This is a genomic window from Streptomyces sp. TE5632, assembly GCF_054061295.1.
Window position 1 is genome coordinate 2,590,786 of sequence record NZ_JBSSEA010000003.1, and the last position, 57,058, is coordinate 2,647,843.

At 69.0% G+C, this 57,058-nt stretch carries 53 protein-coding genes, 3 tRNA genes and 1 pseudogene (2 of these 57 running past the window's edge); 29 read left to right on the plus strand and 28 right to left on the minus strand.

Annotation, left to right across the window (positions count from 1 at the left end):
- Window positions 1–286, plus strand: partial view of a thioredoxin gene (trxA, locus tag ACVW19_RS16990; protein ID WP_109376577.1) — the 3' portion only. The gene continues 47 nt to the left of window position 1, outside the view; 286 of the gene's 333 nt are visible here — the last part of the coding sequence; its start codon lies beyond the left edge, outside the window; the stop codon is at window positions 284–286.
- Window positions 287–388: 102 nt separating this feature from the next.
- Here the strand turns inward: trxA and ACVW19_RS16995 are convergent, their stop codons facing one another.
- The 9 genes from ACVW19_RS16995 to rpmH form a co-directional block, all read right to left on the minus strand.
- Window positions 389–1,006, minus strand: a complete 618-nt coding sequence (locus ACVW19_RS16995; protein WP_457460209.1) for a GNAT family N-acetyltransferase — start codon at window positions 1,004–1,006, stop codon at window positions 389–391.
- Between the two features lie 321 nt (window positions 1,007–1,327).
- A complete protein-coding gene (locus ACVW19_RS17000; protein WP_457460210.1) occupies window positions 1,328–2,425 on the minus strand; it encodes a ParB/RepB/Spo0J family partition protein in 1,098 nt (365 codons plus the stop codon).
- Window positions 2,422–3,501: a ParA family protein gene (locus ACVW19_RS17005; RefSeq protein WP_457464645.1), complete on the minus strand. Its 1,080-nt coding sequence runs from the start codon at window positions 3,499–3,501 to the stop codon at window positions 2,422–2,424. The genes ACVW19_RS17000 and ACVW19_RS17005 overlap by 4 nt, the downstream gene beginning before the upstream one ends.
- A 344-nt stretch (window positions 3,502–3,845) precedes the next feature.
- Entirely contained in the window at window positions 3,846–4,565 is a 720-nt protein-coding gene (rsmG, locus tag ACVW19_RS17010) for a 16S rRNA (guanine(527)-N(7))-methyltransferase RsmG (RefSeq protein WP_202275011.1), read from the minus strand.
- Between the two features lie 117 nt (window positions 4,566–4,682).
- Complete coding sequence (locus ACVW19_RS17015) at window positions 4,683–5,195, minus strand: Jag family protein (protein WP_109376581.1); 513 nt, start codon at window positions 5,193–5,195, stop codon at window positions 4,683–4,685.
- Window positions 5,196–5,210: 15 nt separating this feature from the next.
- Window positions 5,211–6,482, minus strand: coding sequence for a membrane protein insertase YidC (gene yidC / locus ACVW19_RS17020; protein ID WP_457460211.1), 1,272 nt, complete (start codon window positions 6,480–6,482; stop codon window positions 5,211–5,213).
- Window positions 6,483–6,485: 3 nt separating this feature from the next.
- Window positions 6,486–6,860, minus strand: a complete 375-nt coding sequence (gene yidD, locus ACVW19_RS17025; RefSeq protein ID WP_406726540.1) for a membrane protein insertion efficiency factor YidD — start codon at window positions 6,858–6,860, stop codon at window positions 6,486–6,488.
- On the minus strand, window positions 6,857–7,228 hold the full coding sequence (gene rnpA, locus ACVW19_RS17030) for a ribonuclease P protein component (RefSeq protein ID WP_457460212.1): 372 nt from the start codon (window positions 7,226–7,228) through the stop codon (window positions 6,857–6,859). The genes yidD and rnpA overlap by 4 nt, the downstream gene beginning before the upstream one ends.
- 21 nt (window positions 7,229–7,249) lie before the next feature.
- Window positions 7,250–7,387, minus strand: coding sequence for a 50S ribosomal protein L34 (rpmH, locus tag ACVW19_RS17035; protein WP_003949374.1), 138 nt, complete (start codon window positions 7,385–7,387; stop codon window positions 7,250–7,252).
- Between the two features lie 376 nt (window positions 7,388–7,763).
- Between rpmH and dnaA the strand changes: the two genes are divergently transcribed.
- The 9 genes from dnaA (at window position 7,764) to ACVW19_RS17080 (ending at window position 20,847) form a co-directional block, all read left to right on the plus strand.
- Window positions 7,764–9,710 (plus strand): chromosomal replication initiator protein DnaA, encoded by a 1,947-nt coding sequence (dnaA, locus tag ACVW19_RS17040; protein ID WP_457460213.1) that lies wholly within the window; start codon window positions 7,764–7,766, stop codon window positions 9,708–9,710.
- Window positions 9,711–10,652: 942 nt separating this feature from the next.
- A complete protein-coding gene (gene dnaN, locus ACVW19_RS17045) occupies window positions 10,653–11,783 on the plus strand; it encodes a DNA polymerase III subunit beta (protein WP_109376586.1) in 1,131 nt (376 codons plus the stop codon).
- 261 nt (window positions 11,784–12,044) lie between these two features.
- Window positions 12,045–12,920 (plus strand): phosphogluconate dehydrogenase (NAD(+)-dependent, decarboxylating), encoded by an 876-nt coding sequence (gene gnd, locus ACVW19_RS17050; RefSeq protein ID WP_457460214.1) that lies wholly within the window; start codon window positions 12,045–12,047, stop codon window positions 12,918–12,920.
- A 160-nt stretch (window positions 12,921–13,080) separates the two neighbouring features.
- The gene (gene recF / locus ACVW19_RS17055; RefSeq protein ID WP_457460215.1) at window positions 13,081–14,202 is read left to right on the plus strand and encodes a DNA replication/repair protein RecF; all 1,122 of its coding nucleotides are present in this window, start codon (window positions 13,081–13,083) and stop codon (window positions 14,200–14,202) included.
- The gene (locus tag ACVW19_RS17060) at window positions 14,199–14,753 is read left to right on the plus strand and encodes a DUF721 domain-containing protein (protein WP_457460216.1); all 555 of its coding nucleotides are present in this window, start codon (window positions 14,199–14,201) and stop codon (window positions 14,751–14,753) included. Before recF ends, ACVW19_RS17060 begins: the two co-directional genes overlap by 4 nt.
- A gap of 433 nt (window positions 14,754–15,186) precedes the next feature.
- Entirely contained in the window at window positions 15,187–17,247 is a 2,061-nt protein-coding gene (gene gyrB / locus ACVW19_RS17065; protein WP_457460217.1) for a DNA topoisomerase (ATP-hydrolyzing) subunit B, read from the plus strand.
- A gap of 42 nt (window positions 17,248–17,289) precedes the next feature.
- The gene (gyrA, locus tag ACVW19_RS17070; RefSeq protein ID WP_457460218.1) at window positions 17,290–19,887 is read left to right on the plus strand and encodes a DNA gyrase subunit A; all 2,598 of its coding nucleotides are present in this window, start codon (window positions 17,290–17,292) and stop codon (window positions 19,885–19,887) included.
- A gap of 18 nt (window positions 19,888–19,905) precedes the next feature.
- The gene (locus tag ACVW19_RS17075) at window positions 19,906–20,652 is read left to right on the plus strand and encodes a DUF3566 domain-containing protein (protein ID WP_457460219.1); all 747 of its coding nucleotides are present in this window, start codon (window positions 19,906–19,908) and stop codon (window positions 20,650–20,652) included.
- 121 nt (window positions 20,653–20,773) lie between these two features.
- Window positions 20,774–20,847 (plus strand) — tRNA-Ile (locus ACVW19_RS17080).
- 390 nt (window positions 20,848–21,237) lie between these two features.
- Here the strand turns inward: ACVW19_RS17080 and ACVW19_RS17085 are convergent.
- Entirely contained in the window at window positions 21,238–21,609 is a 372-nt protein-coding gene (locus tag ACVW19_RS17085) for a DUF6344 domain-containing protein (protein ID WP_457460220.1), read from the minus strand.
- A 337-nt stretch (window positions 21,610–21,946) separates the two neighbouring features.
- Here ACVW19_RS17085 and ACVW19_RS17090 point away from each other — a divergent pair, with 337 nt between their 5' ends.
- Window positions 21,947–22,075 carry a DLW-39 family protein gene (locus ACVW19_RS17090; RefSeq protein ID WP_003999697.1) on the plus strand — a complete coding sequence of 43 codons (129 nt, stop codon included), beginning with the start codon at window positions 21,947–21,949 and terminating at the stop codon, window positions 22,073–22,075.
- 221 nt (window positions 22,076–22,296) lie between these two features.
- Window positions 22,297–23,679, plus strand: coding sequence for a hypothetical protein (locus ACVW19_RS17095; RefSeq protein WP_457460221.1), 1,383 nt, complete (start codon window positions 22,297–22,299; stop codon window positions 23,677–23,679).
- Here the strand turns inward: ACVW19_RS17095 and ACVW19_RS17100 are convergent.
- Together ACVW19_RS17100 and ACVW19_RS17105 are read right to left on the minus strand one after the other, a co-directional pair.
- Window positions 23,666–25,303: a protein kinase domain-containing protein gene (locus ACVW19_RS17100; protein ID WP_457460222.1), complete on the minus strand. Its 1,638-nt coding sequence runs from the start codon at window positions 25,301–25,303 to the stop codon at window positions 23,666–23,668. The two genes, ACVW19_RS17095 and ACVW19_RS17100, sit on opposite strands and share 14 nt — an antisense overlap.
- Window positions 25,304–25,394: 91 nt before the next feature.
- On the minus strand, window positions 25,395–25,943 hold the full coding sequence (locus ACVW19_RS17105; RefSeq protein WP_457460223.1) for a helix-turn-helix domain-containing protein: 549 nt from the start codon (window positions 25,941–25,943) through the stop codon (window positions 25,395–25,397).
- 182 nt (window positions 25,944–26,125) lie between these two features.
- On the opposite strand from ACVW19_RS17105, the gene ACVW19_RS17110 reads away from it, so the two are divergent.
- Window positions 26,126–26,198, plus strand: a tRNA-Ala gene (locus ACVW19_RS17110).
- A 260-nt stretch (window positions 26,199–26,458) separates the two neighbouring features.
- Here ACVW19_RS17110 and ACVW19_RS17115 read toward each other — a convergent pair.
- A complete protein-coding gene (locus ACVW19_RS17115; protein ID WP_457460224.1) occupies window positions 26,459–27,160 on the minus strand; it encodes a DUF5324 family protein in 702 nt (233 codons plus the stop codon).
- 325 nt (window positions 27,161–27,485) lie between these two features.
- Here ACVW19_RS17115 and ACVW19_RS17120 point away from each other — a divergent pair, with 325 nt between their 5' ends.
- Both ACVW19_RS17120 and ACVW19_RS17125 read left to right on the plus strand, forming a co-directional pair.
- Window positions 27,486–28,013 carry a peptidylprolyl isomerase gene (locus tag ACVW19_RS17120; protein WP_109376611.1) on the plus strand — a complete coding sequence of 176 codons (528 nt, stop codon included), beginning with the start codon at window positions 27,486–27,488 and terminating at the stop codon, window positions 28,011–28,013.
- A 127-nt stretch (window positions 28,014–28,140) separates the two neighbouring features.
- Window positions 28,141–29,028 (plus strand): rhomboid family intramembrane serine protease, encoded by an 888-nt coding sequence (locus tag ACVW19_RS17125; protein ID WP_457460225.1) that lies wholly within the window; start codon window positions 28,141–28,143, stop codon window positions 29,026–29,028.
- A gap of 305 nt (window positions 29,029–29,333) precedes the next feature.
- On the opposite strand, the gene crgA is transcribed toward ACVW19_RS17125, so the two are convergent.
- Window positions 29,334–29,588, minus strand: coding sequence for a cell division protein CrgA (gene crgA / locus ACVW19_RS17130; RefSeq protein ID WP_457460226.1), 255 nt, complete (start codon window positions 29,586–29,588; stop codon window positions 29,334–29,336).
- A 140-nt stretch (window positions 29,589–29,728) separates the two neighbouring features.
- Between crgA and ACVW19_RS17135 the strand changes: the two genes are divergently transcribed.
- The 6 genes and pseudogenes from ACVW19_RS17135 (at window position 29,729) to ACVW19_RS17160 (ending at window position 33,651) form a co-directional block, all read left to right on the plus strand.
- The gene (locus ACVW19_RS17135; RefSeq protein WP_457460227.1) at window positions 29,729–30,511 is read left to right on the plus strand and encodes a DUF881 domain-containing protein; all 783 of its coding nucleotides are present in this window, start codon (window positions 29,729–29,731) and stop codon (window positions 30,509–30,511) included.
- Window positions 30,512–30,571: 60 nt separating this feature from the next.
- A pseudogene (locus ACVW19_RS17140) lies at window positions 30,572–30,777 on the plus strand (class E sortase); the annotation flags it as partial.
- A 52-nt stretch (window positions 30,778–30,829) separates the two neighbouring features.
- Entirely contained in the window at window positions 30,830–30,991 is a 162-nt protein-coding gene (locus ACVW19_RS17145; RefSeq protein WP_109376615.1) for a hypothetical protein, read from the plus strand.
- The gene (locus tag ACVW19_RS17150; RefSeq protein ID WP_457460228.1) at window positions 30,988–31,626 is read left to right on the plus strand and encodes an aminodeoxychorismate/anthranilate synthase component II; all 639 of its coding nucleotides are present in this window, start codon (window positions 30,988–30,990) and stop codon (window positions 31,624–31,626) included. The genes ACVW19_RS17145 and ACVW19_RS17150 overlap by 4 nt, the downstream gene beginning before the upstream one ends.
- A complete protein-coding gene (locus ACVW19_RS17155; protein ID WP_457460229.1) occupies window positions 31,623–32,876 on the plus strand; it encodes a class E sortase in 1,254 nt (417 codons plus the stop codon). Before ACVW19_RS17150 ends, ACVW19_RS17155 begins: the two co-directional genes overlap by 4 nt.
- A 13-nt stretch (window positions 32,877–32,889) precedes the next feature.
- Window positions 32,890–33,651: a class E sortase gene (locus tag ACVW19_RS17160; RefSeq protein WP_457460230.1), complete on the plus strand. Its 762-nt coding sequence runs from the start codon at window positions 32,890–32,892 to the stop codon at window positions 33,649–33,651.
- Window positions 33,652–33,742: 91 nt separating this feature from the next.
- On the opposite strand, the gene ACVW19_RS17165 is transcribed toward ACVW19_RS17160, so the two are convergent.
- The 7 genes from ACVW19_RS17165 to ACVW19_RS17195 form a co-directional block, all read right to left on the minus strand.
- Window positions 33,743–34,777, minus strand: coding sequence for a restriction endonuclease (locus tag ACVW19_RS17165; protein ID WP_457460231.1), 1,035 nt, complete (start codon window positions 34,775–34,777; stop codon window positions 33,743–33,745).
- 379 nt (window positions 34,778–35,156) lie between these two features.
- Window positions 35,157–37,163, minus strand: a complete 2,007-nt coding sequence (gene pknB, locus ACVW19_RS17170; protein ID WP_457460232.1) for a Stk1 family PASTA domain-containing Ser/Thr kinase — start codon at window positions 37,161–37,163, stop codon at window positions 35,157–35,159.
- 170 nt (window positions 37,164–37,333) lie between these two features.
- On the minus strand, window positions 37,334–38,806 hold the full coding sequence (locus ACVW19_RS17175) for a peptidoglycan D,D-transpeptidase FtsI family protein (RefSeq protein ID WP_457460233.1): 1,473 nt from the start codon (window positions 38,804–38,806) through the stop codon (window positions 37,334–37,336).
- Window positions 38,803–40,239, minus strand: coding sequence for an FtsW/RodA/SpoVE family cell cycle protein (locus ACVW19_RS17180; protein ID WP_457460234.1), 1,437 nt, complete (start codon window positions 40,237–40,239; stop codon window positions 38,803–38,805). The genes ACVW19_RS17175 and ACVW19_RS17180 overlap by 4 nt, the downstream gene beginning before the upstream one ends.
- Before the next feature lie 27 nt (window positions 40,240–40,266).
- On the minus strand, window positions 40,267–41,811 hold the full coding sequence (locus ACVW19_RS17185) for a Stp1/IreP family PP2C-type Ser/Thr phosphatase (RefSeq protein WP_457464647.1): 1,545 nt from the start codon (window positions 41,809–41,811) through the stop codon (window positions 40,267–40,269).
- Between the two features lie 141 nt (window positions 41,812–41,952).
- A complete protein-coding gene (locus tag ACVW19_RS17190; protein ID WP_109376622.1) occupies window positions 41,953–42,462 on the minus strand; it encodes an FHA domain-containing protein FhaB/FipA in 510 nt (169 codons plus the stop codon).
- A gap of 10 nt (window positions 42,463–42,472) precedes the next feature.
- Entirely contained in the window at window positions 42,473–43,327 is an 855-nt protein-coding gene (locus tag ACVW19_RS17195) for an FhaA domain-containing protein (RefSeq protein WP_457460235.1), read from the minus strand.
- 694 nt (window positions 43,328–44,021) lie between these two features.
- Here ACVW19_RS17195 and ACVW19_RS17200 point away from each other — a divergent pair.
- Window positions 44,022–44,105 (plus strand) — tRNA-Leu (locus tag ACVW19_RS17200).
- 381 nt (window positions 44,106–44,486) lie between these two features.
- Here ACVW19_RS17200 and ACVW19_RS17205 read toward each other — a convergent pair.
- Window positions 44,487–45,416, minus strand: a complete 930-nt coding sequence (locus ACVW19_RS17205) for an NAD-dependent epimerase/dehydratase family protein (RefSeq protein WP_457460236.1) — start codon at window positions 45,414–45,416, stop codon at window positions 44,487–44,489.
- 11 nt (window positions 45,417–45,427) lie between these two features.
- Window positions 45,428–46,423: a ScbA/BarX family gamma-butyrolactone biosynthesis protein gene (locus ACVW19_RS17210; RefSeq protein WP_457460237.1), complete on the minus strand. Its 996-nt coding sequence runs from the start codon at window positions 46,421–46,423 to the stop codon at window positions 45,428–45,430.
- A gap of 257 nt (window positions 46,424–46,680) precedes the next feature.
- Here ACVW19_RS17210 and ACVW19_RS17215 point away from each other — a divergent pair, with 257 nt between their 5' ends.
- The 4 genes from ACVW19_RS17215 to ACVW19_RS17230 all read left to right on the plus strand — a co-directional run bounded on the left by ACVW19_RS17215 (window position 46,681) and on the right by ACVW19_RS17230 (window position 50,552).
- Window positions 46,681–47,346, plus strand: coding sequence for a ScbR family autoregulator-binding transcription factor (locus ACVW19_RS17215; RefSeq protein ID WP_457460238.1), 666 nt, complete (start codon window positions 46,681–46,683; stop codon window positions 47,344–47,346).
- A gap of 320 nt (window positions 47,347–47,666) precedes the next feature.
- Entirely contained in the window at window positions 47,667–49,094 is a 1,428-nt protein-coding gene (locus tag ACVW19_RS17220) for a DUF2252 domain-containing protein (RefSeq protein WP_457464648.1), read from the plus strand.
- A gap of 183 nt (window positions 49,095–49,277) precedes the next feature.
- A complete protein-coding gene (locus ACVW19_RS17225; RefSeq protein WP_457460239.1) occupies window positions 49,278–50,129 on the plus strand; it encodes a hypothetical protein in 852 nt (283 codons plus the stop codon).
- 93 nt (window positions 50,130–50,222) lie between these two features.
- Window positions 50,223–50,552: a rhodanese-like domain-containing protein gene (locus tag ACVW19_RS17230; protein WP_457464650.1), complete on the plus strand. Its 330-nt coding sequence runs from the start codon at window positions 50,223–50,225 to the stop codon at window positions 50,550–50,552.
- 52 nt (window positions 50,553–50,604) lie between these two features.
- Here ACVW19_RS17230 and ACVW19_RS17235 read toward each other — a convergent pair whose 3' ends face one another.
- Genes ACVW19_RS17235 through paaA form a run of 5 tightly spaced genes read right to left on the minus strand, consistent with a single transcriptional unit; the run spans window position 50,605 to window position 54,302 of the window.
- Window positions 50,605–51,663, minus strand: coding sequence for a 2Fe-2S iron-sulfur cluster-binding protein (locus tag ACVW19_RS17235; RefSeq protein ID WP_457460240.1), 1,059 nt, complete (start codon window positions 51,661–51,663; stop codon window positions 50,605–50,607).
- A complete protein-coding gene (gene paaD, locus ACVW19_RS17240; protein ID WP_457460241.1) occupies window positions 51,663–52,235 on the minus strand; it encodes a 1,2-phenylacetyl-CoA epoxidase subunit PaaD in 573 nt (190 codons plus the stop codon). The genes ACVW19_RS17235 and paaD overlap by 1 nt, the downstream gene beginning before the upstream one ends.
- Window positions 52,229–52,984 carry a 1,2-phenylacetyl-CoA epoxidase subunit PaaC gene (gene paaC, locus ACVW19_RS17245; RefSeq protein WP_457460242.1) on the minus strand — a complete coding sequence of 252 codons (756 nt, stop codon included), beginning with the start codon at window positions 52,982–52,984 and terminating at the stop codon, window positions 52,229–52,231. Before paaC ends, paaD begins: the two co-directional genes overlap by 7 nt.
- Entirely contained in the window at window positions 52,981–53,268 is a 288-nt protein-coding gene (paaB, locus tag ACVW19_RS17250) for a 1,2-phenylacetyl-CoA epoxidase subunit PaaB (RefSeq protein WP_279334954.1), read from the minus strand. Before paaB ends, paaC begins: the two co-directional genes overlap by 4 nt.
- A complete protein-coding gene (gene paaA, locus ACVW19_RS17255) occupies window positions 53,265–54,302 on the minus strand; it encodes a 1,2-phenylacetyl-CoA epoxidase subunit PaaA (protein WP_457460243.1) in 1,038 nt (345 codons plus the stop codon). Before paaA ends, paaB begins: the two co-directional genes overlap by 4 nt.
- A gap of 275 nt (window positions 54,303–54,577) precedes the next feature.
- Here paaA and ACVW19_RS17260 point away from each other — a divergent pair, with 275 nt between their 5' ends.
- The 3 genes in view from ACVW19_RS17260 to ACVW19_RS17270 are tightly spaced (at most 10 nt apart) and all read left to right on the plus strand, a layout consistent with a single transcriptional unit that may run on beyond the window.
- Complete coding sequence (locus ACVW19_RS17260) at window positions 54,578–55,339, plus strand: DUF5819 family protein (RefSeq protein ID WP_457460244.1); 762 nt, start codon at window positions 54,578–54,580, stop codon at window positions 55,337–55,339.
- Window positions 55,336–56,601 (plus strand): HTTM domain-containing protein, encoded by a 1,266-nt coding sequence (locus ACVW19_RS17265; RefSeq protein WP_457460245.1) that lies wholly within the window; start codon window positions 55,336–55,338, stop codon window positions 56,599–56,601. Before ACVW19_RS17260 ends, ACVW19_RS17265 begins: the two co-directional genes overlap by 4 nt.
- A gap of 10 nt (window positions 56,602–56,611) precedes the next feature.
- Window positions 56,612–57,058 carry the 5' portion of a TrmH family RNA methyltransferase gene (locus ACVW19_RS17270; RefSeq protein ID WP_457460246.1) on the plus strand. Its footprint extends 363 nt past the window's final position, so the window shows 447 of its 810 coding nt (coding positions 1–447); its start codon is at window positions 56,612–56,614; its stop codon lies beyond the right edge, outside the window.

Genomic DNA, 57,058 nt, shown 5'->3' on the forward strand with positions numbered 1-57,058 from the left:
CGTCCTCAAGAGTGACAAGCCCGTCCTGGTGGACTTCTGGGCCGCCTGGTGCGGTCCGTGCCGCCAGATCGCCCCTTCCCTCGAAGCGATTGCCGCGGAGTACGGGGACAAGATCGAGGTCGTCAAGCTGAACATCGACGAGAACCCGGGTACGGCCGCCAAGTACGGCGTCATGTCCATCCCGACCCTGAACGTCTACCAGGGTGGCGAGGTCGCCAAGACCATCGTCGGTGCCAAGCCGAAGGCCGCGATCGTCCGCGACCTCGAGGACTTCATCAGCGAATGAGCATCGACCGCCTCGTCGGCGGCGCATGTTTCACGTGAAACACGAATGGGCCGACCCATCCGGGTCGGCCCATTCGCATGACGTACACCAGCACGCCACGCCTCAGAGGGGGCGCAACACCGGCTCCTTCTGGACGGCTCCGAGCAACCGGTCCAACGCCATCTCGACATCGTCCTTCCACGACAGTGTTGTCCTCAGCTCCAGTCTGAGCCTGGGATACGCGGGATGTTGGCGGACTGTCTTGAACCCCACGGCCAAGAGGTGGTCAGCGGGTAGAACACAGGCCGGTTCTTTCCAACGCGCGTCACCGAAGGCCTCGATCGCCTTGACCCCGCGACGCAGTAGGTCCTTCGCCACCGTCTGCACCATCACTCTCCCCAGACCCTGCCCCTGGTAGCCCGGCACGATAAACGCGGTCATCAGCTGCACGGCATCGGACGACACAGGGCTCGTGGGAAACGCCATGGCACGCGGCACATAGGCAGGCGGGGCGTAGAGAACGAAACCCACGGGGATGTCATCGACATAGACGATCCTTCCGCACGACCCCCAGTCCAGCAGCACAGCCGAGATCCACGACTCCTTCTCGACCGCTGACGTTCCCGCCGTTACTGCTGCCTCACCACTGACGGGGTCGAGCTCCCAGAAAACACACGAGCGACAGCGCTGGGGAAGGTCCTGAAGGTTGTCCAGCGTGAGCGGTACGAGCCGACGCCCCATGAAGCCTGTTCCTCGCTTCCTCCGCCTGCTGCCTCACGGGCGGCTGCCAGAGCGTGCCGCTCCTTGAGCAGACTGCCGATGAATCCTCCGACGGCGGCAATCGCCAGCCCCGCTCCCACCCGTCCGGTGCGACTCATCATTCGCATGGCCCTGCCTTGCGCTCAGAGATTCAGGTACTGGCGGTGGACACCCCTGTCTCACCGCATCGTATCCATGAAGCGATTCCGCCGATACCGCCAGAAAGCAAAGGGCGGATCGTTTCCGGGATATACCGGACACAATCCGCCCACGGTCGGCTGTTCGGCTGACCGAGCCGAAGCCTCAGGAATCTTCCATGGAGTCGTCGTCCACAAGACTCTTCTGCAGAACCGGCCCCTCATCAGGAGCGAGGGTGCCGAGAATGCGCTCAAGGTCCTCCATGGAGGCGAACTCGACGGTGATCTTCCCCTTCTTCTGGCCCAGATCGACCTTCACCCGCGTCTCGAAACGATCCGAAAGACGGGTGGCCAGATCGGACAGCGCCGGAGACACCAGGGCACCCGCCCTCGGCCCCTTGGAGCGCGTCGACTTCTGCGGCCCGGACCCCATCAGGGTCACGATCTCCTCGACAGCCCGCACCGAGAGACCCTCGGCCACAATCCGATGGGCCAGCCGGTCCTGTTCTTCGGAGTCCTCCACGGAGAGCAAGGCCCGCGCGTGCCCGGCGGAGAGCACTCCGGCAGCCACCCGGCTCTGAACCCTCGGCGAGAGCTTCAGCAGACGCAGGGTGTTGGAAACCTGCGGGCGGGAACGGCCGATGCGGTCCGCCAACTGATCATGCGTGCAGTTGAAGTCCTTCAGCAGTTGGTCGTAGGCGGCTGCCTCTTCCAGCGGATTCAGCTGGGCACGGTGCAGATTCTCCAGAAGGGCGTCCAGGAGGAGCTTCTCGTCCTCCGTGGCCCGCACGATCGCCGGGATGGCTTCGAGCCCCGCGATGCGGCACGCCCGCCAGCGGCGCTCACCCATGATGAGCTCGTAGTGCACCGGCCCGACCTGCCGTACGACGACGGGCTGGAGGAGACCGACCTCCTTGATGGACGTGACAAGTTCTGCCAGCGCATCCTCGTCGAAGACTCCGCGCGGCTGACGCGGGTTCGGCTTGATGGATTCAAGGGGAATCTCCGCGAAGTGTGCCCCTAGGGGAGGCATGGGCATCTCCGCCGCGCCATGCGTCGACGACTCCTCTGTTTCACGTGGAACAGAGGGAAGTGCGGCCAGTTTGGCCACAGCCACCCCGCGCTCGTTCGGCAGCGCCGGAGGCGCAGCGGGAGAGGCGGAAGCTGCGCCTCCCGTCACAGTCGGGGAGACCGTCTTCTCTGTCGGGGCAGCAGGGATAAGTGCGCCAAGACCACGGCCCAGCCCCCTCCGTCGCTCACTCACTGGACGCCCTCCACCATGCTCGGATCGTTCTGCTGTGCGCCGATGTGTGCGTTCGATGCGTCATAGCTGACGCCAACGCCCCTCAGCGCGATCTCGCGTGCCGCCTCAAGGTAGGAGAGGGCACCGCTCGATCCAGGATCGTAGGTCAGCACCGTCTGCCCATAACTCGGCGCCTCCGAAATACGCACAGAGCGAGGAATGCTTGTCCGCAGTACCTCGTCGCCGAAGTGACTACGCACCTCGTCCGCAACCTGGGACGCAAGACGCGTCCGGCCGTCGTACATGGTGAGCAGGATCGTCGATACGTGCAGGGAGGGGTTGAGGTGGCCCCGCACCAGATCGACATTGCGGAGCAGCTGCCCCAAACCTTCTAGGGCGTAGTACTCGCACTGGATCGGGATCAGGACCTCCTGTCCCGCCACCATCGCGTTGACCGTCAGCAAGCCCAGGGATGGAGGACAGTCGATGAGGACGTAGTCCAGCGGCTGCTCGTAGGCATGGATGGCACGCTGCAGCCGGCTCTCCCGTGCCACCAGTGACACCAGCTCGATCTCCGCACCGGCGAGATCGATCGTGGCGGGTGCGCAGAAGAGACCCTCTACGTCGGGGACCGGCTGGACAACCTCCGCCAGCGGCCTGCTCTCGACCAACACGTCATAGATGGAAGGAACTTCGGCGTGGTGGTCGATCCCCAGGGCCGTAGAAGCGTTGCCCTGGGGGTCGAGGTCGATCACCAAGACCCGAGCGCCATGGAGCGCAAGTGACGCGGCGAGGTTGACGGTCGTCGTCGTCTTACCCACGCCACCCTTCTGGTTGGCGACCACCACGAGGCGTGTCTGCTCGGGCCGTGGCAGGCCCTCACCTGCGCGGCCCAGTGCATCCACCGCCAGCTGGGCAGCACGACCGATGGGGGCGTCGTCCATAGGAGGCGGTGTTTCACGTGAAACATCCGCCCCCATCGATTCGGCACGAGGACCGGGGACCGGGTCGGTCATCGGTCCCGCGATGTTGGCGTCGGACCGCAAGGTGGATTCACTCTCCTCGACTTCAGGCTCGCAATGAACAGAGCCTCCCATGCCTTCGGGGTCGTGAACCAGTGAGGCCTGACGTTCTGTGGAGAAATCCACTTCTGTGGACAACTCCGTACCCCCTGAGGGGGGCGAAGTCTCATTGGGAACAGGACCCTCTCTGAGTGAACCGAGAGGCTTACGATCGCGGGGTTCGGCCGCAGCGCGACCGCGACTGATGATGCCGTGCAGCAGGGAGCGACGTTTCACGTGAAACACGATGCACAGCAGCCGGGGCCGCACTGCCGCGACACTCCGGCCTACGGCGGTTCGGCTGCTTGTGTGGAGTACGTCTGCCCCTTCCGGGCGTAGGCCTGCCCGTCGGATCTTCTGCTGCCCGGCAGACCATGCCCCTATCCGCGTCGGCGCCGCGCACGCCCGGTGCGAGCGGCCTTCGCGCGCTTCGCCGCGAAGCGCACACCACCGGGACTTTCCCCCACCTCGACCCGCACCACTGTGGACATCGGATCCACCACCCCCTCACCCACATGCACGACCGATGTGGCCACGGCGCCAAGCTTGCTCAGTGCCGAGGTCGCATTCTTCAGCTCCTCCTCGGCAGCGTCACCCTTGAGCGCGAGCATCTCTCCGTACGGCCGAAGGAGCGGGATGCCCCACGTGGCGAGGCGGTCGAGCGGTGCCACGGCTCGTGCGGTCACCACGTGCACCGGAGACATCGTGCCCATGACCTCCTCGGCCCGGCCACGCACGACCGTCACATGGTCCAACCCCAGTAGCTCCACGACTTCGGTCAGGAAGGTGGTACGCCGTAGCAGTGGCTCCAGCAGCGTGATCTTGAGGTCCTCGCGGACCAGCGCCAATGGGATGCCCGGCAGACCGGCACCCGAACCGACATCGCACACCGTGACGCCTTCGGGCACGACTTCCGAGAGCACCGCACAGTTCAGCAGGTGCCGCTCCCACAGTCGCGGCACCTCCCGCGGGCCGATCAGACCACGCTGAACGCCCGCCTCAGCAAGCAGTTCCGCGTAACGCACCGCGTCCGCGAAGCGATCGCCGAACACCTCGCGAGCCTGCTCGGGCGCGGGGGGAAGCTCCGCTGCCTCCGTCACGGGGGGACCGTCCTTCCGTAGCGTGCCGACATCGGGCGCCGACACCACAGAACTATCAGGCTGACAAAATTCGGCCCCGCCTGCGCAACAGACGGGGCCGGTGGAACGTGGAACCGTTCAGGCGGGAAGCACGACGACGAAGCGCTGCGGCTCCTCGCCCTCGGACTCACTGTTCAGGCCGGCGGCCTTGACCGCGTCGTGCACGACCTTGCGCTCGAACGGCGTCATCGGGTCGAGCTTCACGGGCTCACCGCTGCTCTTGGCCTCGGCGGCGGCCTTCGCACCCAGCTCGGACAACTCGGCCCGCTTTTTGGCGCGGTACCCCGCGATGTCGAGCATGAGCCGACTGCGGTCCCCGGTCTCCCGATGCACAGCCAGACGCGTGAGCTCCTGGAGCGCCTCCAGCACCTCACCGTCCCGACCGACCAGCTTCTGCAGGTCACGGCCGGCCGAGTCGCTGATGATCGAGACGGAGGCACGATCGGCCTCGACGTCCATGTCGATGTCACCGTCGAGGTCGGCGATGTCGAGCAGACCCTCCAGGTAGTCCGCTGCGATCTCACCTTCCTGCTCCAGGCGGGTCAGGGTGTCTGCGCCCTCGGCAGCGGTGGAGGTGGTGCCTTCCGTCACGGGATGGACTCCTTCTTACTTCTTGGACGGGGACTTGGGCCGCTGCGGGCCCTTGCGCTGTCCGGACTGGGCCCTGCTGCGGGTACTTCCGCCGGACTTCGCGTTGCCCTTCTTGGCAGCGGCGGCGGGCTCGACGTCGTCCTGGGGCGCTTCGGCCTTGGTCAGCGAGGTCGGCTCGTCAGCCGCCTTCGCTGCACCGCCCTGACGCTGGGACTTGGTCTGCCGCTTGGGCTGCTGACGCTTCGCGGTCTGGGTCGTGGCCGGAGAGCCGTCCTCGGCCTGCGCGGCGGCCGTGGCATCGCCCTTGATCACCGCTCCATCGGCCTGGGCCACGAGGCCCGCCTTGCTCAGACCGTTGATGAACTTGCGCTCGTATTCGTTACGGTCCCGGCCCTTGGCCATGATGGTCTTGACGATGGCGCGCTCACGGCGGTTGCGGGTCTTGCCGTGGTGGGCGACGTGCTTGGCAAGGCGCTCCAGGTACGCGGCCTGCGCCTTGGAACCCGGCGTCGGGTTGTTGTGGATGACGTACATCTGCTGGCCCATGGTCCACACGTTGGTGGTCAGCCAGTAGACGAGGACACCGACCGGGAAGTTGATGCCGAAGACGGCGAAGATGACGGGGAAGACGTACATCAGCATCTTCTGCTGCTGCATGAACGGCGTCTTCACCGTGGTGTCGACGTTCTTCGTCATCAGCTGGCGCTGCGTGTAGAACTGCGACAGCGACATCAAGACGATCATCAGGGCCGTGACGATCCGCACATCGGTCAGCGAGGCGTTGAGGGCGTTGACCTTGTCCGCGCTGTCCGTGAACTTCGCCGCGAGCGGGGCACCGAAGATGTGCGCCTTCTGCGCACTCTCCAGCAGACGCTCGTTGATCACGCCGATGGTGTCGTTGGACGCGATGCTGTTGAGCACGTGGTACAGAGCGAAGAAGAACGGAGACTGCGCCAGGATGGGAAGGCACGAGGAGAGCGGGTTGGTGCCCGCGTCCTTGTACAGCTTCATCATCTCTTCGGACTGACGCTGCTTGTCGTTCTTGTAGCGCTCCTGGATCTTCTTCATCTCCGGCTGGAGCGTCTGCATCGCGCGCGTCGCCTTGATCTGCTTCACGAAGAGCGGGATCAGGCAGATACGGATCAGGATCACCAGGGACACGATGGACAGGCCCCAGGCCCACCCGGTGTCGGGGCCGAAGATGGACCCGTACACGGAGTGGAACTGGACGATGACCCAGGAGACAGGTGTCGTGATGAAGCTGAAGAGGCTGGCAATCGTGTCCACTAATCATGCTCCTTGGGCATGGGGCGAGGTCTCTGCGGCCGGACTCGAAGGGCTCGTCGGACTTGCGGAAGAAGTCTGTCCTTCGGTGGCCGGTTCGGCGGAGGCAGGCCCGCCCTTGCGTGCACGCCAGGCGTCACGCAGCATTTCGTGCCACCGCGGGCGCTTGCGCGGCGGGACATGGTCCACGCCACCCAGCGACCACGGATTGCACCGCAGGATGCGCCAGGCCGTGAGTGCTGTGCCCTTGATGGCACCGTGCCGGTCGATGGCCGTGTAGCCGTAATGGGAACACGACGGGTAGTACTTGCATACAGGCCCCAGCAGCGGACTGATCGTCCACTGATAGAGCTTGATCAGAGCCAGCAGCGGGTACTTCATCGCGTGCCCCCTCCCAGCAGCCGCTGCAAAGCGGCATCCAGGTCTTGGGCCAGTTGTGCATGCTCGGCGTCACCCGCTCCGGGCAGCGCTCGTACGACTACCAGGCTACCGGGGGGCAGCAGGGCCACTCGATCGCGCATCAGGTGGCGAAGTCTGCGCTTCACCTTGTTCCGCACGACCGCTCCCCCCACAGCCTTGCTCACGACGAAACCCGCACGTGTCGGGGGAGCGCTCTCCCCAGGCACATGCGGGTCCGTGACACCGCTGCGAAGGTGTACGACGAGGTGCCTGCGTCCAGCCCGGCGTCCTCGTCGTACCGCGGTCGCGAAGTCCTCGCGCCGCCTCAGCCGGTTGTCGGTGGGCAGCACGACGTCATGACCTGATCGGGATCAGGCGGACAGGCGGGCGCGACCCTTGCCACGGCGGGACGCGAGAATCGCGCGGCCGGCACGGGTGCGCATACGCAGCCGGAAGCCGTGGGTCTTCGCGCGACGACGGTTGTTCGGCTGGAAGGTGCGCTTGCTCACTCGGGGGCTCCAGAAAGATGTCGTTGATTGCGGGGTGCCGTCCTGGCTGTCACCGTGCGCCCACGAGTAGCTCGCGTTACGCCCGAGTGCACCGCTGACCGATCATCTTGCGTGATCTGTGCCCATCGGAGGCAGGCGGCAGCAGCCATCGACAACTCGACCTCGCCACGGTACGCGCGGCTGCATCCTTCGGTCAAACCAGCAGCCACGGGGAGACACTTGTCCACAGGCTGGGGACAACGACTTGAACCGCACCGGCTGCCCTGACTACCGTGACGTAACTCCGATTCGTTCCTTTGTCCCTCGACCACCCCCTTTACAACCCCGACCCGTCCCCGAATCACACGTTCGAGGGACCTGTGAGAGAGCGTGCCCTGTGGCTGACGTACCTGCCGATCTTGCCGCAGTGTGGCCACGCGTACTGGAGGAGCTGCTCGGTGAGGGCCGGGGCCAGGGAGTCGAGGGGAAGGACGAACACTGGATCCGGCGCTGCCAGCCGCTGGCGCTGGTCGCCGACACCGCGCTGCTCGCCGTGCCGAACGAGTTCGCCAAGGGCGTGCTCGAGGGCCGCCTCGCGCCGATCGTCAGCGAAAGCCTGAGCCGCGAGTGCGGGCGCCCCATCCGCATCGCCATCACCGTCGACGACTCCGCGGGAGAGCCCCCGGCCCCGCCGGTCGCCCGCCCCCAGCCGCGCTACGAGGAGCCCGAGCTCCCTCCCACCCGGCAGGACCGACCGGATCGACAGGACCGCCAGGAGCACGAGCAGTACGAGGGCTACGGCCGGCGCCGCGCCGACCAGGACCCCGGCTCGCCCGGCGACCAGCTCCCCACCGCCCGCCCCGCCTACCCCTCGGAGTACCAGCGCCCGGAGCCCAGCTCCTGGCCGCGACCGGGCCAGGACGAGTACGGCTGGCAGCAACAGCGCCTCGGCTTCCCCGACCGCGACCCGTACGCCTCGCCCTCGCAGAACGCCTACGGTTCCCAGGACGGCTACGGCGGCGCGCCCTCGCAGGACTACCGTCCGCAGCCGATGGAGCGCTCCTCCTACGAGCAGCAGCGCTCCGACTACGAGACGTCACGCGCGGAGTACGACCGAAGTAACTACGACCGTGGCGGCTACGACCGCGGTGACTACGACCAGCGCGACGCCGCCCGCCGCGAGCTCCCCGAGCCCCCGTCCGGCTCGGGGCACGTCCACCGCGGCGGCCCCGTCGGCCCGAACCTGCCCACGAGCGGGGCGCCCGGCCCGCTGGCCGCACAGCCCGCACCGGCGACCGGCCCCGGTGAGCCGACCGCGCGGCTGAACCCGAAGTACCTCTTCGACACGTTCGTCATCGGCGCCTCCAACCGCTTCGCGCACGCGGCGGCGGTGGCGGTCGCCGAGGCACCCGCGAAGGCGTACAACCCCCTGTTCATCTACGGGGAGTCCGGGCTCGGCAAGACCCACCTGCTGCACGCGATCGGACACTACGCGCGCAGTCTCTACCCCGGCACGCGGGTGCGGTACGTGAGCTCGGAGGAGTTCACCAACGAGTTCATCAACTCCATCCGCGACGGCAAGGGCGACAGCTTCCGCAAGCGGTACCGCGAGATGGACATCCTGCTCGTCGACGACATCCAGTTCCTCGCGGACAAGGAGTCGACGCAGGAGGAGTTCTTCCACACCTTCAACACGCTGCACAACGCCAACAAGCAGATCGTGCTCTCCAGTGACCGGCCGCCCAAGCAGCTGGTGACGCTGGAAGACCGGCTGCGGAACCGTTTCGAGTGGGGTCTGATCACCGACGTCCAGCCTCCGGAGCTGGAGACACGTATCGCGATCCTGCGCAAGAAGGCGGTGCAGGAGCAGCTCAACGCCCCGCCCGAGGTGTTGGAGTTCATCGCCTCCCGGATCTCGCGGAACATCCGCGAGCTGGAGGGCGCGCTGATCCGGGTGACGGCGTTCGCCTCGCTCAACCGGCAGCCGGTGGACCTCGGACTGACAGAGGTCGTCCTGAAGGATCTGATCCCTGGCGGCGACGACTCCGCGCCGGAGATCACCTCGACGGCCATCATGAGCGCGACCGCCGACTACTTCGGGCTCACGGTCGAGGACCTGTGCGGCACCTCGCGCGGCCGCGCCCTGGTGACCGCGCGGCAGATCGCGATGTACCTGTGCCGTGAGCTGACGGACCTGTCGCTGCCGAAGATCGGCGCGCTGTTCGGCGGCCGCGACCACACGACGGTGATGCACGCGGACCGGAAGATCCGCAATCTGATGGCGGAGCGACGCTCCATCTACAACCAGGTCACCGAGCTCACCAACCGCATCAAGGCCGGCTGAGCGCCCGCAGGCGCACGAAGAAGGGCGTCCCCGGATGTGGTCCGGGGACGCCCTTCTTCGTGCGCCTGCCGACCGGCCCTTGTATGCCTGCCGAACCGGCCTTCACGCGCTCGCCGACCGGCGAGGGCCGGCCCTCGCGGCCCTCGGCGTCCCGTCCACTGTTCGATTTCAGCACCGGGTTACGGCCGTCCTCCACAGATGTGGCAACTTTCTCCCGTCCACATCCTGGGGACTGTGAAGTTGTCCCGAAACTGTCCACAGCCCTGCTTGTTGGGGCACCATCGAGCCAGGTCAACAGGCTGTGGATTCGTGGACAAACGATCTCCACAGCCTGTGGACGAGGCGGTGATCCACAGGCTGTGGACAAAGTTTTCCACCAGCAACCCACAGGCTGAAGCCAGTTGTCCCCAATGATCAGGCGCTTCTCCACACGCCTGTCCACTGTTCGGCAACATCACGCGCCTCCTCACCGGGTCGAGTGAAAGGCGTCACAGCAAGGTGCCGAGGCCGCCTGTGGGAAAGACCGGCAAACCTGGGGACGGAGCTGGGGAGAACTCGCCCCTCCCTGTGTACGGAGTGTGCAGAACTTTTTGTTCTCCACAGAAACCCCGAGTTGTCCACCGCCTCCACCCACAGGCCCGGTGGACAAAATCTTGGCCCTGAGCTGGGAAAACAAGGTTATCCACGGTATCCACAGGCCCTACTACTACTCCCAACTAGAGAGAGTGAGGAATTCGTTTCGAAGAGGGTCCTGTGCACAACTCGCCGGTTCGACGCCGACTGCCGCTCGTCACGACTTGACCCCGAGCGGCACCTACTGTCAGTGCAGTGCGTCAGACTGGTCCCCGGTGTCCTTCCCTCACAGAGGCCGACGACACCGAGGCAGACGACGAAGGCGAAGCAGGGCGTGAGAACGCCGGCAACAGCAGGAGGCGGCTTACGGTGAAGATCCGGGTGGAACGCGACGTACTCGCGGAGGCAGTGGCCTGGGCTGCGCGCAGCCTCCCGGCCCGTCCGCCGGCGCCGGTCCTCGCCGGCTTGCTGCTGAAGGCCGAGGAGGGGCAGCTGAGCCTGTCCAGCTTCGACTACGAGGTCTCCGCACGGGTCTCGGTGGAGGCGGAGGTCGAGGAGGAGGGCACGGTCCTCGTCTCGGGCCGTCTGCTCGCCGACATCTCCCGCGCGCTCCCCAACCGGCCGGTGGAGATCTCCACAGACGGTGTACGGGCGACGGTGGTGTGCGGTTCCTCGCGGTTCACACTCCACACCCTGCCGGTGGAGGAGTACCCGGCCCTGCCCCAGATGCCGAACGCGACGGGCACCGTCCCCGGTGAGGTCTTCGCGTCCGCCGTGCAGCAGGTCGCCATCGCGGCCGGCCGGGACGACACCCTGCCCGTCCTGACCGGTGTGCGCATCGAGATCGAGGGCGACACGGTGACGCTGGCCTCCACCGACCGCTACCGCTTCGCGGTCCGCGAGTTCCTGTGGAAGCCGGAGGACCCGGAGGCCTCGGCGGTCGCCCTGGTGCCCGCGAAGACGCTCCTGGACACCGCCAAGGCGCTGACCAGCGGCGACCAGGTGATCCTTGCGCTGTCCGGCTCGGGCGCGGGCGAGGGCCTGATCGGCTTCGAAGGAGCGGGCCGCCGCACCACCACGCGGCTGCTGGAGGGCGACCTCCCGAAGTACCGCACGCTGTTCCCGACCGAGTTCAACAGCGTCGCCGTCATCGAGACCGCCCCCTTCGTGGAGGCCGTCAAGCGCGTGGCCCTGGTCGCCGAGCGCAACACCCCGGTGCGGCTCAGCTTCGAGCAGGGTGTGCTCATCCTGGAGGCCGGCTCCAGTGACGACGCACAGGCTGTGGAAAGGGTCGACGCCCAGCTGGAGGGCGATGACATCTCGATCGCCTTCAACCCGACGTTCCTGCTGGACGGTCTGAGCGCCATCGACTCCCCGGTGGCGCAGCTGTCGTTCACCACGTCCACCAAACCCGCGCTGCTCAGCGGCAGGCCTGCGGTGGACGCGGAGGCGGACGACGCCTACAAGTACCTGATCATGCCGGTGCGGCTCAGCGGCTGACGCCGCACCACCTGTCCGCGGCTGCCCTCGGCAGTCCACAGTTGTGCACAGTCCTTCCGGGCCCGGTGGACACCGGATCGTGGATACCGGTCAGAGCCGGACCCGGAAGTGGCCGTGAGCGAAGCCGCAGGTGAGGGCGTGCGCATGAGCGCGTATGCCCACAGATGTGCGTGAGCGCCCGGGTTTAGGGTCGTGTCGGTACGTAAGTGCCGCGGCACGCCCGTGCCGCCATGCCACGTCGCAACCTAAGGAACACAACTGATGGAGCTCGGTCTCGTCGGCCTCGGCAAGATGGGCGGCAACATGCGTGAGCGGATCCGCCGCGCGGGCCACACCGTCGTCGGATACGACCGCAACCCGGACCTCGCCGATGTCCACAGCCTGGAAGAACTTGTGGGCAAGCTCGAGGGCCCGCGGGTGGTCTGGGTGATGGTCCCGGCCGGCCAGGCGACGCAGTCGACCATCGATGAGCTCGCCGAGCTGCTCCAGCCCGGCGATGTCGTCGTGGACGGCGGCAACTCCCGATGGACGGACGACGAGAAGCACGCCGAGGAGCTGGCGGCCAAGGGCATAGGTTTCGTCGACTGCGGTGTCTCCGGCGGCGTCTGGGGCCTGGAGAACGGCTACGCGCTGATGTACGGCGGCGACAAGGAGAACGTCGCCAAGGTGCAGCCGGTCTTCGACGCCCTCAAGCCGGAGGGCGACTTCGGCTCGGTGCACGCGGGCAGGGTCGGCGCGGGCCACTTCGCCAAGATGGTCCACAACGGCATCGAGTACGCGATGATGCAGGCCTATGCCGAGGGCTGGGAGCTTCTGGAGAAGGTCGACTCGGTGACCGACGTCCGGGAGGTCTTCCGTTCCTGGCAGGAGGGCACCGTCATCCGCTCCTGGCTCCTCGATCTCGCGGTGAACGCGCTTCACGAGGACGAGCACCTGGACAACCTCCGGGGTTATGCACAGGACTCCGGTGAGGGACGCTGGACTGTGGAGGCCGCGATCGACCACGCGGTCCCGCTGCCGGCGATCACCGCGTCGTTGTTCGCGCGGTTCGCCTCCCGCCAGGAGGACTCGCCGCAGATGAAGATGATCGCGGCCCTGCGCAACCAGTTCGGCGGCCACGCGGTCGAGAAGAAGTAGTCCGAAGAGCCGGTCCGAAGAGCCGGTTCGAAAAAGTAGTCCACAGAGCGGCCGAGAGTGGCCACAGCACAGCCGTAGAAGCAGTCACGGGGCATCCCTGGCTGTCGTCCGCAGGACCCGTACGACGGTCCACAACGCCGGGGGAGGTCGGCGCACAACCATGCATGTCACGCATCTGTCGCTGGCCGATTTTCGTTCCTATCCCCGGGTCGAGGTCCCGCTCGACCCGGGGGTGACGGCCTTCGTCGGCCCCAACGGGCAGGGAAAGACGAATCTCGTCGAGGCGGTCGGCTATCTCGCCACACTCGGCAGCCACCGTGTCTCCTCCGACGCCCCGCTGGTTCGTATGGGCGCCGACCGCGCGATCATCCGGGCCCAGGTCCGGCAGGGCGAGCGGCAGCAGCTCGTCGAGCTCGAGCTGAACCCGGGCCGTGCCAATCGCGCCCGTATCAACAGATCCTCGCAGGTCAGGCCCCGGGACGTGCTGGGGATCGTCCGCACCGTGCTGTTCGCGCCCGAGGATCTCGCCCTGGTGAAGGGTGATCCCGGCGAGCGGCGCCGCTTCCTGGACGATCTGATCACGGCCCGTTCCCCGCGCATGGCGGGTGTCCGTTCCGATTACGACCGGGTCCTCAAGCAGCGCAACACGCTGCTGAAGTCGGCCGCGCTGGCCCGTCGGCACGGCGGGCGCACCATGGATCTGTCCACCCTCGACGTCTGGGACCAGCATCTCGCGCGTGCGGGCGCCGAACTGCTGGCTCAGCGTCTGGATCTGATCGCCGCGATCCAGCCACTCGCCGACAAGGCGTACGAACAGCTCGCGCCGGGCGGCGGGCCCGTCGCCCTGGAGTACAAGCCGTCGGCGCCCGGTGAGGCGCACACACGCGAGGACTTGTTCGAGCAGTTGTCGGTGGCTCTCGCCGAGGCGCGCAAGCAGGAGGTCGACCGGGGCGTCACCCTGGTCGGCCCGCACCGGGACGATCTGCTGTTCAAGCTCGGTCAGCTGCCGGCCAAGGGCTACGCCTCCCACGGCGAGTCCTGGTCCTACGCCCTGGCACTGCGCCTGGCCTCCTACGACCTGCTGCGTGCCGAGGGAAACGAGCCGGTGCTGGTGCTCGACGACGTCTTCGCCGAGCTGGACGCACGCCGCCGCGAGCGCCTCGCCGAGCTCGTCGCGCCGGGGGAGCAGGTCCTGGTGACCGCGGCCGTCGACGACGACGTTCCCCATGCGCTGTCGGGGACGCGGTTCGTCGTGGCCGAGGGGACGGTGCAGCGGGTATGAGCGGGCCCGGTCGGCCCGACGGCCCCCCCGCGGGGGGGCCCGGGGAAGCTCCTGAGCCCTCGGGGGTCGACCTGGCGCGTGTGGCGTTGCGCGCGGCCAAGGAGGCGGCCCGCGCACGTGGGGATGTGGCGCAGCAGAAGAAGCAGGCACGGCGCGGTGGCCTGCGCTCCGGCGCGCGCGGCGACCGGCGCGATCCCATGGCGCTCGGTGCGGCGATCAACCGGCTGCTCACCGAGCGTGGCTGGGAGGCCCCGGCCGCGGTGGGCGGGGTGATGGGGCGCTGGCCCGAGATCGTCGGTGAGGACGTGGCCAAGCACTGTGAACCGGAGCGCTACGACGAGGACGAGCGGGTGCTGTTCGTGCGCTGCGACTCCACGGCCTGGGCGACGAACCTGCGGCTGCTCGCCCCGACCCTGGTCGCCCGGCTGAACGAGGACCTGGGCCACGGCACGGTGAGGCTGATCAAGGTCAATGGACCGGGTGGCCCCGCACGCCGCTACGGCCCTCTGCGCGCTCCCGGGAGCACTGGTCCCGGGGACACGTACGGGTGACCCGGAGCCCTGTTCCAGGCCGCCCACAGCGAGGTGATCGACGTCACATCAGGGCTTTTCGGGAGTGCGTTCGGTCCCCCGGTGCCCCTTTCGTCGTACGGCCGGACGGGGTGCGGAATCGCCACCTGACTCCTAAGTAGCCAAGGGTTGACGGTCGGAAGCGCTGGGTGCCCTCGTGAGCCTCTTGGAGCCCCCATCCGCATACCGGGAGTCGGACGAGACCGGTTGAGGGCGGCACATGCGGACTCAGGCACCGGCAAACCCCCATCAATGTCCGAGCTACCGGTAGACTGGAGGCAATCCCGCCCCGACCGTGGGGACCGCCCGGGAAAAGCTGAGCAACGCTGATCAAGGCTTACCAACGCAACATGCCGCAGCCGCTCCGGCAACCCGCCGCCGAGCCTGGCTCGTGGTGTGCCAGAAAGGGCGCTTCGTGGCCGATTCCGGCAACCCCAACGAGAACATCCCGTCCACCGACACCGGCGTGAACAGCGAGGCGACCGCCCTCGACAGCGAGGTCACCGCCTCGTACGACGCCAGTGCCATCACCGTCCTCGAGGGTCTGGACGCGGTCCGCAAGCGACCCGGTATGTACATCGGTTCGACCGGTGAGCGAGGCCTGCACCACCTGGTGCAGGAGGTCGTCGACAACTCCGTCGACGAGGCGCTGGCCGGGCACGCGGACACGATCGATGTGACGATCCTGGCCGACGGCGGCGTCCGGGTCGTCGACAACGGCCGAGGCATTCCGGTGGACATCGTCCCCTCGGAGAACAAGCCGGCCGTCGAGGTCGTGCTGACCGTGCTGCACGCGGGCGGCAAGTTCGGCGGCGGCGGCTACGCGGTCTCCGGTGGTCTGCACGGCGTCGGTGTGTCCGTGGTGAACGCCCTGTCGAGCAGGATCTCCGTCGAGATCAAGCGTGACGGCCACCGCTGGACGCAGGACTACAAGATGGGCGTCCCCACGGCCCCGCTGGTCCGGCACGAGGAGGTGGAGGAGACCGGGACGACGGTCACCTTCTGGGCCGACCCGGACATCTTCGAGACCACCGACTACTCCTTCGAGACGCTCTCCCGGCGTTTCCAGGAGATGGCGTTCCTCAACAAGGGGTTGCGGATCAACCTCGCCGACGAGCGCGAGTCGGCGAAGGCCACCGCCGGGGCGGACGAGGCGGGTGAGGACGAGAAGCACGAGGTCAAGAGCGTCTCGTACCACTACGAGGGCGGCATCGTCGACTTCGTGAAGTACCTCAACTCCCGCAAGGGAGATCCGGTGCACCCCACCGTGATCGATCTCGAGGCCGAGGACAGGGACAAGCAGCTGTCCCTCGAGCTCGCCATGCAGTGGAACGGCGGCTACACCGAGGGTGTGTACTCCTTCGCCAACATCATCCACACCCACGAGGGCGGTACGCACGAAGAGGGCTTCCGTGCGGCGCTCACCAACCTGGTGAACAAGTACGCGCGCGAGAAGAAGCTGCTGCGCGAGAAGGACGACAACCTCACGGGTGACGACATCCGCGAGGGACTGACCGCGATCATCTCGGTCAAGCTGAGCGAGCCCCAGTTCGAGGGCCAGACCAAGACCAAACTGGGCAACACCGAGGTGAAGACCTTCGTTCAGAAGGTCGTCTACGAACACCTCAACGACTGGCTGGACCGCAACCCCAACGAGGCCGCGGACATCGTCCGCAAGGGCATCGCGGCGGCCACCGCGCGCGTGGCGGCCCGCAAGGCCCGCGACCTGACCCGCCGCAAGGGCCTGCTGGAGTCGGCGTCCCTGCCGGGCAAGCTCTCCGACTGCCAGTCCAACGACCCCACCAAGTGCGAGATCTTCATCGTCGAGGGTGACTCCGCCGGCGGCTCGGCCAAGTCCGGCCGGAACCCGCAGTACCAGGCGATCCTCCCGATCCGGGGCAAGATCCTCAACGTCGAGAAGGCGCGCATCGACCGGATCCTGCAGAACCAGGAGATCCAGGCGATGATCTCCGCGTTCGGCACCGGTGTGCACGAGGACTTCGACATCGAGAAGCTCCGCTATCACAAGATCATCCTGATGGCGGACGCCGACGTCGACGGCCAGCACATCAACACCCTGCTGCTGACGTTCCTGTTCCGGTTCATGCGGCCGCTGGTCGAGGCGGGGCACGTGTACCTCTCCCGTCCCCCGCTCTACAAGATCAAGTGGGGCCGGGACGACTTCGAGTACGCGTACTCCGACCGCGAGCGCGACGCACTGATCGAAATGGGCCGCCAGGCCGGCAAGCGCATCCGCGAGGACTCCGTCCAGCGCTTCAAGGGCCTCGGCGAGATGAACGCCGAGGAACTGCGCATCACCACGATGGACCAGGAGCACCGCGTCCTCGGCCAGGTCACCCTCGACGACGCCGCCCAGGCCGACGACCTGTTCTCGGTCCTGATGGGCGAGGACGTCGAGGCCCGCCGCGCGTTCATCCAGCGCAACGCCAAGGACGTCCGCTTCCTCGACATCTGAGTCGGTCTCAGCTGACCGCACCAGGAAGGACCTTCACCAGCAATGACCGACGAGAACACTCCCGTCACGCCTCTCGAGGACGCGGACGCGACCGGCATGCGCGTCGAGCCCGTCGGGCTCGAGACGGAGATGCAGCGCTCGTACCTCGACTACGCGATGTCCGTCATCGTCTCGCGTGCGCTGCCCGACGTACGTGACGGCCTCAAGCCCGTCCACCGCCGCGTGCTGTACGCCATGTACGACGGCGGCTACCGCCCCGAGCGCGGCTTCTACAAGTGCGCCCGCGTCGTCGGCGACGTCATGGGCAACTACCACCCGCACGGCGACTCCTCGATCTACGACGCGCTGGTCCGCCTCGCGCAGCCGTGGTCGATGCGGATGCCGCTGGTGGACTCCAACGGCAACTTCGGTTCCCCGGGCAACGACCCCGCGGCAGCCATGCGGTACACCGAGTGCAAGATGGCGCAGCTGTCGATGGAGATGGTCCGCGACATCGACGAGGAGACCGTCGATTTCAAGGACAACTACGACGGCCGCTCGCAGGAGCCGACCGTCCTGCCCGCACGCTTCCCGAACCTGCTGATCAACGGATCGGCCGGTATCGCGGTCGGTATGGCGACCAACATCCCGCCGCACAACCTGCGTGAGGTCGCCACCGGTGCCCAGTGGTACCTGGAGCACCACGAGGCCTCGAACGAGGAGCTGCTCGACGCGCTCATCGAGCGCATCAAGGGCCCCGACTTCCCGACCGGCGCCCTGGTGGTGGGCCGCAAGGGCATCGAGGAGGCGTACCGGACGGGCCGCGGCTCGATCACCATGCGCGCGGTGGTCGAGGTCGAGGAGATCCAGAACCGCCAGTGCCTGGTGGTCACGGAGCTGCCCTACCAGACCAACCCGGACAACCTCGCGCAGAAGATCGCCGACCTGGTGAAGGACGGCAAGATCGGCGGCATCGCGGACGTCCGCGACGAGACGTCGTCCCGTACCGGCCAGCGCCTGGTCATCGTGCTCAAGCGGGACGCGGTCGCCAAGGTCGTCCTGAACAACCTCTACAAGCACACCGAACTGCAGACCAACTTCGGTGCCAACATGCTGGCGCTGGTCGACGGTGTCCCGCGCACGCTCTCCCTGGACGCGTTCATCCGCCACTGGGTGAACCACCAGATCGAGGTCATCGTCCGCCGTACGCGGTTCCGGCTGCGCAAGGCCGAGGAGCGCGCGCACATCCTGCGCGGCCTGCTGAAGGCCCTGGACGCCATCGACGAGGTCATCGCGCTGATCCGGCGCAGCGACACCGTCGAGATCGCGCGCGGGGGCCTGATGGACCTCCTGGAGATCGACGAGATCCAGGCCAACGCGATCCTGGAGATGCAGCTCCGCCGCCTGGCGGCACTGGAGCGTCAGAAGATCGTCCAGGAGCACGACGAACTCCAGGCGAAGATCAACGAGTACAACGAGATCCTCGCCTCCCCGATCCGCCAGCGGGGGATCGTCAGCGCGGAGCTGGCCGCGCTCGTCGAGAAGTACGGTGACGACCGCAAGACCAAGCTGGTGCCCTATGAGGGCGACATGTCCATCGAGGACCTGATCGCCGAGGAGGACATCGTCGTCACGGTCACGCGCGGCGGCTACATCAAGCGCACCAAGACCGACGACTACCGGGCCCAGAAGCGCGGCGGCAAGGGCGTACGCGGAGCGAAGCTCAAGGAAGACGACATCGTCAACCACTTCTTCGTGTCCACCACGCACCACTGGCTGCTGTTCTTCACCAACAAGGGCCGGGTCTACCGGGCGAAGGCGTACGAGCTGCCCGACGCCGGCCGGGACGCACGCGGCCAGCACGTGGCCAACCTGCTGGCCTTCCAGCCGGACGAGTCGATCGCCGAGATCCTCGCGATCCGCGACTACGAGGCGGCGCCCTACCTGGTTCTGGCCACCAAGGCGGGCTTGGTCAAGAAGACGTCGCTGAAGGATTACGATTCACCCCGCTCGGGTGGCGTGATCGCGATCAACTTGCGTGAGCAGGAGGACGGTTCCGACGACGAACTGATCGGGGCTGAACTCGTCTCGGCGGATGATGATCTACTACTGATCAGCAAGAAGGCACAATCGATCAGGTTCACCGCGACGGACGAGACTTTGCGGCCCATGGGCCGTGCGACCTCGGGCGTGAAGGGCATGAGTTTCCGCGAAGGGGACGAGCTGCTCTCGATGAATGTTGTTCGACCCGGTACGTTCGTGTTCACTGCCACAGACGGCGGGTACGCGAAGCGGACCGCTGTCGACGAGTACCGCGTCCAGGGTCGCGGCGGCCTCGGCATCAAGGCTGCCAAGATCGTCGAGGATCGTGGGACTCTCGTCGGCGCGCTGGTGGTCGAGGAGACCGACGAGATCCTCGCCATCACGCTGTCGGGCGGTGTGATTCGCACGCGGGTCAGCGGAGTCAGGGAGACGGGCCGTGACACCATGGGCGTCCAACTGATCAATCTGGGCAAGCGCGATGCCGTGGTCGGCATCGCGCGTAACGCCGAGGCGGGACGCGAGGCGGAGGAAGTCGACGGCGACGTGGCCGTGGACGAGACCGACGAAGGTGCCGTGACCATCGGCACGGACGAGGGTGAGGCGCCCTCGGCCGAGTAGCACGAGGAGTGAGTCAGCGTGAGCGGAGCCACGGGCACCGGGCCGACCGGTACCAGTACGGGCACGGACGGCGGTGGCCGTGGCTCTGCCACGCGGGCGACAGATCCGCACACGACCAACCTGAAAGCGATCAAGTCGCCCGGCAAGGACTCGCCTTCGTCCGACAGACATGGATCCCAGGGGGGAACTGTGACGGACACCCGAGGCCCTCAGCAGAGCACGTCCGGACAGGGCGCCGCTGCTCATACGGCCTCACCGCTGCCGGGGGAACGGCAGCCGCAGCAGCAGGCGGGGCCGTACCACCCGCCGCAGGCCTACCAGGCGCAGGCCGGTACGGCAGAGGGCCCGGGCGGCGCGGTACGCCGCCCGCGCACCGGGGCGCGCACCACACCGCGCGTGCGCAAGGCGCGCCTGCGGGTGGCCAAGGCCGACCCCTGGTCGGTGATGAAGGTCAGCTTCCTGCTCTCCATCGCCCTGGGCATCTGCACGATCGTCGCGTCCGCGGTGCTGTGGATGGTCATGGACGCGATGGGTGTCTTCTCGACGGTCGGCGGCACGATCTCCGAGGCGACGGGCTCCAACGAGTCGAACGGCTTCGACCTCCAGTCGTTCCTGTCGCTGCCCAACGTGCTGCTGTTCACGACGATCATCGCGGTCATCGACGTCGTCCTGGCAACGGCTCTGGCGACCCTCGGTGCGTTCATCTACAACCTCTCCGCGGGCTTCGTGGGCGGCGTCGAGCTCACGCTGGCCGAGGACGAGTGAGCGGCGCCCGGCGGCTTCCCGGCCTGCTCTGACGGTCCCCCGACAACCGATTTTGGGACTGCCCGGGTCGTGCGCTAATCTTCAGGGGTCAGCGCGCGGGAGACATACCGCAGAGCGCGGCGGGGCTATAGCTCAGTTGGTTAGAGCGCATCCCTGATAAGGATGAGGCCACAGGTTCAAATCCTGTTAGCCCCACATCACCATGAGACCCTCGGCCGGTGCGGCCGGGGGTCTTTTGTGTCCGTCTTGGCGTGCCTCGTCTCGGCCCGCCGGCCCTCGCCTCGCCTCGCCTCGTCTCGCCCGGTCTGCTCCGTGCGCTTGCGCGGGGTGTGAGGGCTGGTGTGGGGAGGGGGGAGGCTCTGATCCCTCCGGACCCGTTCGCCGGTGGGGCGGGGGTGTGGTGGCGGCCGGGCCCTGACGCGTTCGGTGGGTGCGGGCATGGGGAAGGCCCGGTTGCTCGGTGCCGAGCAACCGGGCTTTTCGCGTGCCGTTGGGGCTGTACGCGAGTTCGCCGGGACTTCGGGGGAGCCGGAAACGGCACGGGTGGGGTGTGGTGAGGCAGTGGGCCTCCATGGGCCCGGCGGCTCAGCGCTGGAGCGGGAGGTGGCCGGTGCGGGGTGCTGCGGGGGGCGTGGTGTCGTCGGAGCAGGGGGTGGAGGCCGGGTCAGGGGCCACCGGGTTCGCGAGCGGGCGGTGGCGGCACCTGGGGGATCCTCCGTGGGCCTCCGCGCGGATGCGCTGTTTCATCGTGGGGGGCAGGGCACTCGTTTGGGACCAGGGCCGGACGGACGCGGCCGGCGTCGTCACGTCCGGGGCGATCTTGCTGTTGCGGGCCGTCTCGGTCTGGGATACCGCCGCGGCGGAGGCGGTCGTGGTGATGAGTCCGAGCGCCGTGCACAGCGCGAGGAAGGCGGTGACGATGGCGGTCCACAGCGTCATGACCTTGTTCCGGGCCATGGCCCCTCACTTTCGGGTCGGGCGATTTGCGTACTTTCCTCATGATGTGTATGTGGGCCGCGAAGTGGTGGACCAACGTCCGTGGCGCGTCGATGTTCAGATGAACACCACCCGGATGGTCGCAAGAGGGGAGGAAAGTGAAAGAGTGTGGAGGGAGATGGTCAAATTCACCGACTGTGCGGATGTGGTCACCCTCTGACCCGCTCGATGTGTTCCGCTCCTACTGCACGGTAAAGATGGGGAGTTGCACGACCGACACAGGTCACTGATCGGTATCGGTCGGTGTGTATAGTCGGGCGCCAGAGGTCCCCTACGTCAAGAAAGACGAGGTCGCGCGGTGAAGAAGCTTCTCCTGGTCGCACTGGCCGCCATCGGCGGGCTCCTCGTGTACCGCCAGATCCAGGCGGATCGCGCCGAGCAGGATCTGTGGACGGAGGCGACTGACTCCGTGCCCACGGGTTCGTGAGTACCGACATACGACGCTGAACAGACCCCGGCCGCGCTCGCGGTCGGGGTTTTGTGTGTCGTGAGGCCTTGCCGACGGGCCTTGTGCGCGGGGCAGGATGGGGCACGGTGCGACGTCAGGGCGACGACGAGGGGTGGCGCGTGAGGGGACGGCGGTGTAGGGCGTGGGGGCGGCACGCCCGGGCGGGACGTGGTCGGGCACCGGCTGCCGTGCGCGCGGGCGTGGTGACGCTCGCGTCGGTGATGCTGCTGGGGGCGCCGGGTGTGTCTGCCGCCTCCAGTGCCTCTGCCGTCTTCCCGAGGGCCGGGGCCGTCGAGGCGGTTTCCCGGGCTTCCGGCACTGTCGGGGTCCCCGAGGCCGTCCGCGCTGCTTCCGGGGCTCCTGGAGCTCCTGAGGAGTACGCCTTCACCGAGGGCGCGCAACGGATCGACGGGGCGGGGAGCACCGCCGAAGCCCTACGGCTGGAAGCCGGTCGGACCTACCGGAGCACCCTTCCGGCGAGCGGCAGGATCCACTACCTCCTGGAACTCGACGCCGGCTCGAACGTCTACGTCTCCGCCACCGCCGTCCCCCCGGGCGATGGCAGCGCCGCCGTCATCGACGGCGTCAAGGTGTCCGTGCAGGACGCGGACGGCCGCTCCTGCGACGTGGACACCGCGACCTTCGGTGCCGCCGCAAGCCCGCACCCGGTCGCCGCGTCGGCCGTGCGCGAGATCTCCCCCAGGAAATCCCTCTGCCAGGACGCCGGTACGTACTACGTGACCGTCGAACGCGCCGATCCGGACGGAAAGGGCGCCTCCCCCGACGCCTGGGAGCTGGAACTCACCACCGCGTCGGAACCGCGGCTGGAACGGACCGGCGCGACGACCGCGCCCGAGGAGTGGGACTCCGCCTCGCCCCGGCCCGTCACCGGGAAGGCACAACGGCGCTCGGGCGGCGCCGGTTTCACCGAGGCCACCCCGCTCGATGAGGGAGTCTGGCGGGACGACATCCGGCCCGGCCAAACGCTCTTCTACAAGGTTCCCGTCGACTGGGGCCGGCAGTTCCACGCCACCGCCGAACTGGGCAGTGCGAGCTCTGACGGCACCGGGTTCGTCCCCGCCGCCCTCGACCTGGACCTCTACAACCCCGTACGCGGACACGTCACGGACGTGGGTCTCGGCTACGACGGCAGACAGAAGTCGGGCAGCCTCCCCCCGCTCCCCCGCGTCGCGTACGCCAATCGCCATGCCACCGGTGCTCAGGTCGGCGCGATGCGCTTCGCAGGCTCCTACTACCTCGTCGCACACCTCAGGGCGGAGGTGGCGGACGACTTCGGTGACGGGCCCGTCCCACTGACGCTACGGGTACGGGTCAGCGGTGCGGCACAGGACGGGCCGGAGTACGCCGGGGAGTCCGCCCCGGCGGGTATCTTCGCGGTCACCGCGCAGGACCGCGAGGCGGCGGCCCGGGGCCGGTCCACGGACGACGGCACCGCGATGACGGCGCTCGCGGTGGGCGGTATCGGAACCGGCAGCGCACTGCTGGTGGGACTCGCCGTGTGGACGGTGGCCGCTCGCCGGAGAGCCGTCTCCCCGGACGATCCGGGCATCAGATCCGCGTGAGGGCCCATAACCCCACGGCATAGCAGGCCAGCGCCAGGAACAGGAGAGGGACGGCCACCCGGGCGGGAGGGCCGGGGCGGCGCCGTCGTCGCCGACCGGTCGCCCTGTGCCGTGAAACCGCCAGGTCCGAAGACGGAGCCTGCGGGTCGCGGGCGGTGTACTCGGCAGTGGAGGCATCGGCGCGATACGAGGCGGGGCCGAGATACGCCGAGGGCGGGAACGAGGGCGGGGACAGGGGGGAGCGCAGCGGGTGAGTGGGGTCGGCGCGGGCCACCCGCTGTGCGCCGTACGGGGGCTGGGACGGTGTGAGGCCCTGGGACTGTGCCCGGGCGTGCAGCACCTGTTCCGGTACCCGTCCCTGCCCCTGACCCGGTGGGGTGGGTGCGTGGGGCGGGCGGGCGGGGGCGGGGGAGGACGTGACCGTGGCCTGGGGCGGTGGCAGGTAAAAGCTTCCGGTGTCCGACACGGAGGGCTGACGCGGCGGTGCGGACGGTGCCGGACCGGTGCCGGCGACACCGTCCGCGGTGGATCGGCTCGCGGGAACCGGGCGGCCGCCCTCGCCGCCGTGGGGGGAGGCGCCGCCGTGGCCCGGTTCGGAACGGGAGGGTGAGTCGCCCTGCCAGGGGGTTCCGAGCAGGGCGCCTGCCGCTCCTGCCTCGGGCGCGCGGTCCGTCTCCCCGCCTTCCGGGGGCTGTCCCGCCCCTCCCGGACGGCTCGGGGTCGAGCGCACGCCCGAAGCCGCCTTCAGCGGGCCTTCGGGGCCGAAACCCGGGGGGAGCGGGCCGAGTTGGTCGAAGATCTCGATCAACTCGTCGTCGGGGCCGGGCGCCGGGAGGAGCTCCCTGGCCGCGGCCAGGGCCTTGCGCGCCCCCGTGGCCGTACGGAACCGTGCCTGCGGGTCCGGCTGCAGCAGGGTGGCCACGACCTGCCACAGCGGATCGGGGATGCCCTGGGGAGCCCCGGGCGTACCGTGCTCGGCGAAGTGCTGGATGAGCGCCTTGGCGTCCGGTTTGGCGCCCTCCAGCAGATACAGCGCGACCAGGCCCACCGCGAACAGGTCCGCGGGGAAGTCCGGTTCGGAGCCCATCAGCTGCTCCGGCGCGAGATAGCCGGGCGTGCCCACCACCAGGTCGGTCTCGGTCAGGCGCGGTTCACCGAGCCGCATGGCGATACCGAAGTCGGACACCCGCAGACGTGGTCTGCCCGTACCGGTGGCTTCCAGGAGCAGGTTGGCGGGCTTGATGTCGCGGTGCACGACGCCTTCCGTGTGCACCGCGGTGAGCCCCGCCAGCAGCTGGTCGAGCAGGGTACCGACGAACGTCGGCGGCAGGGGCCCGTAGTCGCCTATGAGGTGAACCAGTGAACCGCCGGCGACCAGGTCCATGGTGAACAGGACCTTGTCGTCGTCGGCGGCCCAACTGCTGGGGGCGAGTACATGGGGGTGATCGATCCGCAGGGCCTGCTCGCGCACGAAACGGAGCAAGGAGTGGGCGTCGCTCTGCAACAGGACCTTGGCCGCCACATAGCGGCGACGGCGGTGGTCCCAGGCACGCCAGACGGCACCGACGCCCCCGCGCCCGATCGGGTCGACCAGTTCGTACCGGCCGGCAAAGACCTCACCCATGGCTGTACGTCGCTCCTCCCCCAGCGGGATCTCCCCTTGCCTTACCCCTTTGCCTACCCCTTCTGCCCCTGCCTCGACTGCGGCCGGGGGATCAGTTCTGGTGGGACTGGTAGTGCGCGACCGCGTCGGAGGTGCGGCCGGCGCCGTAGACCCGGAGGAACTCTGCCAGCTCGGGGTGGGTCGGGGCGAGGGAGTCGGCGGCGTCGATGATGTCGCCGGCAGCGGCCACCGAACGCAGCAGTGACTGGATCTCCCGCACCACCCGCTTGACCGTGGGCGCGCCCGAACCGCTCGTCGTCTGCGTGGTGTTGTTGAGCACCGACCCCCCCTGCGACTTCTTGATCTCCTCCATGCGCTCGGTCGCCTCGGCCGCGCTGACACTGCCGTCCGTGACCTGGACCGCCAGGTCCTGCAGCAGCTGAACCCGCTGGACCACCGCGGGGTTGCCGATCTTCGCCCGTTGACCGCTCATCAGCTGCGACAGCATCGGTGCGGACAGTCCCAGTACCCCAGCGAGACGGGCCTGGTTGAGGCCCAGGTCGTCTATGAGCTTACGGAAGAGCGTCCCCAGCGGCTCCCCGTACCAGTTCCGCTGCAGTTCCCGCGCTCTTGCGGTGGCTTCCTGCTGTGCGGCGTCCATGGCGTCTCCCCATCGCTTCCCCGAGAACCGTGGTTCGCTGTAGCGAACCACGCCGAGCATCTTACGGAGAGTGGTTGGTCACGGGGACCCCCAATCTTTTTGCGGAACCCCCCGGGGGACCCGGTACTCTTGTTTCCGGCGCCCACCCGGATGTGCTTGTTCCTGGTGGACGCTTCACACACGGGGCCTTAGCTCAGTTGGTAGAGCGCTGTCTTTGCATGGCAGATGTCAGGGGTTCGACTCCCCTAGGCTCCACAAGGAAACCCCTCCCACCTGCGGAAAGCAGGTGGGAGGGGTTCTTGCTCAGTAACTCCGGGAGCCGGGCGTCACGGCTCCAGGGAGCCTTCGTGGCCCTGGCTCCAGGCCCGGGGCCCCGGGCTCACCGGGCTGTTTCACGTGAAACAGCCCGGTGCGGCAGAAGACGCTGAAGTCTCCCGCCCCACCGGGCTGTTGGTGCCGCAGGCGAGGGATGTCGTAGACCGCCGGCACCGAGATCTTTCGATGCCGCCCGAGTGTCAGGGCTGCTCGTCGCGCTTGGCGGCCTCCTCCTCGGCCTCCTTCGCCCGGACCTCGGGATCGAGGCTGGAGCCGCGGCTGCCGTCCACGGACGACAGCGTGCCCGGCTCCCCGACATCGGTCGCGGCCGGCGGTTCCACCAGCCAGTCCGGGTTGGCCTGCTTGTCCCACCACTTCCAGGCGGCGAACGCGCCGCCGGCGACGGCACCCAGGACCACGATCACCTTCGCGGCCCGGCCGGCCTTCGCGCGCCGCCGCTGCCTGCGGACGAGCTTCTGGATCTGTTTGGCCGAGACCTGACCGCGCAGTGCGGCCAGTACCGCCGCACTGCGGGCCGCGGCCTCGTCCCGCGCCGGACCGGCGGCGGCCCTGGCCTGCTCGATCCTCGGCCGGGAGTACTCCGCCGCCTGCTGAGCGGCCTTGCGGGTCCGGACGGCAGCCTCGTGAGCAGCCAGATCGACCTTCGGCGGCACATGGCTCCGGGCCTGTTCCAGATACGGCTGCACATGGGCGCCGTACTGGACGCGGGCCTGCCCTGCGGCCTGGGTCACCTTGGGCGCCAGCCGTACGCGCGCCTCCTGTGCGTAGTGCGCGGCTTTCACCTTGGCCGTGTCGGCGTAGGGCGCCACCACTTCCGCGGCATGCAGCACGCTGTCCTTCGCCGAATCAGTCGCGGCGCGCACGCTATCGATGCGGGTCACGGTTCCTCCTCCTCGGTGGCGTACGTTTTTCGACTGTCCACCCATTTACGGATCATGCCTTCCGCCTCGCCGCCGGGCATGCGCGGAGGGGCATACGGGTGCCGATGGCATTGATCGAGTGCAATAGCGGATGAACACGGGAGAACGGGAGCTTGTCGTCGACAATGCCACGGATCGTTCCCGAGTGCCCCCGTCACGGAAGGACTCACCCGGTTTTCTGCAAGCGGTTCGGCCCTGTTGCCCTCCTGTGAACGGGCGACGGGCGACTGGACGCCCCGTCCGTGCGAGGATCGGGGAGTTACGGAAAGACAACGGAAGGCACATCGTGGCTGATCAGCTCTACGCCACCCTGAAGACCAACAACGGCGACATCGAGGTCCGGCTCTTCCCGAACCAGGCGCCGATCACCGTCAAGAACTTCGTCGAGCTCGCCAAGGGCGAGCGGGAGTGGACCCACCCGGAGACGGGCGCCAAGTCCACGGACAAGCTCTACGACGGCACGGTCTTCCACCGGGTGATCAGCGGCTTCATGATCCAGGGCGGTGACCCGCTGGGCAACGGCACCGGCGGTCCCGGCTACCAGTTCGAGGACGAGTTCCACCCGGACCTGCGCTTCGACAAGCCCTACCTGCTGGCCATGGCCAACGCGGGCCCGGGCACCAACGGCTCGCAGTTCTTCATCACCGTCTCCCCGACGGCGTGGCTGAACCGCAAGCACACCATCTTCGGCGAGGTCACCGACGCCGCGAGCCAGAAGGTGATCGACACCATCGCGGCTACGCAGACCAACCCCCGCACCGACCGTCCGGTCAACGACGTCGTCATCGAGTCGGTCGAGATCCGCGAGGGCTGAGGGCGCCGCAAGGGCCGAGTACGGCCCTGCCCCCAGGAGCGCGAAAGCCCCCAGAGGGAACCAATCGCCCCGCCCATCCGTAAGGATGGGCGGGGCGGGGCTTTTTCCACACGACCTAGGGGATCCCATGGACGACCAGGCTGCAGGCAGCCCGCAGGACGCCCGCAGTCTCCCGGTCTGCTATCGCCACCCGGACCGCGAGACCGGCATTCGCTGCACCCGCTGCGAGCACCCGATCTGCCCCGAGTGCATGGTCAGCGCCTCGGTCGGTTTCCAGTGCCCCGAATGCGTCCGTGGGGGAGGCCCGGGCGCCGGGCACGCGCCCGCCGCCTCGGTGCCCCGCACGATCGCCGGCGGCACCGTCGCCGGGGACCCCCGGCTGATCACCAAGATCCTGCTCGGGATCAACGCCGCGGTGTTCATCGCGGTGCATGTCCGGCCGTCGCTGCTGGGCCACCTCATGCTGATCGGGACCTGGCCGCCGTCCGGCCCCGTCGAGGGCGTCGCCGAGGGCGAGTGGTACCGCCTGGTCACCTCGATGTTCACGCACGAGGAGATCTGGCACATGGGCTTCAACATGCTCGGCCTGTGGTGGCTCGGCGGACCGCTCGAGCAGGCTCTGGGCCGGGCCCGTTATCTCGCGCTGTACCTGATCTCGGGCTTGGCGGGCAGTGCGCTGACCTATCTGCTGGCCCCGGGGACCACGGCCTCACTCGGTGCCTCCGGTGCCATTTTCGGGCTGTTCGGTGCGACGGCCGTCCTGGTGCGCCGGCTCAACTACGACATACGGCCGATCATCGCCCTGCTGGTGGTCAACCTGGTCTTCACCTTCAGCCCAGGCTTCAACATCGCCTGGCAGGCCCATATCGGAGGGCTCGTCGCCGGTGTGGTGATCGGGTACGCCATGGTCCACGCCTCGCGCGAACGGCGAACTCTGATCCAGTATGGAACCTGTGCACTGGTTCTTGCCGTGGTCGTGTTGATGGCCCTGCTGAGGACAGCCCAGCTCGCCTGAGCACCGGTTGTCCACAGTCTGTGCCGGATCTTGTGCACAGTGTGCAGGAACATCTGTGCCCGCTGTCGCTGACCCGTGTTTCCGCAGGTCAGCGACGCGCGAACGTGCTTTCGGTTGCTGGTGCTTCTGTCACACCGGCGTCAACCTCCGGCAGGTTATCCACAGATCGTCGTTTCTTTTCCCCATGCTGTGGACATGCCTGTGGATAACTCAGTGGATAGCCCTGCCCAGAGCTGGTGGACAACTCTGCCCTGAACCGCCGGGCGGTTCAGGGCAGGGCTGGGGCAGAGCCGTACTGCTCGGCGCTACTTCCACTGCGTCGAGACGCCGAAGCCGCCGGCGATGAATCCGAAGCCCACCACGATGTTCCAGTTGCCCAGCTCGAGGACGGGCAGCTTGCCGTCGGTGACGTAGAACACGACGATCCAGGCCAGGCCGATCAGGAACAGGGCCAGCATCACCGGTGCGACCCAGGAACTGCTGGTCAGCTTGAGATCGGTCGTCTGCTTCGCCGGCGGGGGCGTGTAGTCGGCCTTCTTGCGGATACGTGACTTCGGCACGAGGGTCTCTCCTGTCGATGCGCTGCGTGGCCGCGCAGGGAACTGGGTCGTGCTCGGGGCGGTTGCAAGGGGACTCCGAGCGCTCCCCCGGGCGTCAGTTAGCGTAGTGCTTCCGTGGCGCCGAAGGAGATAAGGGTACGTTGAGCAATTCTGCCGACTCCCCAGGGACGGAATCCAGCCCTGTCCGCCGACGCGGCTTCCGGCCCGTCCGGATGCTCACCGCGGGTGTGTTCGCCCTCGCGGGTCTTCTCTTCTTCACCAGCTTCAACACGGCGAAGGGCACCAACATCCGCACGGACGACTCCCTGTTGAAGCTGTCCGACCTCATTCATGAGCGAAGCCACAAGAACGGCGCGCTGGAGGAGTCCAACGGGGCGCTCCGGGGAGACATCGAGTCCCTCGCCGAGCGCGACGACGGCAGGACCGAGGCGGAGGACGACCAGCTCGCCGACCTGGAGCACCGCGCGGGCACGCAGAAACTCAAAGGCGAGGCCATCACGGTCACGCTCGACGACGCCCCACCGAACGCCACCGCCAAGCTTCCCGGATACCCCGAGCCGCAGCCCGACTACCTGGTCATCCATCAGCAGGACCTCCAGGCCGTGGTGAACGCGATGTGGCAGGGCGGCGCCGAGGGCATCAAGGTCATGGACCAGCGGCTGATCTCCACCAGCGCGGTGCGCTGTGTGGGCAACACCCTGATCCTCCAGGGCCGCGTCTACTCACCGCCGTACAAGATCACGGCGGTCGGCGATCCGGAGAAGCTGAAGAACGCGCTCGCGGCCTCCCCGTCGATCCAGAACTACATGGTGTACGTCAACGTCTACGGGCTCGGCTGGAAGGTCGAGGACGAGGGGTCGGTGACCCTGCCCGGCTACTCGGGCACAGTGGACCTGCACTACGCGAAGCCCGTGGAGCAGTAGAGCCCATGGGGTGGACCCCGGGCCGGACGGACTCCGGGAGCGGGGCCGGGAGCCGCCGGTGAGCCCGGTCCGTACAAAACCGTGCCCCCGGACATCGAGGTGATCGACCCTGCGCCACGTACTTCCGGATACACGCGTCCCGGCCGCTGTCCGACGCTGACGACGTGCGAACCGGAACGGGGCACAGTCATCGGCTGACCGTCCGGGTGCATCCGGACTCCACGCAGCCTGTGGAGGCCGGGAAACCGGAGGCGTTACGCCGTTAGTCTGGTGACGAACGGCGTGGGTCCGGTGCCGTGGTGCGACGGAAGGGACGGCATGTACAGCTGGATCTGGCGGCATCTGCCGGGGAACGGGTGGGCGAAGGCGCTCATCTCACTCGTGCTGATCATCGCTGTGGTCTATGTCCTCTTCCAGTACGTCTTCCCCTGGGCCGAGCCGCTGCTGCCCTTCAACGATGTGACGGTGGACAACCAGTGAGCGCGCGGATTCTCGTCGTCGACAACTACGACAGTTTCGTCTTCAACCTGGTCCAGTACCTGTACCAACTGGGTGCCGAGTGCGAGGTGCTGCGCAACGACGAGGTGTCGACGGCGCATGCGCAGGAGGGTTTCGACGGCGTGCTGCTGTCCCCGGGGCCGGGTACTCCCGAACAGGCCGGTGTCTGTGTGGACATGGTGCGGCACTGTGCGTCGGCCAAAGTGCCCGTCTTCGGCGTCTGCCTCGGTATGCAGGCCATGCAGGTGGCCTACGGCGGTGTGGTGGACCGTGCGCCCGAGTTGCTGCACGGGAAGACCTCGCCGGTCGAGCACGAGGGCAAGGGCGTTTTCGCGGGCCTGCCCTCACCGTTCACGGCGACGCGCTACCACTCCCTGGCGGCCGAGCCGGCCACCGTACCGGCGGAGCTGGAGGTGACGGCCCGGACACCGGACGGCATCGTGATGGGTCTGCGCCACCGTGAACTGCTCGTCGAGGGAGTGCAGTTCCATCCCGAGTCGGTGCTCACCGAGCACGGGCACCGGATGCTCGCCAACTGGCTGGAGGAGTGCGGGGACGACGGAGCGGTGGCGAGGTCGGCGGGGCTGGCCCCGGTGGTGGGCAGGTCGTCGGCGTGACCGCGCTGCGTCCCGAGCGCGAGTCCGGTGCCGGATACGGGCAGTCCTTCACGGACGGTTCCCCGTACGGCGCCGGCGGCGAGCAGGGGACCCCGTACGGGCAGCAGCCGTACGGGGAGCCCGGCGCGTACGGGGCGCCCGGCAGGTTCGGGGACGGCGGCTGGTACGACACCACTCAGCAGGGCGCCTACTCATACGGCGGTGCGGGCGCGGTCGGGGGCGGTGCCGCCGGGGGCGGTGCCGGCGGGGTCGACGACAGCACCGCGTATCTGCCGCCCGTCGACGAGGAGACGGTGGCGCTGCGGATCCCCGATCCGCCGGAGCGCACGGAGTACGACGCGGGCACGGAGTACGACGCGGGCACGGGGGCCGCGCCGTACGGCTCGCACGGGGAGTCCTCGGCGGCTTCCGCGGCTCCCGGAGGCCGGGCGGCGCGCAGGAAGGCCGCCAAGAAGCGTCAGGGGCGCCGTGGCGGCGCGAATCGGCCCGCCGAGGCCCTGGACGCACCCCACGGCCACGACGCCCCACAGGCGCCGCTCTCGCGTGTGGAGGCGCGGCGGCGGGCACGGGAGCGGAAGCCGAGTGCCGCCGTCGTCGCGAGCCGGGGGATCGGCGAGGTGTTCATCACCTGCGGTGTGCTGATGCTGCTGTTCGTCACCTACCAGCTGTGGTGGACGAATGTGCGCGCGCAGGCCCAGGCCGGTAAGGAGGCCAGTGACCTCCAGAGCGACTGGGCCAGTGGCAAGCGCAGTCCGGGGGCGTTCGAACCGGGCAAGGGTTTCGCGCTGCTGCACATTCCGCGGCTGGACGTGGTCGTGCCGATCGCCGAGGGGATCGACAGCAAGAAGGTGCTCGACCGGGGCATGGTGGGCCACTACGCGGAGGGCGCGCTGAAGACGGCGATGCCCGACGCGAAGGAGGGCAACTTCGGGGTCGCGGGGCACCGCAACACGCACGGGGAGCCGTTCCGGTACATCAACCGGCTGGAGCCGGGCGACCCGATCGTGGTGGAGACGCAGGACACGTACTTCGTCTACAAGATGGCGTCGATCCTGCCGGTGACCTCGCCGAGCAACATCAGCGTGCTCGAACCGGTCCCGAAGGAGTCGGGCTTCAAGGAGCCCGGCCGCTACATCACGCTGACCACCTGTACGCCGGAGTTCACCAGCAAGTACCGCATGATCGTCTGGGGCAAGATGGACGAGGAACGGCCGCGCAGCAAGGGCAAGCCGGATGCGCTCGTCAGTTAAGGGCAGAGGAAACGTGGCAGCGACCGCCGACGACACCGAAGAGCACACCGCCAGGCCCGCGTCACCGTCGCCTCCGGCGCGCCGCCGCATGGGGCCGGTCGCGATCGCGGTGAGCGCGCTCGGGGAACTTCTCATCACCGTGGGCCTGCTGCTCGGCCTGTTCGTCGTCTACTCGCTGTGGTGGACGAACGTGCTCGCCGACCGCGCGGCGGACAAGCAGGCGGACAAGGTGCGTGACAACTGGGCCCAGGGGCCCGGCACCGGCACCGGCGGCGGCCCCGCCTCCTACGACAGCAAGGACGGGATCGGCTTCCTGCACGTGCCCGCGATGGGCAACGACATCCTGGTCGAGAAGGGCACCACGATGAAGGTGCTCAACGACGGCGTCGCCGGCTACTACACCGACCCGGTGAAGGCGACCCTGCCGACCTCCGGCAAGAAGGGCAACTTCTCGCTGGCCGCGCACCGGGACGGCCACGGGGCCAAGTTCCACGACATCCACAAGATCAAGGAAGGCGACCCGATCGTCTTCGAGACGAAGGACACGTGGTACGTCTACAAGACCTACGCGATCCTTCCCGAGACCTCGAAGTACAACATCGAGGTCCTCTCCAAGGTCCCAGAGGAGTCCGGCCGCAAGAAGGCCGGCCACTACATCACCCTGACGACCTGCACCCCGGTGTACACCAGCACGTACCGCTACATCGTCTGGGGCGAACTGGAGCGCACGGAGAAGGTCGACAAGGACCGGACCCCACCGAAGGAACTGCGCTGACCGAAGTCCTCCGAGGACCTCAGTCCCCTGACATGACGGAGGCCCGAAGCCGCAACCTGCTCTCGCGGCTTCGGGCCTTTGTGATCCGCCGCTACCGCAGAGCCTTGAGACGCACTCCGGCGGTCCAGGCCTCCACTTCTTCCCGATTGACCGTGACGACTCCGGTCAGATCGGCGATCGCCTGGGACTCGTGGCTGAATTCGCAGGTGGCGACGGAGAGCGCGAGGTCCACCCGGCCGATGGCACACGCCGCGCCCGCGAACCTCTGCATGTCGGCGCTGGGCACGGTCCAGCGGCGGGACCGGTTCTTGCACTGGACGGCCACGGTCCGCCCGTCCGCGGTGCGGCCGGTGATGTCGATGCCCCTGTCGCTGCGGGCCTGCCGTACGACGACATCGGTGCAGACGTCGCGCCGCAGCAGGTCGGCGACATGCTGTTCGAACGCCTGCCGGGTCATCGCCTTGAGTGTCGACCTGACGTTCTCCGCGGGAGCCTCTCCTTCCAGAGTGGCGAGGCGCTTGTGATGCCGGCACAGCCTGCGTTCGACGTTCTCGATGTCCTTGCGGAGTTCGAGGAGCTCGTGGCGGTGTTCACCGGACGTGGCGATCAGGGCGTTGAACATCGGCACGACCGTCCTGCCGAGGATGTGGGTGATGCGCCGGTCGATGCGGGCGTCGAGAGAGGTGAAGTCCGCGGGAGCAGGGTTTTCCACAGGCTGTGTGCGAGCCAGGTGCTCCACATCGAGCAGGTACACACGCACCTGACGTGCGACTTCGCTGCGCCGGAGGAGCATGGCGACGTTGAGGACGGCGTGGCGGGACCAGATGGCGAGAGCGGAGCGAGGCTGTGGATGGCCATAGGAACTCAGGTTGAGTTCCTTGAAATTCTGCAGCTCTGAGCCACGCAGCGCCCACATTCCGTTGGACTGGAGCTCTTGGCGGTGGCGGCTGAGCAGGTTGTTGACGACCGTATCGGCCACCTCGAAGTACGCCGCCACCATCGCCGTCGTCACATGCATGCCGTCCGGCAGCAGCGACAGGGCCTTGACCCTGTCGAGCACGTCCGTGCGGTCCAGCACGCTGCTGCGCAGCGACGGCGATTCCAGCGGTACTGATTCCTTGATCATCGCCTGCCCCTTCGGGGCTCGTGGTCGGGACAGAACTCATTGCGCCACCCCACCCGATCAACGAGCCGTGGCACGCGAAGGCACGAGCGAGGCAAGGACGTGCGTTCAAGGGCCGGGGCTCCGCTGTGGGTGGGTGAGAGGGGATCCGGCGGGCCTGTGGACAACTGGCCAACGGGAGTGACATGTTGTCACTCCCGAATTGCCGCAGGTCAGCGTGTTGAGGACACCGCAGAGGGAGGCTCGGGAGCGGGACTGGATCCCACTGGCCTCCTTGGAGGAGGTCAGTTCTGTACATGCCCGTACGCGGGTACGCCAGAGCCCCGGCGCCCTCCGGAGAGGGGGCCGGGGCTCTGGCGTGTTCGGGGTGTTCCAGGAGGTGTCAGTCTCTGTTCCCGCCGGTGAGGCCGCCGAAGATGCCGCCGGGGCCGCCACCGTTGTTACCGCCGTTGTTGCCGCCCGGGTCCACGGTGATCAGGGTGACCGCCGTTCCCTTGTCGACCGGGTTGCCCTGGCCGGGGTCGGCGCCGAAAACGAGGGAGTTGGGGTCCCGCGAGCCCTTGATGTCACCGACCGCCAGCCCGGCCTCCCCGAGCATCTTCTGGGCGTTCTCGAGGGTCTGGCCGTTGACGTTCGGGACGGTGACCTTCTCGGCCTCCTTGGCCTTGCCGATCTGGATGGTCACCGGCGAGTTCTTGGGGAGCTGGGTACCCCGCTGAGGGTCGGTTCCAATGACCCTGCCGACCAGGTCAGGGTTGTCGGTCTCCACGTCGGTGCAGTTACCGACGAGGTCATTGGCCGTCATCTGAACCTTGGCATCGTCGCAGGACTGATTGCTGACATCGGGCACGGTGGATTTCTCCGCCGCCCTGGCGACGGTGAGGGTGATCGTGGTGCCCTTCTCCTGCTCCGTGTCGCCTGCGGGGTCCTGTCCGATGACGATGCCCGGGGTCTGGTCCGACACTTCAGTCTTCTGCTCGACGTCGAAGCCCTTGTCCTCGAGCTGTGACTTCGCCTTCTCGTAGGACAGCCCCTGCACATCAGGCACCGCCACCTTGGGCGCCCCGGTGGACACCACCAGGTTGACGGTGGATTCCTTCTTGACTTCTGTGTCCGGTTCGAGGTCCTGCTCGCAGATCTTGCCCTTGCTCTGGTCCTCGCAGGGCTCGGAGGTGAACTTGAGGACCAGGTCGGAGTTGGTGGCCAGCTTCTCGGCTTCGGTCTCTGTCTTGCCGACGAAGTTCGGGACCGAGACGTCGTCGTTGCCCACGCCGCCGTTGCCGCTGAAGATCGAGCGGCCGAGCAGGATCGCGCCGATCAGGACCAGGACGCCCGCCGCGACCAGCAGTATCGTCGAGGTGTTGTTCTTCTTCTGCTGCTGGCGGCGCCTGCCGGGGCGGTCGTCGTAGCCGTAGCCGCCGTCGTCCGGGTTCATGGGCGGCAGCATCGAGGTGGCGGCGCCGGCGTCCGTGCGCAGAGCCGTCGTCGCCTGGTTGTCGGGGTAGCCGCCGTAGCCGACCGAGCCCATCGCCGCGGTGGCCGCGACCGGCTGGCCGTCGAGGTAGGCCTCGATGTCGGCGCGCATCTCGTCGGCCGACTGGTAGCGGTAGTCGGGGTCCTTGACGAGCGCCTTCAGCGTGATCGCGTCTATCTCGGGCGTGACCTCGGGGTCGAAGACGCTCGGTGCCTGCGGTTCCTCGCGGACGTGCTGGTAGGCGACCGCGACGGGGGAGTCGCCGACGAACGGGGGACGGACGGTCAGCAGTTCGTAGAGCAGGCAGCCGGTGGAGTAGAGGTCGGAGCGGGCGTCGACCTGTTCGCCTTTGGCCTGCTCGGGCGAGAGGTACTGCGCGGTGCCGATGACCGCGGAGGTCTGGGTCATCGTCATGCCGGAGTCGCCCATCGCGCGGGCGATGCCGAAGTCCATGACCTTGACCTGGCCGTTGCGCGTCAGCATGACGTTCGCCGGCTTGATGTCGCGGTGGACGATGCCGGCCCGGTGCGAGTACTCCAGTGCCTGGAGGATGCCGATGGTCATCTCCAGCGTCCGCTCCGGCAGCAGCTTGCGGCCACTGTGCAGGAGTTCCCGGAGCGTGGAGCCGTCGACGTACTCCATGACGATGTACGGGATGGAGACCCCGTCGATGTAGTCCTCGCCCGTGTCGTAGACCGCGACGATCGCGGGATGGTTGAGCGAGGCGGCCGACTGGGCCTCCCGGCGGAACCGGGCCTGGAAGGACGGGTCGCGCGCGAGGTCGGCGCGTAGCGTCTTCACAGCAACGGTGCGGCCGAGGCGGGTGTCATGCGCGAGGTAGACCTCCGCCATGCCACCGCGGCCGAGCACGTGGCCCAGTTCGTACCGGCCGCCGAGGCGACGCGGCTCTTCCATAGCTAACTACCAGCCCTCTCCGTCGGTCCCGGTCGGCACGTTCGTGCGGCCGGAGGCTGCCGTCCGGGCCCTACCGTACCCGGCTCGCTTTGTGTGACCTGGCCAAGTACGTCAGCCGATACAGGACCGGTACCGCAACGTGCACCGATGTGAAGCAGACGTGACCGGGGTCACTGCTTGCCCTTGACGACCGCCTCCATCACGCTCTTCGCGATCGGGGCCGCGAGGCCACCGCCGGAGATGTCGCCGCGCACGGCGTCGTCGTCCTCGATGATCACGGCCACGGCCACCGGTGAGCTGCCGTCCTCGCCCTTGGCGTAGGAGATGAACCACGCGTAGGGATTCTCGCTGTTGTCCACGCCGTGCTGGGCGGTACCCGTCTTGCCGCCGACGGTGACGCCCTCGATCCGCGCCCTGCTGCCGGTGCCCTCGGAGACGACGGTCTCCATCATCGACTGGAGTATCTGCGCGTTCTCCGCCGACATCGGCTCGCTCAGCTTCTCCGGGTCCGTCTTCTCGATGGTGTCGAGGCTCGGGGCCTGGAGTTCGTCGACCATGTACGGCTTCATCAGGGTGCCGTTGTTGGCGATGGCGGCGGTGACCATGGCCATCTGCAGCGGGGTGGTGGCGGTGTTGAACTGGCCGATGGAGGAGAGCGCGGTCTGCGACTCGTTCATGTCGTCGGAGAAGACCGAGGCGCTGGAGCGGACCGGGACGAACTGTTCCTCGGTGAAGCCGAACTTCTTGGCGTACTCGAGCATCGTGTCGTTGCCGAGGTCCGCGCCGATCTTGCCGAAGACGGTGTTGCAGGAGACCCGGAGCGCCTCGCGCAGGGTGGCGTCCTCGCAGGGGATGTTGCCGTCGTTCGGCAGCTCGGTCGTGGTGCCGGGCATGATCCACGGCAGGGGCGTGTCGGTCTTCTCGTCCGCGCTCTTGTACAGCCCCTCCTCCAGGGCGGCGGCGGCGGTGAGGACCTTGAAGGTGGAGCCGGGCGGGTAGACCTCGCGCAGTGCCCGGTTCTGCATCGGGTCGGCGGGGTTGTTCTTCTTCTGCAGCTTCTGCCAGGCCTCGGCGTCGGAGTTGCTGTAGCCGGCGAACACGGACGGGTCGTAGGAGGGGAAGGAGGCCAGGGCCAGGATCTTGCCGGTGGACGGCTCGATCGCGACGACGGAGCCCTTGCCGCCCTGCTTCTTCAGGCCCTGGTAAGCGGCCTTCTGTGCGTCGGCGTTGAGGGTGGTGACGACGTTGCCGCCCTCCTTGTTCTTGCCGGTCAGCATGTCGAGCGTGTTACGGAAGAAGAGGCGGTCGTCGTTGCCGGTGAGGATGCCGTCCTCGATGGCCTCCAGCTGGGTGGCGCCGTAAGCCTGCGAGACGTATCCGGTGACCGGCGCCCACATCGGGCCGTCCTTGTAGGTGCGCTTGTACTTGAAGTCGCCCTTGGCGGTGGTGTGTCCGGTGATCGGCTCGCCACCGACGATGATGTCGCCGCGTGGGGCTGCGTACCGCTCGATGGCGACCCGGCGGTTGTGCTCGTCGGTCCTCAGCTCGTCGGCCTTGACGTACTGCAGCCAGTTGTCGCGGATGAGGAGGGTGAGGATGAGGAGACCGCAGAAGATCGCGATTCGGCGCAGGGGCTTGTTCACGGGCGGACCACCTGGGTCATCTCGACGTCGGGGTTGGTGGCGGGCGCGGGGGCCGGGCGGCGGGCGGTGTCGCTGATTCTGAGCAGGATGCCGATCAGTGCCCAGTTGGCGATGACGGACGAACCGCCGTACGCGAGGAAGGGCATCGTCATACCGGTCAGCGGGATCAAGCCCATGACGCCGCCGGCGACGACGAAGACCTGGAGTGCGAAGGCGCCGGACAGGCCGATGGCGAGCAGCTTGCCGAACGGGTCGCGGGCGGCGAGGGCGGTGCGCACGCCGCGTTCCACGATCAGCGCGTAGAGCAGCAGCAGTGCCATGGTGCCGGCCAGGCCCAGTTCCTCGCCGAAGGTGGCGAGGATGAAGTCGGAGTTGGCGGCGAACCGGATGAGGTCGGAGTGGCCCTGGCCCCAGCCGGTGCCGAGGGTGCCGCCGGAGCCGAAGGCCCACAGTGCCTGCATGGCCTGTTCGGAGTGGCCCCCCTGGCCCGCCCGGCTGAGGGTGTACTCCTTCATCGGGTCGAGCCAGGCTTGGACGCGCTGCTGGACGTGCGGTTCGAAGCTGGCCACGCCGACGGCGCCGGCGCTGGACATCAGCAGGCCGAAGACGATCCAGCTGGTCCGCTCGGTGGCGACGTACAGCATGATCACGAACATGCCGAAGAAGAGCAGCGAGGTGCCGAGGTCGGTCTCGAAGACCAGGATGAGGATCGAGATCGCCCAGACGACGAGGATCGGGCCGAGGTCGCGTCCGCGGGGCAGGTAGAGGCCCATGAAGCGGCGGCTGGCCAGGGCGAGCGCGTCGCGCTTCACCATCAGGTAGCCGGCGAAGAAGATCGCCAGGACGATCTTGGCGAACTCACCGGGCTGGATGGTGAAGCTGCCGATCTTGATCCAGATCTTGGCGCCGTAGATGTTCTGGCCGAGGCCGGGCACCAACGGCAGCAGCAGCAGGACCAGTGCGCCGAGCATGGAGATGTAGGTGTAGCGCTGCAGGACGCGGTGGTCCTTGAGGAAGATCAGCACGGCGACGAACAGGGCGATGCCCAGGGCGGTGTAGAGCAGCTGTCTGGGGGCGGCGGTGCCCGCCTGGTGGATTTGCTGCAGCAGTTCCGACTGGTCCAGCCGCCAGATGGCGACGAGCCCGAGTCCGTTGAGCAGGGTGGCCAGCGGCAGCATCAGCGGGTCCGCGTACGGAGCGAACTTCCGTACGACGATGTGGCCGATGCCCGCCAGCAGGCCGAGGCCGAGGCCGTAGCTCAGCAGGCCGGTCGGAACCTCGTCGTTGAGGGCCAGCCCGACGTTGGCGTAGGCGAAGACCGGGATGACGACGGCGAACGCCAGCAGCGCGAGCTCGGTGTTGCGCCGGCTCGGCGCCCCGATCGCGCCGATCGTGGACGTGTGCTGCGCCGATGGGTTGGTAGTACTGCTCATCGTGTGACAGGGCCTCTCACGGCTTGCCTACTGCTTACCGCACAGCGAGACGACCTTCTGCTCTTCCTCCGAGAGGCTGGGGCCGGGGCTGGGAGTAGGTGCGGTCGTGGACTGGGGCGTGGACTTCTGCGGAGCCTCGGTCGAACCCGAGGGGTTCGGCGTCGGCGTCGGCGTGTTGGACGTGAAGGAGGCGGGTGTGGTTCCCGTGGTGCCTCCGGCCTCGCCCTCGCCGGTCTTCGCGTTGCTCTCGCTCTCGGCGGTGCGTCGCTCGGCCTCCTTCCTGCATGCGGAGGCCTGTACCGCGAGTTCGTCGATCTTCGACCGGGCGCCGTGCAGGTCGCCCTCGGCGATGGTCGCCTCGACCAGCTTCCGCTGGTAGGGCGGCAGGTACTTGAGTTCGATCTCGGGGTGGTCCTTCTCGACCTTCGACAGCGAGACCCAGGCCAGGTCCTGGTTGATGCCCTGGTAGAGCGCGACGTGCTCGCCGTTGGTGCCGACGTAGTACTGGGTCTGCGTCCAGCGCCAGCTGCCGTACACGCCGCCGCCGAGGACGGCGAGGGTGAGCAGGCTGAAGAAGGAGCGCTTGATCCACTTTCGGCTCTTGCGGGGTTTGACGAAGTCGTTCTCGTCGTATCCGAAGTCGTCGGTCTGGATGAAGCCGGTGACGTCGCCGCTGCCGGGCGGGCCGAACTCGCCCCCGCCGCCCTGGCCGCGTCGGCGGCCGAGACCGGCGGCGCGGCCGGCCGGGGTCTGCATGGCGCTGCCGTCGTGCGGCTGGTTCTGGTTCTCGGCGACGGCGCCGACCACGACAGGGGTGTCGGACAGCTGGCCGGCCAGGGTGTCACCGGTGTCGAGGTCGAGGACGTCGGCGACGATCACGGTGATGTTGTCCGGGCCGCCGCCGCGCAGCGCCAGCTCGATCAGGGTCTGCACGGTGTCCTCGGGGCCCTGGTAGCCCGCCAGGGCCTCTTCCAGGGTCTGGTGGGAGACCACGCCGGACAGGCCGTCGGAGCAGATCAGGTACCGGTCGCCGGCCCGGACCTCGCGGATGGAGAGGTCGGGTTCGACGTGTTCGCCGCTGCCGAGGGCCCGCATGAGCAGGGACCGCTGGGGATGGGTGGTCGCCTCCTCCTCGGTGATCCGGCCCTCGTCCACCAGCCGCTGCACCCAGGTGTGGTCCTGGGTGATCTGGGTGAGGACGCCGTCGCGCAGGAGGTAGGCCCGGGAGTCGCCGACGTGCACCATGCCGAGGCGCTGGCCGGTCCACAGCAGGGCGGTCAGGGTGGTGCCCATGCCCTCGAGCTGGGGGTCCTCCTCGACCATCATGCGTAGCTGGTCGTTGGCGCGCTGCACTGCCGTACCGAGGGAAGTGAGCAGGTCGGAGCCGGGAACGTCGTCGTCGAGCGCGACGATGGTGGAGATGGCCTCGGAGGAGGCGACCTCGCCGGCCGCGGCGCCGCCCATGCCGTCGGCGATGGCGAGCAGGCGGGGACCCGCGTAGCCGGAGTCCTCGTTGCCCTCCCGGATCATCCCCTTGTGTGATCCGGCGGCGAAGCGCAGGGACAGGCTCATGCGCACCTCGCCCGTCGGCTCCGGGTACAGCCGGTCGTGTCGAGCCACACTGCCCACCCTCCGGTCGGGAGCGCGCCGGGGTCCTGGGTCGGGACCCCCACCGCGTGCTCGCTCCGCTCGCGTTCTGTCATTGGTGTAGCACTACTTCCGCAGCTCGATGACGGTCTTGCCGATGCGGATCGGCGCACCCGGTCCGATCGGCGTGGGTGTCGTCAGCCGGGACCGGTCCAGGTACGTGCCGTTCGTGGAGCCCAGGTCCTCGACGATCCACTGGCCGTCGCGGTCCGGGTAGATCCTGGCATGGCGGCTGGAGGCGTAGTCGTCGTCCAGCACGATCGTGCTGTCGTGCGCCCGGCCCAGCGTGATGGTCTGGCCCTGGAGCGCGACGGTGGTGCCGGTGAGGGTGCCCTCTGTCACGACCAGCTTGGTGGGGGCGTTGCGGCCGCGGCGGCCGCCCCCGGACTGCTGGCGCTGCGGCGGCGGTGCCTGCCGGGCGCTCTGTTGCGGCCGGGTGGCCTCCCGGCGTGCTCCGCGCTGGGTGACCCGCGTACCGAAGAGGTCACTGCGGATGACCTGCACGGCCACGATCACGAACAGCCACAGTACGGCCAGGAAACCCAGCCGCATGACCGTGAGGGTCAGCTCTGACATTGCCCCCGCTTCACCCTTCGGCTTGCCGGTAAATGATGGTGGTGCTGCCCACGACGATCCGCGAGCCGTCGCGGAGCGTAGCGCGGGTGGTGTGCTGTCCGTCCACCACGATGCCGTTGGTGGACCCGAGGTCCTGGATCGTCGAGGGCGTTCCGGTCCGGATCTCGCAGTGCCGGCGGGAGACGCCGGGGTCGTCGACCCGTACGTCGGCCTCGGTGCTGCGGCCCAGTACCAGCGTCGCGTTGGAGATCTGGTGGCGGTTGCCGTTGATCTCGATCCAGTAGCGGGTGCGGCCGGCGGACGGGGGTGCGGCGGGGGGCCGCTGGCCGCCCGCGGCCGGCGGGTAGCCGTAACCGCCGGGCGGCGGCGCGGCCGGCATGGGCGGGGCTCCCGCGGGAGCGGCCGGCGGGTATCCGTAGCCACCGGGGCGGCCGGCGGGCGGGGAGCCCGTGCCGGGGCCCGCGGGGCCGGTGGGGCCCGCCTGGCTGCTGGAGGAGGCGAGCGTACGGCTGCGCACCCGGTACAGGCCGGTGTCGAGGTCCTCCGCCTTCTCCAGGTGCACCTTGATGGGGCCCATGAAGGTGTAGCGCTGCTGTTTGGCGTAGTCGCGCACCATGCCGGCGAGTTCGTCACCGAGCTGTCCGGAGTACGGGCTGAGCCGCTCGTAGTCGGGGGTGCTCAGCTCGACGATGAAGTCGTTGGGGACGACGGTGCGGTCGCGGTTCCAGATGGTCGCGTTGTTGTCGCACTCCCGCTGGAGTGCTCCCGCGATCTCCACGGGCTGCACCTCGGACTTGAACACCTTGGCGAAGGTGCCGTTGACCAGGCCTTCGAGCCGCTGCTCGAATTTCTTCAGGACTCCCATGGGGCACCTCCTCCGTCGTCGCCGTCCTGCGTACTGCCCTGTCCACTGCGTCTACTGCCCGGTGCGCCGATCCGCGCACCGTCTACCTGGTACTGCTTACTGATCGTATCCACGTACCGATCGATCGGCTGGTTCCCCCTGCTTGCCCGGCCGGCCGGTGTCGACGCCTGACGGAGTTCCCTCGGAGTTCCCTCGGGGTTCCCTCCGGGGGGCCTCTTCGAACTCCTTCGGCCGTGCTCGTGCGAGCCGCCCTGCCATGGATCGTAGAGGGGGCTGTGTACCAGTGTCCCGCACGCGGCTGTGCACTCCGTCCGGTACCCGGGGAGACGGGGGGCTACCGGTACGAGGTTGATACGTGAAGTGCTTCTTGTGGAAGGGACGGGGACACATCCAAGCGCATCCGTGCCCGTTCATACCCATTGGTGCCCGTCCATACGTGTGTGTCCGGGTCGCGGCGTGGTTTCTGTCCGGGGTGTTGACGTCACCGCGCGGCGGTGCGGTGCGGGGCCTCGCCGGGCCTCGAAGGGGGCTCGCGCGTACTGCTGGTGCTGCTCGTGCGCGGCGGTGCTGCTCGGGCCGGGTGGGGTCCGGTGGCCGGTGGAAAGGGATGTGAATCCACCCCGATCAGCGTGCTAATGTTCTGGTGTCGGAAGGCGCCGAACCCCTGCGGGGCGGGGCCGATGACACACCCAATGCGCGGGTGGCGGAATAGGCAGACGCGCTGGATTCAGGTTCCAGTGCCCGCAAGGGCGTGGGGGTTCAACTCCCCCCTCGCGCACACCGTCGGACGGGCGGCATCCTTCAAGGATGCCGCCCGTTTCGCATGCCTGGGTCGAGGTCGGGCAGAGGTTGCCGAGTCCGAAGCGCCCTCTGGAACCGGTCCCGTCGTCGACGGTTGAACCGGATCGGAAACGGGGTGGAAAGAGGGGCGGGGCCCGAGAGTCATGGGCCTGGAACAGGGCGCGGCCGTGTGAGGAACATCTCATGATCTTTTCGGGCGGTCGGTGACCGGGCGTGTGGGGTTCGATGCGGAGCGCATGGGGATCGGGTCGCTGAAGCCTGGTGGAGGGTGTGGCGGCGCGTCCGGAGCGGAGGCCGCTCTCTGCGCTTCTTCGCAGAATGTAAACCTTCTGGTCGGTTTGTTTTCGGGGGCGGGTGGTCAGTCCGGGGTGAGGAACGACCGGTACCAGGAGGCCGCGGGCGGGAAGGCGCGGGTGAAGCCCTCGCCGGGTGCGCAGTCGAGGTTCTCCCAGAAGGCGTCGTCCGAGAACCGGTGGTCGACGGTGAGCATGCCGAGGTGATGCAGCGCGCGAGGGGATCCGGCGGCTCGTGCGTAGGCGGTCGTGACGTCCACCGACGCGCCCTCACCGGGCTGTTCCACGTGCGCGCACACGGCCGCGAGCAGCTCCGACGCGGAGACGGGGGCCGGGTGGTTGACGTAGTGGACACCGGTCCCGTGGGCCGGTGAGAGCGCCGCGGCGACTGCCGCCCGGCCCAGCGTGTCCACGTCGATCATCGAATGCCGTGCCTCGCAGCCCGTCACGGTCGCCGACAACTCCCGCAGGAGTCCGACCAGTCCGGGCACCATCCAGCGGTCGCCCTCGCCGTACACCAGGTGGGGGCGCAGCACCAGGCCGCCCGCGTCGAGGACGTGCCGCTCGGCGGCGGCACGGGAGCGGCTGGTGGCGGAGGCGGGAGCGACGGGGGCCTCGCCCGGCCGTACGCCGTGGAAGGGGCCCCGGCCGTGGACGGCGGCGGTGCTCACGTGGAGGATGCGGCGCACCCCGCTGCGTACCGCTTCCTCCACCAGGGCTTTCGTGCCCCGGTCGTTGACCGCCGCGAGCGATTCCGGGTCGCCGCTCACACGTGAGGCGCAGTGGAGGAGTACGTCGATGCCGGTGCAACTGCCGTACAGGGAAGCGGGATCGGCGAGGTCGCCGGGTACGGTCTCGGTCTCGGCCGTGGTCTCGGCGGGTGTGCTGAGGGCGCGGCGGGACAGCAGGCGGACGTGGGTGTCCGGGCGTTGTTGTGCGGCTGCCGCGATCCGGCTGCCGATGAAGCCGGTGCCGCCCGTGATCAGAAGGTTCACCTTTTTCAGCGTCACAGCGGCGAACGTACCGGGGTGTGGTCCGGGGTGCGGCCGTGAGGTGCTGAGGTGAGGGTGGCGGTGAAGACGGGCTTGTCGTTCTGCCGGCCGGAGACCTGTACGGTCACCTCGCCGTTCTCGGCGTCGGCGTCGGCGTCGGCGTCGGCGTCGGCCTTGTCCTTGTCGAGGACTTCGGCCTCTAGCAGGCAGGGGCTGTCCAGTTCGGCGTAGCGGCTGAAGGAGGCGGCCATGTCGGCCGGCAGGAAGGACCGTCTGCCGGATGCCGCGGTCGCGGCCTGGCGGGCCGCCTCGAACAGGACCATGCCGGGGACGTGGTCGTTGGGCCGGGGGAAGAGCACGGGGTGGCCGGTGTCGACCCGCAGGAGCCAGGTGCCGGGGCGGTCGGCGGGGGCGAGGACGACGTCCTCCGCGCGGTCGCGGCCGACCAGTTCGGGGGCAACGGGGGGCAACAGGGGTATCGCGCTGTCCATGGCGTCCAACTGCCGGGCCCGCAGACGCCGGTAGGCGGCCGGTGAGGTGCAGCCGGTGCCGCCAGTGCCCCGGGCGACGAGCCGTCCCGCGCGGCGGAACTCCATGGTCGTCCGCATGCTGCTCAGACCACGTCCCCGGCGGCGCACCTCGGAGCAGACGACGTCGATGGTGACCGGCTCGGCGGCGTCCACGAGTAACAGCCCGGAGGGGTCCGCGGTGACCGACAGGTCCCACATGACGAAGTGTGTGTCGAGTGGGGTGCCGAACTCGGCGTGGGCGAGGGCCATCGTGGTCTGGCGCAGGGTCTCGCCGATGATCATCGGGTCCTGGTGGCGATCGTCGGCAGGGCCGAAGAAGGAGTGGTCGGCGGGCCAGTGCGCGGTGACGCGGAAGGCGCGGTCGGAGAGGCGTATCCAGTCCGCGGGGAAGACGTCCGCCGCGCGGGTGCGGTGCGCGAGCCGCGCGGTGACCCGGGTGGTGCCGGGGCCGGTGTGGGCACCGGCAGCCTGTCCAGCCACGTTTGCGGGCTCGCCCCCCTGTCCGGTCTGATCCTCCGTGGGTGTACTTGAGGGACCTGACTGCGGCATGGAGAACCCCTCGAATAGGCGGCCTGGATCCGGTCGACTTTCGCACTAAGATACGGACGAGCCGGTTTTTTTCAAGGGTGATCCATACCGTCGGAGACGAGCCCACGCGCCCGCACGGCATCACGCATGGCGCCCGCGCGGCGACTTCACGGCGATCCACGAGATCCACGGAGATCAGGAGGCACCCGATGGCGCGACAGGAGCGCGCGATCCGCACACGGCGGACCATTCTGGACGCGGCCGCGGCCGTCTTCGACGAACGCGGCTACACCTCCGCGACCATCGGGGAGATCCTGGACCGGGCCGGGGTGACCAAGGGCGCCCTGTACTTCCACTTCGGCTCCAAGGAGGAGCTGGCGCTCGGCATCTTCGAGGAGCAGCTGGCGGTCACTCTGCCGCCCCAGTCGAGCAAACTTCAGGAACTCGTCGACTCCGGCCTGGTGCTGGCCCTGCGGCTGCGGACCGATCCGCTGGTGCGGGCCAGTGTCGGACTGGCCCTGGACCAGGGGGCGTTGGGCCTGGACCGGACCTCGGCGTTCCGCATGTGGATCGACCAGACCACCCGGACCCTGGCCGAGGCGAAGACGGGGGGCGAGCTGCTGCCGCACGTCGAAGTGGCGGAGACGGCGGAGCTGTTGGTCGCGAGCTACTCGGGGGTGCAGCTCCTCTCGCAGTTGCGCTGCCAGCGGCAGGACCTGGAGCACCGGGTCGTCGTGCTGTTCCAGCACATGCTGCCGGGCATCGCGGTCCCGGCGGTGCTGGCCCGGCTGGACATCTCGGCGGACCGCGCCCAGCGGGCCCTCGCGGAGGGACGGCTGGAACCGGTTGGGGGAGATGTCGCCGAAGCGGGGTAGGCGGGCGTGGGCGTGGGCACGGTGAGGCCGAGGTCGGCAGCTGTGGCGGGCGGTCACAGGGGCACGTGTGGGTGAGGGGGTCGTCCACAGCCCCGGAGTTGTCCACAAGACCTGACGCGTTTCGTCCACCGGGTTGTACGGTCGGCACGGTTGATGTCTTGGCCTGCGCCGATGCCTGTGTCGACGCAGGGCCGACGGTCGTTCGTGTCGGTTGTCGATGCGTGCGCGTGGTGGAGCGTGTGTACGGACGTACGTGTGGGCGTACGGGGGAGGCGGTTGCTGTGACCGAGATCGTTGCCGGTGGGGCCGGCACGGAGGAGATGCCGGCGCGGACGGGACCGGACGGCCGGGCGGCCGGTGAGGTGCGGCGGCTGCCGCGTGTACGGGGCTTCGCCGCATGGCCGCCCGAGGGCTCGGCCAAGGAGGACGGCAAGGCCCTGCGCCGTCTGGTCCCCCGCAGCGCCCACGCCGCTCTCGACCTGGACCCCTCCCGCCCCGACGCGGTGAGCGCGGTCGAGGAGTCCAGCCGCGGCCGGCTGCCCGAGTTGACGCCGATACGGGTGGGCAGGATGGCGGCGACACCGTTCGCCTTCCTGCGCGGCGCGGCGGGTCTCATGGGCCACGACCTGGCCCGCACCCCCATGACGCGGATCCGTGCACAGATATGCGGCGACGCGCACGCGGCCAACTTCGGCCTGTACGGCGACGCGCGCGGCGGACTGGTCATCGACCTGAACGACTTCGACGAGACGGTGTGGGGCCCCTGGGAGTGGGACGTCAAGCGGCTCGCCACCTCGCTGGTGCTCGCGGGACGGGAGGCCGGCGCGGACGAGGACACCTGCCGCAAGGCCGCCCATGACGTGGTGGGCGCCTACCGCCGCACGATGCGGCTGCTGGCCAAGCTGCCGGTGCTGGACGCCTGGAACGCCATCGCCGACGAGGAGTTGGTCTCCCACACCGACGCGCACGATCTGCTGGGCACGCTGGAGCGGGTCTACGCGAAGGCCCGCGCCAACACCAGCGGCCGTTTCGCGGCCAAGTCCACCGAGGCGACGGCGGACGGCGGGCGCCGTTTCGTCGACGCCCCGCCGGTGCTGCGGCGTGTCGACGACGCCGAGGCCGCCGCGGTGGCCCACTCCCTGGAGGAGTACGTCGGCACCCTCCAGCCGGACCGGCTTCCGCTGCTGGCCCGGCACGCGGTGCAGGACGTGGCGTTCCGCGTCGTCGGCACGGGCAGCGTGGGCACCCGCTCGTACGTCGTGCTGCTCCTGGACCACCGGGGCGAGCCCCTTGTCCTCCAGGTGAAGGAGGCCCGCGCCTCGGCGCTGGTGCCGCATCTGCTGACGGCCGGCTTCGACGTGCCCGACGCCGGCCACGAGGGCCGGCGCGTGGTCCTGGGCCAGAAGAGGATGCAGGTGGTCAGCGACAACCTGCTGGGCTGGACGACCGTCGAGGGGCGGCCCTTCCAGGTCCGGCAGTTCCGCAACCGCAAGGGCAGCGTCGACCCGACGGCCCTGGCCGCCGACCAGGTCGACGACTACGCCCGCATGACCGGCGCCCTCCTGGCCCGCGCCCACTCCCACAGCGCCGATCCCCGCCGGATCGCCGGCTACTGCGGCAAGAACGACGAACTCGACGAGGCGATGGCCGACTTCGCGCTCCGCTACGCCGACCGTACGGAGGCCGACCACGCGGACCTGGTGGCGGCGGTGCGGTCGGGCCGGATCGCGGCGGAGATGGGGGTCTGAGCAGCGGGGCCGGCAAGGGGCAGGGCCGGATGGCCGGATGTCTGCCTTCCGGTTCCGGTGCCTCCTCGGCGGGCCGACAGGTGGTTCGGCGGGTGGTCCGGCCTGTGGTTCGGCGGGCCGGACCGGTGCCGGGAGCGGTCCGGACGGGCTCCGGGGGCGGCGGTGGTGGCCTACGCTGTGCGGGTGACGACCTCGGAGGGTGAGCAGGGTGGTGGCGGCGCCGGTGCGGAGCAGCAGCAGGTGACGGCCGAAGGTGGTGCGCAGCGGCCCGAGGCGCGGCTGGAGCAGGCCGTGCGGGCTGCCGAGCAGGCGCTGATCGAGTTCGAGATCGCGGTGGACACCTTCCGCATCGAGGTCGAGAACTTCTCCCGGCTGCACGAGCAGCGGCTCGGCCCCATGTACCTGCGCCTCGAGGAACTGGATGCCCGGATCCTGGAGGCCAAGGCCGACCGCACCGGTGATCCCGAGGACCGTCGGCTGGCCGAGGACGCGCGCTCCCGGTTGCTGCCGATCCCCGGTGTGGAGCAGCTGCTGAACGGCTGGATGGACGGCGACGGTCTCTTCCCGGAGGCCGCGGCCATGCTCACGGACCAGCCGGTCCGGACCCCGGAGCGGGTGCGGCCCAGCGAGGAGGCCCGCAAGCTCTACCGCGACCTCGCCCGCAAGGCGCACCCGGACCTGGCACAGGAGGAGCCGGAACGCCGCCGCCGCGAGGAGTTCATCACCCGCGTCAACGCCGCCTACGCCCGCGGCAGCGAGGCGGAACTGCGTGAGCTCACCGAGGAATGGGCCGCGGGCCCGAAGCTGAAGGAGCAGGCCCCGAGTGCCGTCGACGAGCTCTACGCCCGGCTCGAGTGGCTCGCCCAGCGCAAGGAACTGCTCACGCTGGTCGCGAAGGAACTCGAGGAGGGGGCCATCGGCTCGATGCTCCGGCTGGCCCCGGACGACCCGGACCGTCTCCTGGAGGAGATAGCCGAGCAGCTGCGCGCCCAGGTGACCGAACGCGAGGCGGAGCTGGCGGCCCTGCAGGGCTGAGCTGCGGTGCGGCCGGAATCTCGGCCGCACCGCGGTGTGAAGTCCGGCTGGGGTGCTTCCGGTAGCGTCGGGGGCATGAGTTTTGCGACTGGGGTGCCCACGGTCGGGGTCACGGACCTCGAGGACGGCGATTTCCTGTTGGACGTCCGGGAGGACGACGAGTGGAAGTCCGGTCATGCCGAAGGGGCGCTGCACATCCCGATCAGCGAGTTCGTCGCCCGGTACGGCGAGCTGACCGAGGCGGCCCCGCAGGACGGCCGGGTGCATGTGATCTGCCGTTCCGGCGGGCGCTCAGCCCAGGTCACCGTGTATCTGGTCCAGCAGGGCATCGACGCCGTGAACGTGGCAGGCGGGATGCAGGCGTGGGAGTCGTCGGGACGCTCCGTGGTCACGGATGACGGGCAGCCCGGACACGTGCTGTAGTCCGGATGCCGGACCGGATGCCGGAACAGACTCTGGAAGCGGGAAACGGGCCTCAGCGGTCGAAGTCCAGCTCCACCCTCTCCGTCACCGGATGCGACTGGCAGGCCAGCACGTAGCCCGCCTCGGTCTCCTCCGACTCCAGCGCGAAGTTGCGGTTCATCCGCACCTCGCCCGAGACGAGGAAGGCACGGCAGGTTCCGCACACCCCGCCCTTGCAGGCGTAGGGGGCGTCGGGGCGGTTGCGCAGTACCGCTTCCAGCAGGGACTCGCCGTCCTGGACGGGCCAGGTGCCGCCGCGCCCGTCGAGCAGGGCGGTGACCGTGCTGTGGGCGGGGGCCGGTGCCGCGGGGGCGACCGGTGTGCCGGTGTCCACGTGGAAGATCTCCTCGTGGATGCGGGAGCGGGCCACGCCCAGGCCGCGCAGAGCCCGCTCAGCCCCCTCCACCAGCCCGTACGGGCCGCACAGGAACCAGCCGTCCACCTGCTCCACGGGCAGCAGCGCCGGCAGCAGTGCGGTGAGCCGCTCCTGGTCGAGCCGCCCGGACGGCAGCCCCGCCTGCTGCTCCTCCCGTGACAGCACCGTCACCAGCTGGAGCCGCTCGGTGTAGCGGTCCTTCAGGTCGGCCACCTCCTCCAGGAACATCGTCGAGGCGGCCGTGCGGTCACTGCGGATCAGGCAGAACCGGGCCTCGGGCTCGCGTCTCAGCAGGGTCGAGACGATGGACAGCACCGGTGTGATGCCGCTTCCGCCGACGATCGCCGCGTACCGGCCGGGCGCGGGCCGGAGGGTGAACCGGCCCGCCGGGGTCATCACCTCCAGCTCGTCCCCGACGCCGATCTCCTTCAGGGCGTACGTCGAGAAGGCCCCGCCGTCGACCAGCCGCACCCCCACCCGCAGCGTGCCGGGCCCTTGGCCGCCGGGGGCCGGGGAGCAGATGGAGTAGGTGCGCCGGATGTCCTCGCCGTCGGCCCTGCGTCGCAGGGTGAGGTGCTGGCCCGGGGCATGGCGGTACTGCTTGCGCAGTTCCGGGGGGACGGTGAGGGTGAGGGCGACGGAGTCGTCGGTGAGCCGCTCGACCGCGGCCACCCGGAGCCGGTGGAAGCGCGCCATCACAACTCCTTGAAGTGGTCGAACGGTTCGAGGCAGGCCAGGCACCGGCGCAGCGCCTTGCACGCCGTGGACGAGAAACGGCTGAGCAGTTCGGTGTCGGCGGAGCCGCAGTGCGGGCACCGCACCGGCTCCGGAGCGGCGGACGCCTCGCCGGCCGGCGCCTCGCCGGCCAGCGGGTCGCGGGTGCGGGTCGGCCCGAGGCCCACCGGGACCGCGCCGGACGGCTGCCGTACACGAGGCGGGGCGATGCCGAACTCCCGCAGCTTGCGCCGCCCCTCCTCGGTGATGTCGTCGGTCGACCAGGCGGGCGCGAGCACCCTGCGGACGGTGACCTCACGCACGCCGTGTCCGCGCAGGGCCCGCTCTATGTCCGCCGACATCGCCTCGACGGCCGGGCAGCCCGTGTACGTGGGGGTCAGCTCGACCTCGACGGAGTCCGTTCCGCGCATGTGCACCGCGCGCACCACGCCCAGCTCGCGCAGGGTCAGCACGGGCAGTTCGGGGTCGGGCACCGAACCGGCCAGTTCCAGGAGTTCGGCCTCCAGCGGGGTGATGGGCGCCGTGGTCACCATGTCGCCCCCGGGTGGCTGCGGTGCAGGTGCTGCATCTCGGCGAGCATCCGGCCGAAGGGCTCGGTGTGCAGTCCCTGGCGGCCGGCACCGGCCGCCCAGGCCCCGGCGCGCGGTCCCTCGGGCACGGTGAGGGTGGCCCGGCGCAGTACCTGGGTGATCTGCTCCAGCCAGGCCGTCTCCAGGGCCGGCCAGTCGATGCCGAGGCCCTCGACCGGCTGGAACATCTCGCCGGTGTACCGCCACAGGGTGTCCACGGCCCGCTGGGTCCGGACCCGGCTGGTGTCCGTGCCGTCGCCGAGCCGCAGGGTCCACTGCTCTGCGTGGTCGCGGTGGTAGGCGACCTCCTTGACGGCCTTGCCGGCCAGCGGCGCGAACGGGCCGTCCCCCGCGGCGAGCTCGGTGTGCAGGAGATGCTGGTAGGTGGAGAAGTACAGCTGGCGGACGATGGTGTGGGCGAAGTCGCCGTTCGGCTGTTCCACCAGCTGGAGGTTGCGGAAGGCGCGTTCCTCGCGGAGGAACGCCAGCTCGTCCTCGTCGCCGGCCGTCGACAGCAGCACCCGGGCCTGGCCCAGCAGGTCCAGCGCGATGTTGGCGAGGGCGACCTCCTCCTCCAGCACCGGGGCGTTGCCCGCCCACTCGCCCAGGCGGTGGGAGAGCACCAGGGCGTCGTCGCCGAGGGCGAGCGCGGCCGTCGTGCGGGCGGTGTCCTCGGCGGTTGCCGGGGCGGGGGCGTCGGGTGGCGTCGTCACAGGTGCCGCACCCCCTCGGGGATCTCGTAGAACGTCGGGTGCCGGTAGGGCTTGTCGGCGGCGGGTTCGAAGAACGGGTCCTTCTCGTCCGGCGAGGAGGCGGTGACCGCGGACGACGGTACGACCCAGATCGAGACGCCCTCACCGCGGCGGGTGTACAGATCGCGGGCATTGCGCAGGGCGAACTCCGCGTCCGGGGCGTGCAGGCTGCCGGCGTGGGTGTGGGACAGCCCCCGGCGGGAGCGCACGAAGACCTCCCACAGGGGCCAGTCGGTGTCGGTCATGTACGGGTCGCTCCTGTCTCGCCGTTCGCGTGCTTGGCCGCGTGGGCCGCTGCCGCCTCCCTGACCCAGGCGCCCTCCTCGTGGGCGCGCCTGCGCCGGGTCAGCCGCTCCTCGTTGCACGGGCCGTTGCCCTTGAGGACGTCCCAGAACTCGGTCCAGTCGATCGGGCCGAAGTCGTGGTGTCCCCGCTCCTCGTTCCACCGCAGGTCCGGGTCGGGGAGGGTGAGGCCGAGCGATTCGGCCTGAGGGACGCAGATGTCGACGAAGCGCTGGCGCAGCTCGTCGTTGGAGTGCCGCTTGATCTTCCAGGCCATCGACTGCGCGGAGTGCTGCGACTCGTCGTCGGGCGGGCCGAACATCATCAGGGACGGCCACCACCAGCGGTCCACCGCGTCCTGGGCCATCGCGTGCTGCTCGGGGGTGCCGCGGCTCAGGGCCAGCAGCAGTTCGTAGCCCTGGCGCTGGTGGAAGGACTCCTCCTTGCAGATGCGCACCATCGCGCGCGCGTACGGGCCGTACGAGCAGCGGCACAGGGGCACCTGGTTGGTGATCGCGGCGCCGTCCACCAGCCAGCCGATCGCACCGACGTCGGCCCAGGTCAGCGTGGGGTAGTTGAAGATCGAGGAGTACTTCTGGCGGCCGGAGTGCAGCTTGTCCAGCAGCTCCTCGCGGCTGGTGCCGAGAGTCTCGGCGGCGCTGTAGAGATACAGGCCGTGTCCGGCCTCGTCCTGCACCTTGGCCATCAGGATCGCCTTGCGGCGCAGCGACGGCGCGCGGGTGATCCAGTTGGCCTCCGGCTGCATGCCGATGATCTCGGAGTGCGCGTGCTGGGCGATCTGCCGGACGAGCGTGGCGCGGTAGGCGTCGGGCATCCAGTCGCGCGGTTCGATCCTCTCGTCGGCGGCGACGGCCGCGTCGAAGGCACGCTCGTGTCCCGCGCTGTCGACGAGCGGATCACCGGCGCTGTCGCCGGCGCCGTCCGGTGCGTCGTGCGTACGGCCGCCGACCGTGCCGCGAGCGGCTGCTGTCGCCATGAGGTCCCCCTCGACCTTGGTTCTTCTCGACCTGGTTTCTTCTCGCCTGGGTTCTTCCCGGAACACGCTCCCGACCGATCGTTCGGTTCGTGCGGTTCCATGGTGAGACGGCCGCCGCAAGGTGTCAACAGCTGTGGATGACCTCCGGGGCTGTGCCCCGGCGGCCGGTGCTGAGTACCGTTCCCGTGCGACACGGTGAAGCCGCGAAGCGGTATGCGGGCGGTACGACGGCGCCGCGGCCGGGACACGGACCGGGAATGTGGGAACGGGGCGGGATGAACGCGTACGACGAGGGCTCGCACGCCCGGCAGGGGCGGACCGGGCCGGAGGGGCCGGACGGACTGGACGGACTGGAGGAACCGAGCGGCCCCGCCCCGCCGTCCGAGCCGGCCACCGGCGTGGCCGCCCTCTCCCCGCGTCACCGGATCGCCGCCGCGGTGGCCCTCGGGGTCGTCGCGATCGTGGTCTGCGTGCACCTCGGCATGACGTTCCTGCACGTCGCGCCCGCGAACACGGTCTCCAAGGAACACGGCACGGCGATCGAGGACTGGATCTACCCGGAGTTCGAGCAGAACTGGAAGCTGTTCGCGCCCAATCCGCTGCAGCAGAACATTTCCGTCCAGGTCCGCGCCGAGATCCTGACGGCGGACGGAGGAGTGCGGACCACCGGCTGGTACGACCTGTCCGCCCAGGACGGCCGGGCCATCGACGGCAACCTCCTGCCCAGCCACACCCAGCAGAACGAGCTGCGCCGCGCCTGGGACTTCTTCGTCGCCACGCACGACGACGACGATCGTCCGGTGGGCATGCGGGGCGCGCTGGCCGAGTCGTATCTGCGCCGGATCATGGTGATGCGGCTCGAACGGTCGGACGCGGCCGGGCCGGGCGACGTCGTCGACCGGATCCAGGTGCGCTCCCGCACCGCCAACGTGCCGCCGCCCCGGTGGAGCGAGGAGCAGGTCTCGACGAAGCCGGTGCACCGCACCCTGCCCTGGTGGCCGGTGCCGGAGGACGAGGCCCGGGGAGGCATCGGGTGAACCGCTTCTCCCTCATGGTCCCCGGGGCCGTCGCACGGGTCACCGACGCCGCCCTCGGCCCGTACCAGACCGCCGTGATCCGGATCGGGTTCAGCGCGACCTGGCTGCTGTTCCTGCTCCGGGAGTTCCCCCACCGCCAGGAGCTGTACGGTCCCGACGGCCCGTGGGACTGGGATCTCGCCGATCAGCTGGTCGGGTCCAACGGTGCCTTCACCGCGCTGCTGTGGTCGGACGGCCAGGGCTGGTTCGAGGCCGGCTACGCGCTCGCGGTGGTGTGGAGCGCGCTGCTGCTGCTGGGCTGGCGCACCCGCACCATGTCGGTGCTGTTCATGGTGGGCGTGCTGTCGCTGCAGAACCGCAGTGTCTTCATGGGCGACGGCGGCGACAACGTCCTGCACCTGATGTCGATCTACCTCGTGTTCACCCGCTGCGGCCAGGTGTGGTCGCTGGACGCGCGGCGCGCCCGGCGCGAGGAGCGGGCACGCGCGTGTGGGGAGCGGCCACGGGACCGGGTGGGCCCCGCGCTGTGGGGTGTGCTGGGCTTCCTGCTGCTGGTGGCGACCCTGGCCGGCCGGATGGACGGCGACTGGTTCATACCGGCGCTGCTGTGGACCGTGTGGGTGGTGCAGGCGCTGTGGTGGCTGGTGGGGCGGCGCGCGAGGACCCCGCAGCCGCGCATCCTGCTGGACGTCGTCGCCAACGTCGTGCACAACGGGGCCCTGCTGGTGATCATGGCCGAGGCCTGTCTGATCTACGCCACGGCAGGCTGGTACAAGATCCAGGGCTCCCGCTGGCAGGACGGCACCGCGGTCCACTATCCGCTCCACCTGGAGTACTTCTCCCCCTGGCCGGCCCTCGGCGACCTGCTGACCGCCAGCGGCACCCTGGTGATGCTGGTGACGTACGGGACGGTCGCCGTGCAGGTCGCCTTCCCGTTCACCCTGTTCAACCGGCGGGTCAAGAACGTGTTCCTGGTGCTCATGATCACTGAGCACGCCGTGATCGCCGTCGTCCTGGGACTGCCCTTCTTCTCCCTGGCGATGATCGCGGCCGACGCCGTCTTCCTGCCGACGACGTTCCTGCGCCGCCTGGGCAACGGCTCCACCCGCGCGTACGAGTGGGTGCGGGCCCGCGGACGGCGGCCCCGCACCCGCGAGGGCGGTCGGTCTGTCCCGGGGCCCCGGTCCGCCGGCTCGGAAACGCGGGCGGCCGGGCGGTCGGCCGCCCCCGCGCCGGGGGAGGCGCCCGGCCCCCGCACGTAGGCTGCACGTCATGGCCGCCTCCGATCCCGCCTCCGCCTCCGCCCCCGTGCCCGGAACCCCCGCCCCCGACCGGGACGTCGGTCCCGTGACCCGCTGGCACCGGCGGAGCGGTACCGCCGTCCTGCTCGACGGCTTCCACGCCCTCAAGCACGCCGTGCGCTTCGGGGCGGAGGTCGAGGTGGCGGTCACCGCGGACCGGGCCGCCGCGCTCGCCCTCGCGGACGAACTGGCCCCGGACGTCCGGGACGCGCTGGCGGCGCTGCTCGCCGAGGTGCCGTACGAGACGTACGCCTCGCTCGTCCCGCGCCCGCATCCCACCGCCGTCGCCGCTCTCGCCGTACGGCCCTCCCGCGCGGGCAACCTCGAGAGGCTGGCGCACAGCCCGCGCACCGCCCCCGTGGTGGTCCTGGACCTCCCGCGCAACCTGGGCAACGCGGGGGCCGTGATCCGGCTGGCC

Excerpts from the sequence above, each read along its gene's own strand:
- pknB (WP_457460232.1), bottom strand. The coding sequence starts at position 37,163 with ATGGAAGAGCCGCGTCGCCTCGGCGGCCGGTACGAACTGGGCCACGTG.
- ACVW19_RS17165 (WP_457460231.1), bottom strand. The coding sequence starts at position 34,777 with ATGATCAAGGAATCAGTACCGCTGGAATCGCCGTCGCTGCGCAGCAGC.
- ACVW19_RS17005 (WP_457464645.1), bottom strand. The coding sequence starts at position 3,501 with ATGGGAGGCTCTGTTCATTGCGAGCCTGAAGTCGAGGAGAGTGAATCC.
- ACVW19_RS17220 (WP_457464648.1), top strand. The coding sequence starts at position 47,667 with ATGCCGGCGCGGACGGGACCGGACGGCCGGGCGGCCGGTGAGGTGCGG.
- ACVW19_RS16995 (WP_457460209.1), bottom strand. The coding sequence starts at position 1,006 with ATGGGGCGTCGGCTCGTACCGCTCACGCTGGACAACCTTCAGGACCTT.
- ACVW19_RS17060 (WP_457460216.1), top strand. The coding sequence starts at position 14,199 with ATGAGCGGGCCCGGTCGGCCCGACGGCCCCCCCGCGGGGGGGCCCGGG.
- ACVW19_RS17185 (WP_457464647.1), bottom strand. The coding sequence starts at position 41,811 with ATGAGCCTGTCCCTGCGCTTCGCCGCCGGATCACACAAGGGGATGATC.
- paaD (WP_457460241.1), bottom strand. The coding sequence starts at position 52,235 with ATGGTGACCACGGCGCCCATCACCCCGCTGGAGGCCGAACTCCTGGAA.
- ACVW19_RS17180 (WP_457460234.1), bottom strand. The coding sequence starts at position 40,239 with ATGAGCAGTACTACCAACCCATCGGCGCAGCACACGTCCACGATCGGC.
- ACVW19_RS17260 (WP_457460244.1), top strand. The coding sequence starts at position 54,578 with ATGAACGCGTACGACGAGGGCTCGCACGCCCGGCAGGGGCGGACCGGG.
- ACVW19_RS17235 (WP_457460240.1), bottom strand. The coding sequence starts at position 51,663 with ATGGCGCGCTTCCACCGGCTCCGGGTGGCCGCGGTCGAGCGGCTCACC.
- ACVW19_RS17105 (WP_457460223.1), bottom strand. The coding sequence starts at position 25,943 with ATGGACGCCGCACAGCAGGAAGCCACCGCAAGAGCGCGGGAACTGCAG.
- ACVW19_RS17145 (WP_109376615.1), top strand. The coding sequence starts at position 30,830 with ATGTACAGCTGGATCTGGCGGCATCTGCCGGGGAACGGGTGGGCGAAG.
- paaA (WP_457460243.1), bottom strand. The coding sequence starts at position 54,302 with ATGGCGACAGCAGCCGCTCGCGGCACGGTCGGCGGCCGTACGCACGAC.
- gyrA (WP_457460218.1), top strand. The coding sequence starts at position 17,290 with ATGACCGACGAGAACACTCCCGTCACGCCTCTCGAGGACGCGGACGCG.
- paaB (WP_279334954.1), bottom strand. The coding sequence starts at position 53,268 with ATGACCGACACCGACTGGCCCCTGTGGGAGGTCTTCGTGCGCTCCCGC.
- ACVW19_RS17125 (WP_457460225.1), top strand. The coding sequence starts at position 28,141 with ATGGACGACCAGGCTGCAGGCAGCCCGCAGGACGCCCGCAGTCTCCCG.
- ACVW19_RS17195 (WP_457460235.1), bottom strand. The coding sequence starts at position 43,327 with ATGGGAGTCCTGAAGAAATTCGAGCAGCGGCTCGAAGGCCTGGTCAAC.
- gnd (WP_457460214.1), top strand. The coding sequence starts at position 12,045 with ATGGAGCTCGGTCTCGTCGGCCTCGGCAAGATGGGCGGCAACATGCGT.
- ACVW19_RS17100 (WP_457460222.1), bottom strand. The coding sequence starts at position 25,303 with ATGGGTGAGGTCTTTGCCGGCCGGTACGAACTGGTCGACCCGATCGGG.
- ACVW19_RS17215 (WP_457460238.1), top strand. The coding sequence starts at position 46,681 with ATGGCGCGACAGGAGCGCGCGATCCGCACACGGCGGACCATTCTGGAC.
- ACVW19_RS17190 (WP_109376622.1), bottom strand. The coding sequence starts at position 42,462 with ATGTCAGAGCTGACCCTCACGGTCATGCGGCTGGGTTTCCTGGCCGTA.
- yidD (WP_406726540.1), bottom strand. The coding sequence starts at position 6,860 with ATGAAGTACCCGCTGCTGGCTCTGATCAAGCTCTATCAGTGGACGATC.
- ACVW19_RS17085 (WP_457460220.1), bottom strand. The coding sequence starts at position 21,609 with ATGGCCCGGAACAAGGTCATGACGCTGTGGACCGCCATCGTCACCGCC.
- recF (WP_457460215.1), top strand. The coding sequence starts at position 13,081 with ATGCATGTCACGCATCTGTCGCTGGCCGATTTTCGTTCCTATCCCCGG.